Origin of the sequence: Coprococcus sp. AM100_B19A (genome assembly GCF_027662015.1) — a bacterium.
Lineage (GTDB): Bacteria > Bacillota > Clostridia > Lachnospirales > Lachnospiraceae > Allocoprococcus > Allocoprococcus comes.
On record NZ_JAQDKN010000005.1, the window covers coordinates 1 to 57671 of the forward strand.

51 protein-coding genes (1 of these 51 running past the window's edge) are annotated in these 57671 nt (G+C 41.9%); 41 read left to right on the top strand and 10 right to left on the bottom strand.

From position 1 onward, the window contains the following. Positions 1 to 172 precede the first annotated feature (172 nt). On the bottom strand, positions 173 to 556 hold the full coding sequence (locus PGQ33_RS06160) for a hypothetical protein (protein WP_270205461.1): 384 nt from the start codon (positions 554 to 556) through the stop codon (positions 173 to 175). 36 nt (positions 557 to 592) lie between these two features. Next, positions 593 to 1246 (bottom strand): GntR family transcriptional regulator, encoded by a 654-nt coding sequence (locus tag PGQ33_RS06165; RefSeq protein ID WP_270205462.1) that lies wholly within the window; start codon positions 1244 to 1246, stop codon positions 593 to 595. A gap of 300 nt (positions 1247 to 1546) precedes the next feature. Between PGQ33_RS06165 and proC the strand changes: the two genes are divergently transcribed. The 15 genes from proC to PGQ33_RS06240 all read left to right on the top strand — a co-directional run bounded on the left by proC (position 1547) and on the right by PGQ33_RS06240 (position 19802). Continuing rightward, a complete protein-coding gene (gene proC, locus PGQ33_RS06170; protein WP_270205463.1) occupies positions 1547 to 2341 on the top strand; it encodes a pyrroline-5-carboxylate reductase in 795 nt (264 codons plus the stop codon). A gap of 156 nt (positions 2342 to 2497) precedes the next feature. After that, a complete protein-coding gene (locus tag PGQ33_RS06175) occupies positions 2498 to 3088 on the top strand; it encodes a TetR/AcrR family transcriptional regulator (RefSeq protein ID WP_022220832.1) in 591 nt (196 codons plus the stop codon). Between the two features lie 14 nt (positions 3089 to 3102). Further along, positions 3103 to 3981, top strand: coding sequence for a DMT family transporter (locus tag PGQ33_RS06180; RefSeq protein WP_270205464.1), 879 nt, complete (start codon positions 3103 to 3105; stop codon positions 3979 to 3981). Between the two features lie 154 nt (positions 3982 to 4135). Continuing rightward, positions 4136 to 4654 carry a peptidylprolyl isomerase gene (locus tag PGQ33_RS06185; RefSeq protein ID WP_022220834.1) on the top strand — a complete coding sequence of 173 codons (519 nt, stop codon included), beginning with the start codon at positions 4136 to 4138 and terminating at the stop codon, positions 4652 to 4654. Positions 4655 to 5165: 511 nt separating this feature from the next. Further along, entirely contained in the window at positions 5166 to 5978 is an 813-nt protein-coding gene (gene thiD, locus PGQ33_RS06190; protein ID WP_022220835.1) for a bifunctional hydroxymethylpyrimidine kinase/phosphomethylpyrimidine kinase, read from the top strand. Between the two features lie 4 nt (positions 5979 to 5982). Beyond that, complete coding sequence (gene cytX, locus PGQ33_RS06195) at positions 5983 to 7155, top strand: putative hydroxymethylpyrimidine transporter CytX (protein ID WP_118219817.1); 1173 nt, start codon at positions 5983 to 5985, stop codon at positions 7153 to 7155. A 90-nt stretch (positions 7156 to 7245) separates the two neighbouring features. Continuing rightward, on the top strand, positions 7246 to 7428 hold the full coding sequence (locus PGQ33_RS06200; RefSeq protein WP_117824734.1) for a hypothetical protein: 183 nt from the start codon (positions 7246 to 7248) through the stop codon (positions 7426 to 7428). Positions 7429 to 8649: 1221 nt separating this feature from the next. Beyond that, positions 8650 to 9354, top strand: coding sequence for an ABC transporter ATP-binding protein (locus tag PGQ33_RS06205; protein ID WP_022220838.1), 705 nt, complete (start codon positions 8650 to 8652; stop codon positions 9352 to 9354). A gap of 16 nt (positions 9355 to 9370) precedes the next feature. Continuing rightward, on the top strand, positions 9371 to 13000 hold the full coding sequence (locus PGQ33_RS06210) for an FtsX-like permease family protein (protein WP_270205465.1): 3630 nt from the start codon (positions 9371 to 9373) through the stop codon (positions 12998 to 13000). Between the two features lie 230 nt (positions 13001 to 13230). Further along, the gene (htpG, locus tag PGQ33_RS06215; protein ID WP_022220840.1) at positions 13231 to 15294 is read left to right on the top strand and encodes a molecular chaperone HtpG; all 2064 of its coding nucleotides are present in this window, start codon (positions 13231 to 13233) and stop codon (positions 15292 to 15294) included. Positions 15295 to 15469: 175 nt separating this feature from the next. Then, entirely contained in the window at positions 15470 to 16243 is a 774-nt protein-coding gene (udp, locus tag PGQ33_RS06220; protein WP_270205466.1) for a uridine phosphorylase, read from the top strand. Then, on the top strand, positions 16244 to 17440 hold the full coding sequence (locus tag PGQ33_RS06225; RefSeq protein WP_270205467.1) for a phosphopentomutase: 1197 nt from the start codon (positions 16244 to 16246) through the stop codon (positions 17438 to 17440). It abuts the gene before it with no gap. 24 nt (positions 17441 to 17464) lie between these two features. Beyond that, positions 17465 to 17887, top strand: a complete 423-nt coding sequence (locus PGQ33_RS06230; protein ID WP_055249114.1) for a cytidine deaminase — start codon at positions 17465 to 17467, stop codon at positions 17885 to 17887. A gap of 61 nt (positions 17888 to 17948) precedes the next feature. Continuing rightward, entirely contained in the window at positions 17949 to 18920 is a 972-nt protein-coding gene (gene add, locus PGQ33_RS06235) for an adenosine deaminase (RefSeq protein ID WP_270205468.1), read from the top strand. A gap of 57 nt (positions 18921 to 18977) precedes the next feature. Then, positions 18978 to 19802, top strand: coding sequence for a purine-nucleoside phosphorylase (locus tag PGQ33_RS06240; RefSeq protein WP_270205469.1), 825 nt, complete (start codon positions 18978 to 18980; stop codon positions 19800 to 19802). A gap of 195 nt (positions 19803 to 19997) precedes the next feature. On the opposite strand, the gene PGQ33_RS06245 is transcribed toward PGQ33_RS06240, so the two are convergent. After that, the gene (locus tag PGQ33_RS06245; RefSeq protein WP_022220846.1) at positions 19998 to 20492 is read right to left on the bottom strand and encodes a DUF5721 family protein; all 495 of its coding nucleotides are present in this window, start codon (positions 20490 to 20492) and stop codon (positions 19998 to 20000) included. Between the two features lie 104 nt (positions 20493 to 20596). Here PGQ33_RS06245 and PGQ33_RS06250 point away from each other — a divergent pair, with 104 nt between their 5' ends. The 13 genes from PGQ33_RS06250 (at position 20597) to PGQ33_RS06310 (ending at position 34344) form a co-directional block, all read left to right on the top strand. Then, positions 20597 to 21307 (top strand): TraX family protein, encoded by a 711-nt coding sequence (locus tag PGQ33_RS06250; RefSeq protein ID WP_270203233.1) that lies wholly within the window; start codon positions 20597 to 20599, stop codon positions 21305 to 21307. 100 nt (positions 21308 to 21407) lie between these two features. Continuing rightward, positions 21408 to 22190, top strand: coding sequence for a GDSL-type esterase/lipase family protein (locus PGQ33_RS06255; RefSeq protein ID WP_270205470.1), 783 nt, complete (start codon positions 21408 to 21410; stop codon positions 22188 to 22190). Beyond that, a complete protein-coding gene (locus PGQ33_RS06260; RefSeq protein ID WP_270205471.1) occupies positions 22187 to 22681 on the top strand; it encodes a DUF4358 domain-containing protein in 495 nt (164 codons plus the stop codon). The genes PGQ33_RS06255 and PGQ33_RS06260 overlap by 4 nt, the downstream gene beginning before the upstream one ends. Before the next feature lie 21 nt (positions 22682 to 22702). Beyond that, positions 22703 to 24100, top strand: a complete 1398-nt coding sequence (locus PGQ33_RS06265; protein WP_270205472.1) for an MBOAT family O-acyltransferase — start codon at positions 22703 to 22705, stop codon at positions 24098 to 24100. Between the two features lie 141 nt (positions 24101 to 24241). Further along, on the top strand, positions 24242 to 25309 hold the full coding sequence (locus PGQ33_RS06270; RefSeq protein ID WP_055249146.1) for a DHHW family protein: 1068 nt from the start codon (positions 24242 to 24244) through the stop codon (positions 25307 to 25309). 12 nt (positions 25310 to 25321) lie between these two features. After that, a complete protein-coding gene (locus PGQ33_RS06275; protein ID WP_117835494.1) occupies positions 25322 to 26098 on the top strand; it encodes a pseudouridine synthase in 777 nt (258 codons plus the stop codon). Positions 26099 to 26114: 16 nt separating this feature from the next. Next, the gene (ligA, locus tag PGQ33_RS06280; RefSeq protein ID WP_270205473.1) at positions 26115 to 28076 is read left to right on the top strand and encodes an NAD-dependent DNA ligase LigA; all 1962 of its coding nucleotides are present in this window, start codon (positions 26115 to 26117) and stop codon (positions 28074 to 28076) included. 50 nt (positions 28077 to 28126) lie between these two features. Beyond that, positions 28127 to 29560, top strand: a complete 1434-nt coding sequence (clpX, locus tag PGQ33_RS06285) for an ATP-dependent Clp protease ATP-binding subunit ClpX (protein WP_055158510.1) — start codon at positions 28127 to 28129, stop codon at positions 29558 to 29560. Between the two features lie 251 nt (positions 29561 to 29811). Beyond that, positions 29812 to 31068 carry a cation:proton antiporter gene (locus tag PGQ33_RS06290; RefSeq protein WP_117824175.1) on the top strand — a complete coding sequence of 419 codons (1257 nt, stop codon included), beginning with the start codon at positions 29812 to 29814 and terminating at the stop codon, positions 31066 to 31068. 102 nt (positions 31069 to 31170) lie between these two features. Beyond that, positions 31171 to 32859: a S8 family peptidase gene (locus PGQ33_RS06295; RefSeq protein ID WP_270205474.1), complete on the top strand. Its 1689-nt coding sequence runs from the start codon at positions 31171 to 31173 to the stop codon at positions 32857 to 32859. Positions 32860 to 32891: 32 nt separating this feature from the next. Then, a complete protein-coding gene (locus tag PGQ33_RS06300) occupies positions 32892 to 33179 on the top strand; it encodes a hypothetical protein (RefSeq protein WP_270205475.1) in 288 nt (95 codons plus the stop codon). Between the two features lie 2 nt (positions 33180 to 33181). Beyond that, complete coding sequence (locus PGQ33_RS06305; protein ID WP_270205476.1) at positions 33182 to 33649, top strand: signal peptidase II; 468 nt, start codon at positions 33182 to 33184, stop codon at positions 33647 to 33649. A gap of 203 nt (positions 33650 to 33852) precedes the next feature. Further along, positions 33853 to 34344, top strand: coding sequence for a DUF2798 domain-containing protein (locus tag PGQ33_RS06310; RefSeq protein WP_270205477.1), 492 nt, complete (start codon positions 33853 to 33855; stop codon positions 34342 to 34344). 267 nt (positions 34345 to 34611) lie between these two features. On the opposite strand, the gene PGQ33_RS06315 is transcribed toward PGQ33_RS06310, so the two are convergent. Together PGQ33_RS06315 and PGQ33_RS06320 are read right to left on the bottom strand one after the other, a co-directional pair. After that, a complete protein-coding gene (locus PGQ33_RS06315; RefSeq protein ID WP_022220860.1) occupies positions 34612 to 35976 on the bottom strand; it encodes an MATE family efflux transporter in 1365 nt (454 codons plus the stop codon). 2 nt (positions 35977 to 35978) lie between these two features. Then, a complete protein-coding gene (locus tag PGQ33_RS06320) occupies positions 35979 to 36422 on the bottom strand; it encodes a MarR family winged helix-turn-helix transcriptional regulator (protein ID WP_270205478.1) in 444 nt (147 codons plus the stop codon). Between the two features lie 285 nt (positions 36423 to 36707). Here PGQ33_RS06320 and PGQ33_RS06325 point away from each other — a divergent pair, with 285 nt between their 5' ends. After that, positions 36708 to 38258: an L-glutamate gamma-semialdehyde dehydrogenase gene (locus PGQ33_RS06325; protein ID WP_117835485.1), complete on the top strand. Its 1551-nt coding sequence runs from the start codon at positions 36708 to 36710 to the stop codon at positions 38256 to 38258. Positions 38259 to 38464: 206 nt separating this feature from the next. On the opposite strand, the gene PGQ33_RS06330 is transcribed toward PGQ33_RS06325, so the two are convergent. After that, positions 38465 to 39328 (bottom strand): YitT family protein, encoded by an 864-nt coding sequence (locus PGQ33_RS06330; protein WP_117824170.1) that lies wholly within the window; start codon positions 39326 to 39328, stop codon positions 38465 to 38467. Between the two features lie 242 nt (positions 39329 to 39570). On the opposite strand from PGQ33_RS06330, the gene PGQ33_RS06335 reads away from it, so the two are divergent. Continuing rightward, positions 39571 to 40506, top strand: a complete 936-nt coding sequence (locus PGQ33_RS06335) for a D-2-hydroxyacid dehydrogenase (RefSeq protein WP_118198516.1) — start codon at positions 39571 to 39573, stop codon at positions 40504 to 40506. A 66-nt stretch (positions 40507 to 40572) separates the two neighbouring features. Here PGQ33_RS06335 and PGQ33_RS06340 read toward each other — a convergent pair whose 3' ends face one another. From PGQ33_RS06340 to pepT, 3 genes are all read right to left on the bottom strand, one after another. Beyond that, positions 40573 to 41925, bottom strand: coding sequence for a DUF4367 domain-containing protein (locus tag PGQ33_RS06340; protein WP_181988890.1), 1353 nt, complete (start codon positions 41923 to 41925; stop codon positions 40573 to 40575). Then, the gene (locus tag PGQ33_RS06345; protein ID WP_118217458.1) at positions 41906 to 42445 is read right to left on the bottom strand and encodes an RNA polymerase sigma factor; all 540 of its coding nucleotides are present in this window, start codon (positions 42443 to 42445) and stop codon (positions 41906 to 41908) included. Before PGQ33_RS06345 ends, PGQ33_RS06340 begins: the two co-directional genes overlap by 20 nt. 455 nt (positions 42446 to 42900) lie before the next feature. Next, positions 42901 to 44121 carry a peptidase T gene (pepT, locus tag PGQ33_RS06350; protein WP_270205479.1) on the bottom strand — a complete coding sequence of 407 codons (1221 nt, stop codon included), beginning with the start codon at positions 44119 to 44121 and terminating at the stop codon, positions 42901 to 42903. Positions 44122 to 44448: 327 nt separating this feature from the next. Between pepT and PGQ33_RS06355 the strand changes: the two genes are divergently transcribed. From PGQ33_RS06355 to feoB, 7 genes are all read left to right on the top strand, one after another. Further along, positions 44449 to 45033, top strand: a complete 585-nt coding sequence (locus PGQ33_RS06355; RefSeq protein WP_118217460.1) for a 50S ribosomal protein L25 — start codon at positions 44449 to 44451, stop codon at positions 45031 to 45033. Between the two features lie 283 nt (positions 45034 to 45316). Beyond that, the gene (locus tag PGQ33_RS06360) at positions 45317 to 45475 is read left to right on the top strand and encodes a hypothetical protein (RefSeq protein WP_008374277.1); all 159 of its coding nucleotides are present in this window, start codon (positions 45317 to 45319) and stop codon (positions 45473 to 45475) included. Next, positions 45472 to 46812 (top strand): TrkH family potassium uptake protein, encoded by a 1341-nt coding sequence (locus PGQ33_RS06365; RefSeq protein WP_117556823.1) that lies wholly within the window; start codon positions 45472 to 45474, stop codon positions 46810 to 46812. The genes PGQ33_RS06360 and PGQ33_RS06365 overlap by 4 nt, the downstream gene beginning before the upstream one ends. A 15-nt stretch (positions 46813 to 46827) precedes the next feature. Continuing rightward, complete coding sequence (locus PGQ33_RS06370; RefSeq protein WP_117556825.1) at positions 46828 to 47481, top strand: potassium channel family protein; 654 nt, start codon at positions 46828 to 46830, stop codon at positions 47479 to 47481. 20 nt (positions 47482 to 47501) lie between these two features. Beyond that, positions 47502 to 48569 carry a sensor histidine kinase gene (locus PGQ33_RS06375; protein ID WP_227084649.1) on the top strand — a complete coding sequence of 356 codons (1068 nt, stop codon included), beginning with the start codon at positions 47502 to 47504 and terminating at the stop codon, positions 48567 to 48569. Next, on the top strand, positions 48559 to 49260 hold the full coding sequence (locus tag PGQ33_RS06380; protein WP_118198520.1) for a response regulator: 702 nt from the start codon (positions 48559 to 48561) through the stop codon (positions 49258 to 49260). Before PGQ33_RS06375 ends, PGQ33_RS06380 begins: the two co-directional genes overlap by 11 nt. Positions 49261 to 49388: 128 nt before the next feature. Beyond that, a complete protein-coding gene (gene feoB / locus PGQ33_RS06385; protein ID WP_270205480.1) occupies positions 49389 to 51734 on the top strand; it encodes a ferrous iron transport protein B in 2346 nt (781 codons plus the stop codon). A 43-nt stretch (positions 51735 to 51777) separates the two neighbouring features. Here the strand turns inward: feoB and PGQ33_RS06390 are convergent, their stop codons facing one another. Further along, positions 51778 to 52677 carry a LysR family transcriptional regulator gene (locus PGQ33_RS06390; RefSeq protein WP_270205481.1) on the bottom strand — a complete coding sequence of 300 codons (900 nt, stop codon included), beginning with the start codon at positions 52675 to 52677 and terminating at the stop codon, positions 51778 to 51780. 270 nt (positions 52678 to 52947) lie between these two features. Between PGQ33_RS06390 and PGQ33_RS06395 the strand changes: the two genes are divergently transcribed. From PGQ33_RS06395 to PGQ33_RS06410, 4 genes are all read left to right on the top strand, one after another. After that, positions 52948 to 54069 carry a 5-methyltetrahydropteroyltriglutamate--homocysteine S-methyltransferase gene (locus tag PGQ33_RS06395; protein WP_270205482.1) on the top strand — a complete coding sequence of 374 codons (1122 nt, stop codon included), beginning with the start codon at positions 52948 to 52950 and terminating at the stop codon, positions 54067 to 54069. Positions 54070 to 54159: 90 nt separating this feature from the next. Then, on the top strand, positions 54160 to 54684 hold the full coding sequence (locus tag PGQ33_RS06400; RefSeq protein ID WP_022220868.1) for a nitroreductase: 525 nt from the start codon (positions 54160 to 54162) through the stop codon (positions 54682 to 54684). An 11-nt stretch (positions 54685 to 54695) separates the two neighbouring features. Continuing rightward, positions 54696 to 55646 (top strand): radical SAM protein, encoded by a 951-nt coding sequence (locus PGQ33_RS06405; RefSeq protein WP_211133681.1) that lies wholly within the window; start codon positions 54696 to 54698, stop codon positions 55644 to 55646. 999 nt (positions 55647 to 56645) lie between these two features. After that, positions 56646 to 57671, top strand: partial view of a putative ABC transporter permease gene (locus PGQ33_RS06410; protein ID WP_270205483.1) — the 5' portion only. 282 nt of this gene lie beyond the right edge of the window; only the first 1026 of its 1308 coding nucleotides appear in the window; the start codon lies at positions 56646 to 56648; the stop codon falls past the right edge of the window.

Below are 57671 nucleotides of genomic sequence, written 5' to 3' on the forward strand. Positions count from 1 at the left end.
GTAAAGAAAATGGATGGAGTAAAGATTTAAATTTGTATGTGGTTTTGAAGGTACATGAAGAAAGTAAGGGAGCTGTAGACCGTTAGGGTTTGCAGTTTTTTTATTGCTCAGAGGTGATCAGCCTGGCAAAAAATGCAGAAGAGTCATTCATGCTGTTTAATAAGGATGCAGACTACCAGCTGCATCTTCCACAATTTGTACATGGTATGCAGTTCTTTTTTTTAATAACAGGATACCACGGCTTTACCTGCAGATCCGGTAAGTTATTGAGCTCTAAAATTATAGAATGATAATGATCAGAAAGAGTAATCCGGTCTGAATCATGCTGTTCGATAGTCAGTGGGTAGATGGTTTTTTGATCAGGAGACATACAATTTTGATGTAAAAGAGGGGTATAGACATCTGTACCAATTTGGATAAATTGATCGATGGTGATGATTTTGTAATCATCAGAAGAGAACAAAATGATTGCAGGAGACACAGCCAAAGTGTCTCCCGTAGGAATTTTATAAGAGTCAGTAGTAAATTCTCCAATTGGAGTTTCTAGTTTCATCATGTGTTAGCACTTCCTTTAATATCTTATAAATGAAAATTACTCGTTTTTCAGTTCTTCTTTCATGGCGCTGTCTTTTCCCTGCATAAAATGGTCTTTTTTCAGGATTGCAAAAGCCCGCTCATAATCATTTTTACGCATATATTTAACCATTTTTTTCAAATTCTCATTCGTTGGAACGATCCGCATGCCGTTTTTCAGCGAATACATACCCACTCTTACCAGCTCTGATAAATTGGATTCATAGAATTTGGTGATCCGGTCATTATTGAAAATGCTGACGATTTCCAGATGCATCTGTGTATCAGCAAGCTCCCACTTGTAAACATCGGAAGCAACCGCACACATATGTACCACTTTTTCTTCAATTCGATAAGAATATTCTTCCGCTTTTCCACCTTCAAAGATCAGTTTAAATGCACTGCCCTCTAAGAGCTCGCGGAGCTGATAAAGTTCATTGATATCTTTATCGGTGATTTCTTTTACAGTCATGGATTTATAATAATCGGTAACGATCAGACCTTCAGACTGCAGCATTTTGAGTGCAGTGCGTACCGGATTACGGCTCATACCGAGCTCTTCTGTCAGAAGTGCTTCTGTAAGAGGCATTCCTGGTGAATAAGTCAGATTCATAATGTTATTTTTGATAATTTCATAAGCTTGATCGGCAAGTGATTTCTTTTTTTCAGCCATGTGAAATCCCCCTCTGTCTGGTGAATATATTAAGTATAACACATTAAAACGGGGTTTGTAAAAAATAAAATTAGGTATATGTAAAGTTGCGTTTAATATAAGAGTACAGACTGATGATTGTATACAATGGTGCATGTATTTTCGACGAAAAACGGCATTTTCTATTGTGAAAATGTTGACTTTAAACAGAGGAAGTGATACATTGAATGCAGAAAGAAATTTGTATACAAATTAAATGATTGTATACAAAATGAAAATGAAAATGTATAAGGTTTTAAGTTCATCAGGAGGAGAAAGACTATGAAATTAGGATTTATCGGAACAGGTAATATGGCAGGAGCAATTATGGGAGGCGTTATTAAAAGTAACGTATTCAAACCGGAAGAAATCATCGGAGCAGATCTTTTTGCACCAGGTCGCGAAAAAGTAAAAGAACTTTATGGAATCAATGTTACTGATAGCAATAAAGAAGTAATCGAAAAGTCAGAAGTTGTTATTTTTTCTGTAAAACCACAGTTTTATGCAGATGTCATTCAGGAAGTAAAAGATCTGGTAAGACCGGAACAGCTTATTATCACGATCGCACCAGGAAAGACACTTGCATGGCTTGCCGAACAGTTTGGAAAAGATGTTAAGATTGTTCGTACAATGCCGAACACTCCGGCTATGGTTGGAGAAGGTATGACAGCTGCCACACCGAATGAACATGTAACAAAAGAAGAACTTGATTATGCATGCAAGATCCTTTCTGCATTTGGTAAGGTAGAAATTGTGACAGAGCATATGATGGATGCAGTTGTTGCAGTAAGCGGAAGTTCACCGGCATATGTATTTATATTTATCGAAGCAATGGCAGATGCCGCTGTTGCAGAGGGAATGCCGAGAGCACAGGCATACAAATTTGCAGCACAGGCAGTTCTTGGAAGTGCGAAGATGGTTCTTGAAACAGGAAAGCATCCGGGAGAACTCAAAGACATGGTATGTTCACCGGCAGGAACAACGATTGAAGCCGTAGGTGTATTGGAAGAACACGGATTCAGAAGTGCAATCATTGATGCAATGAAGGCCTGTGTTGATGTTGCAAAAGGAATGTAGATACGATATACTTGTTTACGGGGAAAAACATGTCCACGTAAACCTGAAAAGGACCGGGGCGTATGACGCAGCCGGTCTTTTTTATCTGTTAAGAAAGGTCTTTCCTGATAATAAAAAACGCTCCGCGTGGAACATGATACCATAGGAGGTAGATAGATGGCAGCAAAACAGAATGTAAAGCGGCGGATTGTAGATGCCGCATGGGAATTGTTCTATGAAAAAGGATATGATGATACGACAGTAGATGATATCATCCGTCTTTCTGAGACATCAAAAGGCTCGTTCTATTATTATTTCAGCAGCAAAGATTCTCTGCTTGATACATTGTCAACTATTCTGGATGAGAATTATGCAAAGCTTGAAGATGAACTGGATCCGGAAATGAACAGTTTTGATAAACTGATGTATCTCAATTACCGGTCGCATTCATTTATGGAGCAGAAGATTGATGTAGCATTGTTATCATCCTTATATTCAACACAATTGATTGCCAAGGGAGACAGGAATCTTCTGGATCAGAACCGTACTTATTACAAGCTGATCAGCAGGATCATAGAAGAGGGACATGTGCGAAATCAGATCAGCAGAGAGAAGAGTATCCAGGAGATTACCAAGTATTATTCACTCTGTGAGCGGGCACTGGTATCAGACTGGTGTCTGAACAGGGGAAATTATTCGCTTGGAGAATACAGTAAGGAATATATGCCGATTTTAATGGAACATTTCCGGGTAGATCAGCCTGAATAGAGAAAGGTTTTCATATGAAAGAGAGTCAGAGAAAAGGTTTAATTTCAGTACATGTTGCTGTGGCATTGTTTGGTTTTGTCGGACTGTTTGCCAAGCTGGTAGATCTGCCTGCAGTGATCATCGTGCTTGGAAGGGTATTTTTTTCATCTATTTTCCTCTGGATTTTTCTGCGTTTTAAAAAGCAGAAAATTCGCCTGGAGGAGAAAAATGATTATTTGTGGATGGTCGGAGCAGGTGCAGTTTTAGCAATACACTGGAGTAGTTATATGCAGTCGATCCAGAGTTCGACGGTTGCAGTTGGTACGCTTACGGTATCCACTTTTCCGATATTTGTTATTTTTCTGGAGCCATATCTGTTCCATGAAAAACTGAAGAAATCGGATGTGTTTTGTACATTGATGATGCTGGTCGGAGTATTCTTTATCGTACCCGCATTTCAGATGGATAATCAGATTACACAGGGAGTTCTGTGGGGACTTCTGAGTGCATTTACCTATGCAATATTGTCACTGATGAACCGCCGCTTTTCCAGCAGATATCCGGCAACACTGGTGTCGCTTTATGAACAGGGAACTGCAACGATCGTGCTGCTTCCGACGCTGTTTGTGTTGAAGCCTGTGATTACACTTGCAGATGCAGGCGTATTGATGATGCTAGGAATTATTTTTACAGCAGTTGCACATTCTTTATTTATCAGTGGACTTCGGACTGTGAAAGTAAGGACTGCCGGAATTTTATCCGGACTGGAACCGGTGTATGGAACTTTAAGCGCATTTCTGTTTCTGAAAGAAGTTCCAAATTTCAGGGAGTGCATTGGTGGTGTTATCATTCTGGCTGCTGTGTTTTTATCGACATTGAAGCCGGAGGAGAAAGCAGCTGATGCTCCGGCATGAGAATAAAGAGAAGTTTGAGGATTTTATCTGGCACTGGTTTCTGGTGATCGGATATCGTCTGGAAAATGTATAAAGACTTTCTAAAAACTATTTACGGACGAGAAAAGTTCCGTTACAATAGGTAGAGAAATCAATGAAAAGGAGATTGTATAAAATGGCAAATCCAGTAGTAACATTTGAAATGGCAAATGGCGATGTGATCAAAGCGGAATTATATCCGGAAATCGCACCGAATACAGTAAATAACTTTGTATCTCTTGTAAATAAGGGATTTTATGATGGACTGATCTTCCACCGTGTCATCAGTGGATTCATGATCCAGGGTGGATGCCCGGATGGAACCGGAATGGGTGGCCCTGGATACAGTATCAAAGGAGAATTTAAGCAGAACGGTTTTGCAAATGATCTGAAGCATGAACCGGGCGTTCTTTCTATGGCGCGTGCAATGCATCCGGATTCGGCAGGATCACAGTTTTTCATCATGCATAAGACTTCACCACATCTTGACGGCGCATATGCAGCTTTTGGTAAAGTTACAGAAGGTATGGATGTTGTAAATAAAATTGCTGAGACGGCAACAGACTACAGTGACAGACCGCTGGAAGAACAGAAGATGAAAAAAGTGACTGTTGAAACTTTTGGAGAGGCTTATCCAGAACCAGAGAGAGTCTAACAGGAGTTACAAAGCAGACAACACTTGGAGAGACAGAATAATAAAGACGTGGGGAGCCGGTGAAAGGCAGACTGAGAGGAAGCAAAAGAGCATCGCCCCTTTTTACCTGATACGGATCATGCCGTTGCAGGAAGTCATATTGATTTTTTCAGAGACACTTGTGCATGACAGGTGTTTCTTTTATTTCATAGGAAATTCCGAAGGAACTTCCTATGAAATAAAAGGTGCTACGTGCCGGAGATGCGCACTCGCACGAAGATGAAGAATGTCGCAAGCGACTGCGTTTGGCGCGAGAATGTGCCAAGGCACATTCTTTTTATATAAAATAGTGTAACTGTTCAGAGTCAACCTCCAAAATGCTACGCATTTCGTTGGTGTGGCGTATCCGCCAAATAAAATTTCAAAAACAATCTTAAAAATGCAAGCATTTTACACCTGTTTTATGAAATTTTGCTTGGCTCTGAATAGTTACAAAATATTTAGAATTATGAAAAGAGAGGAAGAGAGTCAAATGAGAACAGCACTTACAATTGCAGGAAGCGATTCAAGCGGAGGAGCAGGTATCCAGGCAGATATCAAAACAATGATCAGTAACGGAGTCTATGCTATGAGCGCAATTACGGCTCTTACTGCACAGAATACAACCGGAGTTACCGGAATTATGGAGGTAACGCCGGAATTCCTAGGAGAACAGCTGGATAATATTTTCACGGATATTTACCCGGATGCAGTGAAGATTGGAATGGTATCTTCAAGTGGTCTGATCACAAAGATCGCAGACAAATTAAAAGAATATGATGCGAAAAATATTGTAGTTGATCCGGTTATGGTAGCAACAAGTGGAGCAAGACTGATCAGCGAGGAAGCGATTGATGCGCTGAAGAGCTGCCTGCTTCCGATGGCAACCGTTCTGACTCCGAATATCCCGGAAGCAGAAGTGCTTGCAGGTATGAAAATCCAGTCGCAGGCGGATATGATAAGAGCAGCAGAAGAGATCGGCACCAAATATCACTGTGCAGTTCTTTGTAAGGGCGGGCATCAACTGAACGATGCCAATGATCTGCTGTGGAGAGATGGTGGATATAAGTGGTTCTACGGAGAGCGAATCGACAATCCGAACACGCACGGAACAGGATGTACTTTATCCAGTGCGATCGCATCAAATCTTGCAAAAGAATATGATTTGGATGAGTCAGTAGAACGTGCGAAGAAATATATTTCCGGAGCACTTGCAGCAATGCTGGATCTCGGTAAGGGCAGTGGTCCGATGAATCACGGATTTGCAATTAAAAATGAATATACAGAAAGCAAAGTGGAGGAATAGAAGTATGAATGAAAAGAGAACCTCTATCTTTGAAAATGGACTGATCTGGTTTGGGGCAGGCGTGTCCCTTGCAGAGATCCTGACCGGTACTTACTTTGCGCCGCTTGGATTCGGAAAAGGAGTTCTGGCGATTATTATTGGTCATATCATAGGATGCATGATGCTTTTCCTTGCCGGAGTAATTGGTGGAAAGACCAGACGAAGTGCAATGGAAACAGTAAAAATGAGTTTTGGCGAGAAGGGAGGAATCTTCTTCTCCTTCCTGAATGTGCTGCAGCTGGTTGGCTGGACAGCGATTATGATTTATGATGGAGCACTTGCAGCAAATGGTGTTCTTCATACCGGCAGATGGGTATGGTGTCTGGTGATCGGTGTACTGATCATCTTATGGATTGTGATCGGAATCACAAATCTTGGCAAGATCAATACGGTTGCAATGGCTGCTTTATTTATCCTGACACTGGTACTCAGCGGAGTGATCTTTGGTGACGGATCGGTAGCAGGCGCAGGTGGGGATGCCATGACGTTTGGTGCAGCAGTAGAGCTTTCTGTTGCCATGCCACTTTCCTGGTTGCCACTGATCAGTGACTATACAAGAGAAGCAAAAGAACCGGTAAAAGCAACCGCAGTCAGCACCGTTGTTTATGGAGTTGTCAGTTGTTGGATGTACGTGATCGGTATGAACGCTGCAATTTACACAGGAGAGTCTGATATTGCAAGTATCATGGTAAAAGCTGGACTTGGAATAGCAGGACTTCTGATCATTGTATTTTCTACCGTTACGACAACCTTTCTGGATGCTTACTCAGCAGGAATTTCGTCAGAGTCAGTATTTTCAAAAATCAATGGGAAATATGCAGCAATTGTTGTAACTGTGATCGGAATGATCGGAGCAATCATTTATCCGATGGACAATATTACCGATTTCCTGTACCTGATCGGTTCTGTATTCGCGCCGATGATCGCAATCCAGATTGCGGATTTCTTCATTCTGAAGAGAAAGGACAGCCTGGAAGTATCTCTGGATGTCATGAATGGTGTGATCTGGGTGATCGGTTTTATACTTTACCGTATTCTGATGAATGTGGATATTCCGCTTGGAAATACACTCCCGGATATGGTCATTACCATCGTGATCTGTATTCTTGCAAGAAAATGTATAAAGACAGAAAAATAGCTTTGAAAGAAAATGGAAATGCCGTGTTGACATTTCCATTTTCTTTTGACAGAACATGTAGCGATCTACAGAAGAGAGGCGGAAAAATGAATGCTGATGCCTGGAAACGTGGTAAAAGTTTATAAGAAAGAAGTTTTGGATAATTTAGTTAGCGGATGGAATAAAGTGGGATTTTTATCCTGCAAAATATATATGGAAAAAGAGTTGGGTAGAATGAAAAAAGAGCTTACGACATATGATCGGGGGAAATGTCGTAAACTCTTTTTTCTGTAATTTCATTAAAGGAGAAATGAAAATAAAAAGTATCAAAATACTGAAAACGTCTTATTTGGTTTTGATTCCTAATCAAGTGGGGCAATTGTGACTGACTAAGATGCCGCCCCACCGAGGAATTCTTATCTAGTTGTTATCTTCAAGCTGATATTATAATACCAAGAGGCTTGGAATTTGTATATTCGCAAAAAAAACAAAAGAAAAATGCTTTGAAAAATAAAATTGTGCAAAATAACAGGGGTAAAATCAATTTATACAAAAGGTTATTTGGAATTTGGAAATTGATAATAAAATTTGCATAAATGCAAAAAAAATGAGTGCAAATGATTTTTTTTCTAAGAACAAATGTGTTTTCAAGAAGGAATTATGAATGCTTATTATAAATGTCAATATAAAAAATTTTTCGAACATGAGGAGACCGATATGAAAATCCTGAAATAGAAAAAGAGCTTACGACATATGATCGGGGGAAATGTCGTAAACTCTTTTTCCAATAATTTCATTAAAGGAGAAATGAAAATAAAAAGTATCAAAATACTGAAAACGTCTTATTTTGTTCGGTTAAGTGTTATCCTTAACTTGTTTTTATAATAGCATTTGCAGGGAGTTTTGTATATTCGCAAAAAAAACTAAAAGAACTGCAAAGTTAAAATAAAATTGTGCAAAATAACGAAGTGCAAAACAAGATTGACAAAAGAATGTAAAAAAAGGAAATTTTAACGGTAAAAATATATAATGTCTAATAATTAACAAGAAGTTACAGAAAGTTACAAGGAAAACTGTAATTTTTGAAAGTATATTCCGGAAGCAGGGTGGGAAAAACAGAGGAGGATACTGTTTGTGAATGCCGGAAAGATTCAGATAATGGAAAAAGAGCTTGCGACATATGATCGGGGGAAATGTCGTAAGCTCTTTTTCTGTAATTTCATTAAAGGAGAAATGAAAATAAAAAGTATCAAAATACTGAAAACGTCTTATTTAGTTTCGTTAAGTGCTATCCTTAACTTGATATTATAATACCATGTGTATGCTCTTCTGTAAATTCGCAGAAAAGACAAATGTTACAAAAATGATACTGTAAAATTGTGCAATATAGCCAAAAACGGTGCAAAAAATGGAAAATGTGAAAGTTTTATAATCTTACGACTTCATATTTGATTTGCTTTTTCAATATGTTAAAATTAAAAAAAGCAGAAAATTTTATAGATAAGGGGAAAGATGATGAAAGAATTTGTTGAAATGCGGGATGTCCGTAAGATTTACCGTATGGGTGAAGTTGAGATTGCCGCAGCAGATGGAATTGATTTTCAGATAAAAAAAGGTGAATTTGCAGTTGTGGTAGGCCCAAGTGGTGCGGGAAAAACGACAGTGCTTAACATTCTGGGGGGAATGGATACGGCAACAAGTGGAGAGGTCTGGATCGATGGAAAGAATATTGTAAAGTATTCGCCGAGGCAGCTTACTTCCTATAGAAGGGATGATATTGGATTTGTATTCCAGTTTTACAACTTGATTCCGAACCTGACGGCGCTTGAAAATGTAGAGTTGGCACTGCAGATCTGTAAGGATCCGTTGGATGCGGAGATGGTTCTTAGGGAAGTGGGACTGGCAGATCGTATGAAGAATTTCCCGGCACAGCTTTCCGGTGGGGAGCAGCAGAGGGTATCGATTGCACGTGCACTGGCAAAGAACCCGAAGCTTCTTTTGTGTGATGAGCCGACAGGGGCGCTGGATTACAATACCGGTAAGGCAATATTAAAGCTTTTACAGGATATGTGCCGTGAACGAGGGATGACAGTGATCCTGATCACACACAACTCAGCGATCACGCCGATGGCAGATCGTGTAATTAAGATGAAGAATGGAAAAGTCGGAAGCATGAAGCTGAATGAAAGACCGGTTCCGGTAGAGACGATTGAATGGTAGGTGGACGTAAAGACCGATGAAGAAAAATATTTTACGCAAAGATTTTATAATAGAAATAAAAAAGACGATGGGACGGTTTGTATCAATCTTTTTTATCGTAGCATTGGGTGTCGCATTTTATTCGGGAATCCGTGCATCAGAGCCAAGTATGCGGATCACTGCAGATCAGTATTTCGATGATTCAGAGCTGATGGATCTGAAGGTAATGGGAACCATGGGACTTACCAAAGCGGATATCAAAGCAATTGGAAAGGTATCAGGAATTGAAGCTGTAGAAGGCGGATACAGCAAAGACGTGCTTTGCCCGGTTGGAGACAATGAAAAGGTTGTCCATATGCTGAGTATGCAGAAGAATTTTGATCAGGTTTCGGTTGTGGAAGGCAGGCTGCCGGAAAAAGCCGGAGAATGTCTGGTGGATGAAGATTTTCTGAGCTATACAGACCTGAAGGTTGGCGACACGGTAACTTTCCATTCCGGCGATGGAGAGGCATTGACGGATTCGCTGGTTACAGATACATACAAGATTGTCGGGATCGGGAACAGTCCGCTGTATATTTCATTTGGAAGAGGAAGCAGTACGATCGGAACCGGAGAGATCAGTGGATTTGTTGTAGTGGATAAAGCTTCTTTTGACATGGATGTTTATACGGAAGCTTATGTGAAAGTGAGCGGTGCAGAAGAGAAAACTGCATTTACGGATGAATACAATAATCTGTCGGATGCAGCAAAGGAAGCCGTGAGTGCAATCGAAGAGGAACGCTGTGCAGCCCGCAAACAGGAGATCGTAGATGAGGCAAATGAAAAGCTTGCTGATTCGGAGAAGACAGTGAATGAAAAATCGCAGGAACTGGAGGATGCGAAAAAAGAGCTGGAGAGTGGGAAAAGCAAGGCAGCCGAAGAACTGGAAAAAGCAAAGCAACAGATTACGGATGGAGAAGCGGAGCTTGCGGATGCAAAGCAGCAGATCGCAGACGGCGAGACACAGCTTGCCGATGCAAAAGCGCAGCTGAATGATAAGCAGGCACAGCTTGATTCAGCGGAGGCACAGTATGAATCCGGAAAAGCACAGTTGGATCAGAAAGAACAGGAGCTTGCAGATGCGGAACAGGTTTATCTGAGCAATTACTCGAAATATATGCCGATCATTACGGCGGGGAAGGAACAGATTCCAGCAGGAAAGTCACAGATCGCGGATGGGAAGAAACGGTTGGACGAGGGACTTGCACCGCTTAATCAGCTGAAAGACGAACTGGCTGGGATTGAAGATGAAATCAGTCAGTGTGATTCAAAAATTGCAGGATTGAAGACGCAGCTGGACGGAATGGACAGCGAGGTATATCGGAAATATGTAAATATTCCTAAAGAGAATAGAAATGAAGAAGAACAAGCTTATGTAGAAAAATGGGAGAATTTAAATACAAAGCTTGCCGGTATGCAGGAACGGAAGACACAGCTTGAAAATACAAAGCAGGAGAAACTGAACAAGGCAGGTTTTGCCACAGAAGCAGACCTGGAGGCACAGATTACTAGCCTGACTAAGCAAAAAGAAGATCTGGATGCAAAAGAGACGGCACTTCTTCAGCAGGAGCAGACACTTGCCGCACAGGAAGAAGAGCTGTTAAGTGCAGGCAGACAGATTACAGACGGCAAGAGTCAGATTGCAGCAGCCAGATCCCAGCTTGACAGTACAAAATCACAGATCACGGACGGAAAAGCACAGATTCAGTCTGCATGGGCACTTCTGAATGAAAAAGAGGGCACTTTAAATGCAAGTAAAGCACAACTTGCATCCGGTGAACAGGAGCTTGCGGATGGTCGGAGTGAATATGAGCAGGCAGCAAAAGAAGCTGAAGACCGGATCACGGACGGGCAGGTGAAGATCACAGACGGAGAAAAGCAGCTTGTGGATGCAAAGCAGAAGATCGCAGACGCAAAGGCTGAGATCAAAAAGATTGAGAATCCGAAATGGTACGTGCAGACGAGAGAGGATGCGCTGACAGAATATCAGGGCTATGGGGATAATGCAGACCGGATGCGTTCCATTGGAAAAGTATTTCCGGTACTCTTCTTCCTGGTGGCAGCACTGATCAGTCTGACGACGATGACACGAATGGTAGAGGAGCAGAGAGTCCAGATCGGAACGATGAAGGCACTCGGTTACGGAAAAGCTGCAATTGCAGGGAAATACATTGGTTATGCTCTGATTGCAACGCTTGGCGGAAGTATTTTCGGAGTACTGGTCGGGGAAAAGATCCTGCCGTTTATCATTATTTATGCTTATATGATCTTGTATAAGCATCTGCCGGCGATCCTGGTACCGTACCATATGATCTATGCACTCCAGGCTTCGGGAATCGCAGTTGCCTGCACACTGATCGCTACGATCGCATCCTGCTACAAAGAGCTGGCAGCAGAACCGGCAGAGCTGATGCGTCCGGCAGCACCGAAGCAGGGGAAGCGGATTCTTCTGGAGCGGATCGGAATTATCTGGAAGCATCTGAATTTTACATGGAAATCGACCGTGCGGAATCTGATCCGGTATAAGAAGCGATTCTTTATGACCATTTTCGGAATCGGCGGCTGTATGGCACTGATGGTAGTCGGATTCGGAATGAAGGACTGTATCTATGAGATCGTCAGCCTGCAGTATGAGAAGGTGCAGTTCTATGATGCGGCAACCTACATGAGTGACGACATATCCGAAGAGAACAGACAACAGCTCCATGATTATCTGGATCAGAATGCAGATATAAAAGAGACGATCGAAGCGCGGATGCAGAAGACCGATGTAAAATCTGCATCCGGTAAAAAGACACTTTATCTGATGGTGCCATCGGATAATGAAAAGATTGAGAACTTTTTAAGCTTCCACAGCAGGACCAATAAGGACGAGGTTTATTCACTGAAAAAAGACGAAGTGATTCTGACTGAGAAAATGGCATCCCTTCTGAATGTAAAGGTGGGAGATGAGCTTACGATCGAGGACGAGGACAGGGGAGACCAGACGGTGACGGTTGGCGCCATCTGCGAGAACTATATGAGCCATTACCTGTATCTGTCACCGGAAAAATACGAGGAATTATATGGTGTACCGGCAGAATATAACACGATCATCTACAGTGTAAAGGACGGAAAGGATGATCAGATCGAGAAGATCGGAACAAAGCTTCTGTCGATGGATGGAGTACTGAATGTAAGTTATACCAGCAGTATTGAAGGAAGGCTGGATGACATGCTGCGAAGCCTGAATCTGGTCATCGTGGTACTGATCGTATCTGCCGGAATGCTGGCATTTGTGGTACTGTACAATCTGAACAATATCAACATCACCGAGCGTCAGAGAGAGCTTGCAACCTTGAAGGTTCTGGGATTCTACGACGGAGAGGTTGCCTCTTATGTATACAGAGAGAATATCCTGCTGACGATCATTGGATCGGTTGTGGGTATGGTGCTTGGTAATCTGCTTCACCGGTATATCATCCTGACGGTTGAGGTGGAAGAAGCGATGTTCGGACGTCAGATACACTGGCAGAGTTATCTGTACAGTTTCTTGTTTACTGTAGCATTTTCTTTATTTGTAAATTGGGTAATGTTCTACAAGCTGAAGAAGATCGATATGGTGGAATCTTTGAAGAGCGTGGAGTAAAAGCTTTTGCAAGTGTATGTCAAAGATTTCTTATAGACGGTACACAAAGAATCGGAAAATATATTTCACAGAAAGTTTATATTCTTCACAGAATTATTAGCACTCTTGTCAAAAGAGTGCTAATTTTCTATTGACATTTAGAAATCAGGGTATTAAGATATTTCATAGACAGAAAAATACGGTATTTGAAACCGTAAAAAGATAGAATATGAAATTTAGGAGTGATAAAAATGGCAGCAAAAAAAGGTAGTCTTTCAATCAGCAGCGAAAATATTTTCCCGATTATCAAGAAATGGGTATATTCTGATCATGATATTTTCGCAAGAGAGCTTGTTTCCAATGGATGCGACGCGATCACAAAATTAAAGAAGCTGGACATGATGGGAGAATATACACTTCCGGATGATTATAAAGGAAAGATCCAGGTTATTGTAAACCCGGAAGAGAAGACTTTGAAATTCATCGATAATGGTCTTGGTATGACTGCTGATGAAGTAGAAGAATATATCACACAGATCGCATTTTCAGGAGCAACCGAATTCCTGAACAAATACAAAGATAAGACAACAGAGGACGATATGATTGGACACTTTGGTCTTGGATTCTACTCTGCCTTCATGGTAGCTGATGAAGTTCATATTGATACCCTTTCTTATAAAGAAGGTGCAAAACCGGTACACTGGGTAAGTGAAGGCGGTACAGAGTATGAGATGGAAGAAGGGGATAAAGAGGAAGTTGGTTCTGAAATCACCTTATTCCTGAACGAAGATTGTGTAGAATTTTCAAATGAATACAGAATCCGCGAAGTCCTTGAGAAATACTGTTCATTCATGCCGGTAGAGATTTTTGTATCCAAAGCAAATGCAGAACCGGAATATGAGACGATCCCGGAGGATGAAGTCCTGGATACCGATACGGTTGTTGAACATATCCATGAAGACGCCAAGATGGAAGAAAAAGAAAATGAGAACGGTGAAAAAGAAATGGTTGAAGTTTCACCGGCATCCGACAAAGCAAAGATCGTGAAACGCCCGGTATCGATCAGTGATCCGGCACCGCTGTGGACAAAGCATCCAAACGAATGCAGCAAAGAAGATTATATTGATTTCTACCGGAAAGTATTTATGGATTACAAAGAACCTCTGTTCTGGATTCATCTGAACATGGATTATCCATTCAACTTAAAGGGTATCCTGTACTTCCCTAAGATCAATACCGAATACGATTCCATTGAAGGAACCATCAAATTGTACAACAATCAGGTATTTATCGCAGACAATATCAAAGAAGTTATTCCGGAATTCCTGATGGTATTAAAAGGAGTCATTGATTGTCCGGATCTGCCGCTTAACGTATCACGAAGCGCACTGCAGAATGATGGATTCGTACAGAAGATCTCCGAATACATTTCCAAGAAAGTTGCCGACAAGCTTTCAGGAATGTGCAAGACAGATAAAGAAAACTATGAGAAATACTGGGATGACATCAGCCCATTTATCAAATTCGGCTGCCTGAAAGATGAAAAATTCTGCGAGAAGATGAGCGATTATGTTCTGTTCAAGAACCTGGATCACAAGTATATGACACTCAAAGAATGCATCGAAAAAAATGGCGGAAAAGCAGAACCGGAGGAAAAGACCGAGGGTGAAAATGCAGAGCAGTCAGCAGAAAAGAAAGAAACAGAGAAGACAACAATTTACTATGTAACAGATGAACAGCAGCAGAGCCAGTATATCAATATGTTCAAAAAAGAGGGACTGGACGCAGTGATCTTGTCACATAATATTGATTCTCCATTTATTACTCAGATGGAGCAGAAGAACGAACATATCAAGTTCCAGAGAATCGATGCAGATCTGACTGATCACTTCAAAGAAGATGTATCTGAAGAAGAAAAAGAAGCATTCAAAGAAAAAACTGACAGTCTGGTCGAAATCTTCCGCAAAGCACTTGGCAATGACAAACTGGAAGTAAAAGTGGAAAAGATGAAAGATGAAAATGTGGCATCTATGATTACACTTTCCGAAGAATCACGCCGTATGCAGGAAATGATGAAGATGTATGGAATGTCAGGCATGGATCCGTCTATGTTCGGAACAAATGCAACCCTGATCCTGAATGCAAATCATCCGCTGGTAGAATATGTTGTAGCACATAAAGATGGCGAAAATACAGAAATGTTCTGCCATCAGTTATATGACCTGGCAATGCTGGCACACAAGCCACTCAGCCCGGAAGAGATGACAGAATTTGTGAAACGCAGTAATGAAATTATGATGAAATTGGCAAAATAATCTTGTTGTAGATACCCGGAAAAGTCTGAACCATTCAGATTCCCATTTTCGCTTATGCGAAAAGGTCTGAATGGTCAGGCTTTTTTTGCTGTATTTGGAAACACTTTCCACAAAGTGTTGATGAACTTCCCGGCCTTTTATAGTATAATATAACAAAAGAGAGGCGGTGGATACGATGAAGAATTATTCAAAGGATATAAGCAGACAATATCATATTCAGGTGGCCAACGGGGAAATCGGCCGTTATGTCATTCTCCCGGGAGATCCAAAGCGCTGCAAAAAAATAGCACAGTATTTTGAAGATCCTGTGATGATTGCGGATAACCGGGAATTTATCACTTATACAGGAACTTTAGATGGCGTAAAGGTAAGTGTCACATCTACCGGAATTGGGGGACCATCAGCAGCAATTGCGATGGAAGAATTAGCCAGATGTGGAGCTGATACGTTTGTACGGATTGGAACCTGCGGTGGGATACAGCCGGAAGTAAAAAGTGGGGATATAGTAGTTGCTACGGGTGCCGTCAGAATGGAAGGGACTAGCAAAGAATATGCGCCGATCGAATATCCGGCAGTGGCAGACCTTATGGTGGTGAACGCACTGGTCAGTGCTGCGAAGGAAAAGGAATGTGAATTTTATACCGGAGTGGTACAGTCAAAAGATGCATTTTACGGACAGCATGAGCCGGAGAAGATGCCGGCAGGTTATGAACTGATCAATAAATGGGAAGCCTGGAAGAAACTGGGATGTCTGGCATCAGAGATGGAGACGGCAGCACTTTACATTGTGGCAGCAAAGCTTCATGTACGCGTGGGTGCGTGTTTCCTTGTAATGGCAAATCAGGAAAGAGAAAAACTGGGACTTGAAAATCCGGTAGTACATGATACAGATATGGCAGTACAGGTGGCAGTGGAAGCCATCAGAAAGTTGATCAAAGAGGATCGGTAAATGAAAGAAACAATATATAAACGAATCTTTGTGATCGTTCTGGATTCGCTCGGAATTGGTGCAATGCCTGATTCTGAGAAATTCGGTGACAGGGATGTAGATACATTTGGTCATATTTTAGACAGAATGGGAACACTGGAGATTCCAAATCTTCAGAAGCTTGGTATGCTGAATCTGCATACCGGGGGAAAGATGTATGGAATCGAGAATCCGGTTGGAAAAATTACCAGACTGAAAGAGGCGAGTAACGGAAAAGATACGATGACCGGACACTGGGAAATGATGGGAATTTATACAAAAAAACCATTTAAAACCTTTACCGAACATGGATTTCCACCGGAACTGATCGCAGAACTGGAAAAACGTTGCGGGAAAAAAGTGATTGGAAACCGTAGTGAGAGCGGAACAAAGATCATTGAAGAACTTGGGGAAGAAGAAATTGAAACAGGTGCAATGATTGTCTATACCTCTGCGGATTCTGTATTGCAGATTTGTGGAAATGAAGAGACATTTGATCTGGCAAATCTGTACCGGTGTTGTGAGATCGCAAGAGAGATCACGATGAAGGATGAATGGCGCGTGGGACGAGTCATTGCAAGACCGTATGTAGGAAAGAAAAAAGGTGAATTTAAAAGAACCAGCAACCGCAGGGATTATGCACTTGAGCCGACCGGAAAGACTGCACTTGACGCACTGAAAGATGCGGGAAAGGATGTGATCGCAGTCGGAAAGATCCATGATATCTTTTGCGGGGAAGGAATCACAGAATCGTATCATTCCAACAGCTCCGTGCATGGAATGGAGCAGACCATTGAGATTTGCAAAAAAGATTTTGACGGACTGTGCTTTGTAAATCTGGTTGATTTTGATGCACAGTGGGGACACCGGCGCGATCCGGTTGGCTACGGACATGAGATTGAGAGATTTGATAAAAATCTTGGAATTTTGCTGGATGATCTGCGGGAGGATGATCTTCTTATTATTACCGCCGATCATGGAAACGATCCGACCTACACAGGAACCGATCATACACGGGAATATGTACCGTTTTTGGCGTATTCCAAAAAGATGGATGAGGGTGGCGTGATTATGGAGGAAAATACCTTTGCAGTGATCGGGGCAACGGTCACAGATAATTTTGGTGTAAAAATGCCGGAAGGAACGATCGGGCATTCGATTCTGAATGAACTTATTTAGCAAGAAAAAGCAGGAAAAAAGAGAATGAAAAAAGAACAAATTAAAAAAATGATAGAAATCGCGCTTTCTCAGCTTGCATATTCTTATACCCCTTATTCTGACTTTAAAGTGGGAGCTGCGCTGCTTGGAAAGAATGGACGGATATATACGGGATGCAATATTGAAAATGCGGCTTATACACCGACAAACTGTGCGGAGCGTACCGCGTTTTTCAAGGCAGTCAGCGAAGGAGTAAAAGAATTTGATGCAATCTGTATTGTAGGAGGAAAGGGCGGTGTTGTGACAGAGTATGCACCGCCGTGCGGAGTATGCAGGCAGGTCATGATGGAATTCTGCGATCCGGAGACATTTCAGATCATTCTTGCAGTAGATGCAAAGCATTATGATATCTATACCTTGAAAGAAATGTTGCCAAAAGGTTTCGGACCATCTAATCTTACAGAATGAGAAAGGACTCAGACTCCAAAAGAAGATTTTTGAAGAAAAGGAAAAAGAGAAGGAATGAAAAATGACACAGGAAACCTTGAAAGAATTACCAAAGATTGAGCTTCACTGTCATCTGGACGGTTCTCTTAGCAGATCATTTATTGAAAAAAGGCTTGGAAGAACTGTAAGACCTGAAGAACTCAGTGTTTCAGAAAACTGTACAAGTCTGAATGAATATCTGGAAAAATTTGACCTTCCCGGCAGATGTATTATGGATGAAGAGGGACTTTCCGGAGCTGCGTATGATCTGCTCTCCCAGATGAACGAAGAAAATGTCTGTTATGCGGAGATCCGTTTTGCTCCGCTTCTGTCAGAGACAAAAAAGATGGACAGCCGGAAGGTGATCGAAGCAGTGATCAGCGGAATGGAGCGGGGGAAAAAAGATTTTGGAATCGAGTATGGTGTGATCATCTGTGCAATGCGACATCACAGCACTGAGGATAATATGCGGATGATCAAGACGGCAAGAGAATATCTGGGATCCGGAGTTTGTGCAGCAGATCTTGCAGGAGCAGAAGCATTGTATCCGATGTCTGAATTTATGGATATTTTTACAGAGACAAAGAAGATGGGAATGCCATTTACACTCCATGCCGGAGAATGTGGAAATCCACAGAATGTCATAGATTCGATAAACGTGGGAGCTGGAAGGATCGGGCATGGGATCGCGATGCGTGGCAACCAGGAGATCCGGAAAATGGCAAAAAAAGCAGATATTGGTATCGAGATGTGTCCGATCAGCAATTTACAGACCAAATCTGTAAACTGCATGGCGGAATATCCGATGCGGGAATTTCTGGATGCAGGGTTAAAAGTATCGGTCAACACAGATAACCGAACGGTAAGTAACACCAGTCTTACAAAAGAACTGGAATTTATTCAAAAAAATTATAGAATCCGGGACGAAGAAATCCTTCAGATGATGAAAAATGCAATTGATACTGCATTTGCCGATGATTCTATAAAAGATAAAATTTGCAAAATGCTGAAATAAAGAAACTACAAACAGAGAGGATTGACTCTGAAGAATAAGAGAAAAGAGGAATTCTGTATGAGCAATGAAATTTATGAAAAGCTGGAAATATGCCGGAAAAGCATTCTCCAAAAAACGAATTTTAAACCGGAAGTGGCAGTGATTCTGGGCTCCGGTCTTGGCGAATACGCATCAAAAATCAAGATAGAACAGATCATTCCATACACAGAAATTGAAGGTTTTCCGGTGTCGACAGTTGTGGGACATAAAGGACAATTTGTATTTGGTTATGTAAAAGAAGTTCCGGTTGTGATCATGCAGGGACGTGTGCATTATTATGAAGGGTATCCGGTAACAGATGTGGTGCTTCCGGTGCGGCTGATGGGAATGTTAGGCGCAAAGAAGCTGATTCTTACCAATGCATCAGGCGGAATCAATACCGGATTCCATCCGGGCGATCTCATGCTCATCACAGACCAGATTATGAGTGGAATCCCTAATCCACTGATCGGTGCCAATGTTGAAGAACTTGGAACCCGTTTTCCGGATATGAGTGAAGCCTATAGTGAACGGATGCAGCAGATCATAAAGAAAGAAGCCCAAAAACTCGGCATTCCTCTGAAAGAAGGTGTATACCTTCAGCTTACCGGTCCATCTTATGAAACTCCGGCAGAAATCCGTATGTACCGCACCTGTGGGGCTGATGCCGTAGGCATGAGCACCGCCTGCGAGACGATCGCTGCCCGCCACATGGGAATCGAAGTCTGCGGCATCTCCTGTATCACCAACCTCGCCTCCGGCATGACATCACAACATCTGAACCACCAGGAAGTTCAACAAACCGCCGACCGGGTGGCTGAGCAATTCCAGGAATTACTGACAGCAATCATTACCCACGTATAAGAAACGGAACATATATCTGAATTTACCCAGAACCAGGTCCAAGGTTCCAGATTTTCCGGAACCCGCCGACCGTCCTCTTGCAATTCCGAGTTGAGGCATTGTGTAAGAATTTTGCCAACGAGATAGAAAGACAAAGAGCATAAAATACTGCATACAGTATTTTATGCTCTTTGTCTCATCACTATTTTCAAAATTTTACTCAACCTCAAACGGAATCTCGTACTTCGCAAAAATCCGCTGCGCCATCTTGTCCCATGCCTGCTCCAGTGATTTGTCTAGCGTGAACAGGTTCATAGATGTTCCTGTCGTACAGCTAAGTTTTGTCCCGTCATATTTAAAATTCAGGTACAGTCCCTGCACATCTGCCGGAGCAAAGGAAAGATGTTCCTGTTCGAGAAGCCGTGCAATATTCGGTGCTGACATAGAAAGAACAAAATGAAATCCCAGCGGAGTACGCTTTCCTTTGATCAGAGAAAGACAAAACTCGCGAAGTTCCTTCCAGAGAGCATATTCCCGGTCATCCAGAGCTTCTTTTTCTTCAGCACTGAAGAAATCTTTTTTCAGTCGTCCGTTAAATTGAAAGGTATTAAAAGTTGTGATATCTCCTTCAATAAATAAAAAGGAGTCAAATGCAGGATGCAGTAAAAGTGCGTTCATGCATTTTTTTGTATCCAGAGAAAAAATAAGCATAGACTTCCTCCCGTCATCAGTGTAATAGTATCAGTATAGCATAAATCTTGAGATATGTATAAGAATTTGATACAATACGGGAAAGAAGAAGGATGGATGACAAGATGAAAATAGAATTAAACCGGGATCAGATCAAATACATTGCAGTGTTTACTATGCTGCTCAATCACGTTGCAAATATATTTCTGCAACCAGGAACCTTTGCCTGCGAAGCGCTAAAGGATATCGGTTATTTTACAGCACCGGTCATGTGCTGGTTTCTGGTTGAAGGATACCGTTATACAAGGTCAGTAAAAAAATATGCCGGAAGACTGTTGATCTTTGCTGTCATTTCACAGCTTCCGTATTATCTGGCATTTGCGCGGAATCATCTGGCACCGTGGTATACTTTAAATATGATATTTACACTTTTTCTGTGTCTGTGTCTGATGATCGCAGAGGAAAAAATATCAGATCCGGGAAAGAAAAGTCTGGTTGTACTGGGAATTATAGCAGTAAGCAGTATCTGTGACTGGGCAATTCTGGCTCCATTGTATACGCTTTGGTTTTACCGGGCAGGAGAGGATCCAAAGCGCCGGAAAAAGGCTTTTTTTATTGCAGCACTTGTTCTGGGGATTACGGTGACAGCAGAACTTCCGGGAGTTGCAGGAATCGCAGCGGGAGCAGGGGCAATGATTGCAGTACTGGCAGCGGGAGTCTGTGTTTTGGTATTTTATAACGGAAAAAAATCACAGAAACATTTTCTTGTGAAAAAGTATTTTTTTTACGTGTTTTACCCTGCACATTTGGTGATTTTGGCATTATTAAAGATTTGACTTTTATAATAGAAGAAAGTAAAATGAATAGGTTAGAGTATTTATCACATGATTCAATGAAAATGAAACTCATATTTTAATAAAAGATAGGATGCATAGCATGAAGAAAAGAACGATGGAGAAAGAACATCAGGCAGAAGAAAGAAGAAAAAAAGTTCTGATGGAAATTGCAGGAGCGGTTGTTGTACTGACGGTAATCGTAAGTATTGGTCTTTCGCATCTTGGAACAGATAAGGTGAATACATCAGCAGGAGTAAAAGCAATCAAGAAGTTAGAAAAAGCAGATGTATCTGAGGTGGAGACCAAAATTTCAAATATTGAGAAAGAAGAAAAACAGGCGACAGAGGACTGGCAGAACCGTCCGTTGTCCGAAAAATTTGCGCATGCGGTGATTCTCGGAGATTCGATCACAACCGGTTTTACCGTATATGATGTGCTTGATACTTCTAAGGTTGCAGCGGAAAAAGGAATGCACCTTGATCAGACCGGTGATCTGATCAGGACAGCAGCAGAGTTAAAGCCGGAAGTCCTCTTTCTGGCACTTGGACTGAATGACATTTCCGGAACAGATGGAGATACAGATGCATTTATTGAAAAATACAAAGCGGTACTTGCAAATGTGCGTGAGCAGATGCCCGATGCAGTGCTCTATATCAACTGTATTCTTCCTGTTTCCGCTCAAAAAGAAGAAGAAGAGCCGGTTTATGCCAAGATTCCGGATTATAATACCGCACTTAAAGCAATGTGTGATGAAGAAGGAATTACATTTATCGATAATACAGAGATCGTAAAAGATGAGTATTATGAGCAGGATGGCGAGCATATGAAGGCGGAGTATTATCCAATCTGGGCAGAACATATGGCGGAGGTGGCCGGAATATGACAAAGAAAAAAGGGGAATTTACAGTTCTGCGTAATATCAGAGCTGGGATGGTAATTATTTTGCTTATCTATATCGGTCTGATCTTTCAGTCTAAGGGAGACAGCGATACACCGTTTGCAGATGTACAGAAAGCGGCTGTGGATGCGGCAGATGACAAGAACATGACACTTGCCGGAACCCAGGAAATCAAGAGATTCTATGGGATCAATCCAAAGGATTATGAAGATATAACACTGTATTATACGAATGAAACAATGGGAGTCAACGAGCTCCTTCTGGTGAAAACAAAGGACGAGAATGAGGCAGAGGCAGTTGAAAAAGCCGCAGAACAGCGAAAAAAGACACAGCTCGATAATTTTGAAGGATATGGGGCCGAGCAGGTAAAGCTTCTGGATGCTTCGATCATTAAGACGAAAGGTACATACGTGCTTTTTGTTATTTCACCAAAAGCTGAAACTGTAGAAAAGGCGTTTACAAAGAGCCTGAAGTAGATAAAAGGAAACGAAAAAGTTATGTTATTTAGTAGTCTGGTATTTTTGTTTACATTTTTGCCAATTACACTGTTGGTATATTATTTGGTGTCGCGTAAGGTAAAAAATGTGGTACTTTTGATCGCTTCCCTCATATTTTATGCGTGGGGAGAGCCGGTCTATATCTTCCTGATGCTGATTTCCATTCTGTTCAATTATTTTTGCGGAATGGACATTGCATTAAAAGCAGGAAGAAAATCGCAGGTGCGCAGTCTGATCTTTACGATCGTTGTAAACCTGTTTATTCTTGGATTTTTCAAATATTACGGATTTATCGTAACAAATTTAAATGCGATCCTTCCGTTCTATATTCCATATAGAAAACTGGAACTCCCAATCGGAATTTCTTTCTATACTTTCCAGACATTGTCTTACATCATTGATGTATATAGGGGAAATGTAGACGTACAGGTAAATCTGATTGATTTCGGAACCTATGTTACAATGTTCCCACAGCTGATCGCAGGTCCGATCGTACAGTATGCAGATGTGGAGAGACAACTGCGTGAAAGAAAGGAATCACTGACGAAGTTTGGATACGGTGCCTGGTTCTTTGTGATGGGACTGGCAAAGAAGGTGCTTTTGGCGAATACGATTGGTTCGATTTATGAAAATATCGCGGCGATGGATGGAATGTCAGTAGTGACTGCGTGGCTTGGATGTCTTGCCTACACTTTCCAGATTTATTTCGATTTCAGCGGTTATTCGGACATGGCAGTCGGACTTGGAAAGATGTTCGGATTTGAGTTTATGCAGAACTTCAATTATCCGTATATTTCCAAAAGTGTTACCGAGTTCTGGAGAAGATGGCATATTTCGCTGGGATCATGGTTCCGCGAGTATGTGTATATTCCGCTTGGAGGAAACAGGGTAACGGTTCCGCGGCATTTACTGAATCTTCTGATTGTATGGTTCCTGACCGGTCTCTGGCACGGGGCAAGCTGGAACTTTGTAGTATGGGGGCTCTTCTACGGAGTGATCCTCATTACTGAAAAATATTTTACAGGAAAAATACTTGCAAAGCTGTCGGGGGCAGTCCAGACACTTTACACAATGATTCTGGTCATGCTCGGCTGGGTACTGTTCTTCAGCCCGACACTCGGAAGCGCACTTACCTGGATCGGCAATATGTTCGGACAGGGTGCAACCGGATTTATGGATAGCCAGGCATTGTATCTGATCATGCGAAACTGGCTCTTCTGGGTGGCAGGGATCATAGGAAGTACACCGTTTATGCATCTGCTCGGAAAGCGGCTGGTATTTAATGAAGAAAGACCGCATACGGTTCTGGCAGGCTGCCTGATGACAGGACTGTTTGTACTGTGTGTGGCATATCTGGTGACAGAAAGTTACAATCCATTTTTATATTTTAGATTTTAAGGAAAGACAATGGTAGAAAGAAAGAATAATAAACAAAAAAACAGAACAAAGTATTTTCTGCCAGGAGGGAAAAAACAGATCCAGGCAGTATGTGCGTTTTTATTTTTGGGAGTCCTTATTCTCAGCTGCGGAGTAAACCTTATGCATAAAGACAGGCAGATGTCAGAAAAAGAAATGCGTATGCTGGCGCAGAAACCGGAAATTTCTCTTTCCGGAATTGCTTCCGGAAGGTTTATGGAGCAGTACGAGGAGTATGTATCGGATCAGTTTGCAGGAAGAGATACCTGGGTAAGAATTAAGACATTCGCGGACAGTGTGGCGGGGAGGACAGAAGAAGGTGGTGTTTTCAAAGGAAAGGATCATTATCTGATGGAAGATGTTGCTGTGGCAGATGAAAGTGATCTGAAAGAGAATCTGGATGCAATGAAGAATTTTAAAGAGCGTTATCCGGATATCCAGATGCATATGATGCTGGTCCCGAATGCGGCAAATGTTATGGAGGACAAGCTTCCGGCATTTGCGGTGACTGCCAGTCAGAGCAGACAGATCAGCCGTGTAAAGGCAGAACTTGGAGATTCTTATGACTGGATCGATGCAGAAAAAGTATTGGATGCTCACAAGGATGAAGCAATTTATTATCACACGGATCATCACTGGACTTCTCTTGGTGCATGGTATGCATTCCAGGGAGCAAAGACGCAGCTTGGACTGGATAAGAGTGAAGAAATTAAGATGAAAGCCTATGCGGTATCGGATTCTTTTAACGGAACGTTATCCGCAAAGAGTGGATATGAGACAGATTATAAGGAACCAATCTATATTTATCTGCCAAAGAGTGCGGATGCACCACAGGTTGCAGTCAATTATGTGGAAGAACAGAAAAAGAGTGCTTCTATGTATGATTCATCCAAACTGGATGAGAGAGATCAATATTCCGTATTCTTCGGTGGAAATCATGCAATGATCGATATCCAGTCAACACAGACAGAAAAACGCAGACTTCTGGTGTTCAAAGATTCATATGCAAACTGTTTTCTTCCGCTTCTGGCTCCGTATTACCGGGAAATCGTTGTGATCGACCCTCGTTATTATACCGGTAAATTAAGTTCTGTGATGTCAGATAAACAGTTTGATGATGTGCTGTTCCTGTATAATGCCAATACATTCTTTGAAGACCGGATGCTGGCGGGGGTACTGGATGAGAATTAACAGGAGAAAAACATGGCAAATAAAATAGAAAAGCAGTTTCTGGACACGGAAAATAAAGGACCGGTCCGGCTGAACAAATATTTAAGTGAAGCTGGTGTATGTTCCAGAAGGGAAGCGGACAAACTGATAGCAGCCGGACAGGTGACGGTTGACGGTGTGCGTGCAGAGACCGGAATGAAGGTAGAGCCGTGGCAGGTTGTCCGGATTGGGAAAAAGCAGGTATCCAGACAGGAAGAGATGATCGTGCTTGCGGTCAATAAGCCACGTGGAATTGTCTGTACTGAGGAAAGACGGGAGAGAGACAGTATTGTACGATTTCTTAACTATCCGGTACGGATTACTTATGTAGGACGTCTGGATAAGGATTCGGAAGGACTGCTTCTGATGACGAACAACGGTGACATTATCAACCGGATGATGCGTGCGGCAAATAAACATGAAAAAGAATATAAAGTTACAGTTGATAAGCCGGTAACAGATGAATTTCTCAAGGAGATGGCGGGTGGTGTCCCAATCCTGGATACTGTCACAAGACCATGCCAGGTGGAAAAGCTTGGAAAATATAAATTTAAGATCATTCTGACACAGGGACTCAACCGGCAGATCCGCCGGATGTGTGAGGTACTTGGCTACGAGGTAAAGGAGCTTCGGAGAGTGCGGATCATGAATATCGAACTTGGTAATTTAAAGCCGGGAGAATACCGGAAGGTTACGGATCAGGAACTGAATGAACTCTATGAGCTGATCAGGGATTCAAAGTCAGAGCCGACACCGTGGAACAATAATTAAAAGTGTGGATTTGGATATGGATAAGATGAAAAGGATGCAGGAGCTGGTAGAGCTTCTGAATAAAGCCGGAAAAGCTTATTATCAGGATGCGCAGGAAATTATGAGCAATTATGAGTATGATGCGCTGTATGATGAACTGAAAGGTCTGGAAGAAGAGTTGGGAACCGTTATGGCTTCCAGTCCGACTGTGAATGTAGGATATGAAGTATTAAGTGAGCTTCCGAAAGAACGTCATGAGTCACCGATGCTTTCTCTTGACAAGACAAAAGAAGTGACAAGGCTGAAGGAATTTGTTGGAGACCAGACGGCTGTGATCTCATGGAAGATGGATGGTCTGACGATTGTTCTGACCTATCGTGACGGCGAGCTTTTTAAGGCAGTTACAAGAGGAAATGGAGAAGTCGGTGAGGTCATTACCAACAATGCGAAAGTATTTAAAAATGTGCCGCTTCATATTCCGTATAAAGGGGAACTGATCCTGCGAGGGGAAGCGGTGATCGGTTACAAAGATTTTGAGCGGATCAATGAAGAAATTGATGACGTGGATGCAAAATATAAAAACCCACGGAATCTGTGCAGTGGTTCTGTCCGCCAGCTGAACAACAAGATCACGGCACAGAGAAATGTAAAATTCTATGCATTTACCCTGGTACGTGCAGAAAATGTGGATTTCCACAATTCCAGAAAAGAACAGCTTGACTGGCTGGAACAGCAGGGATTTGATGTGGTGGAGCATTATCTGGTGACAAGAGAAGAACTGGATGAGAAGGTTGCATTTTTTGCAGAAAAGATCGTAGAAAATGATTTTCCGTCAGATGGTCTGGTCCTTGTATATGATGACATTGCGTATGGGCAGTCGCTTGGGAGAACGGCAAAATTCCCACGTGATTCTTTTGCTTTCAAATGGGCAGATGAGATCCGAGAGACGCACCTTCTGGAGATTGAATGGAGTCCGTCAAGGACAGGGCTTATTAACCCGGTAGCGATCTTTGAACCGGTAGAGCTGGAAGGAACAACGGTAAGCCGTGCAAGTGTACACAATTTAAGTATTATGGAGGAGCTGCATCTGGGAATCGGGGATACGATCGAAGTCTATAAGGCGAATATGATCATTCCGCAGATCGCGAAGAATCTGACCGGCAGTGACAATATTGAGATCCCGAAAGTCTGTCCGGTTTGTGGTGGAGCTACGGAGATCCGTCAGATGAATGATGCAAAGTCGTTGTATTGCACAAATCCGATGTGTCAGGCAAAAAGAATCAAATCCTTTGCATTGTTTGTCAGCAGGGATGCACTCAATATTGACGGGCTTTCTGAGGCGACACTGGAGAAATTTATTGCGAGAGGATTCATTCACAAATACAGAGATATCTTCCATCTGGATTCCTATCAGGAAGAAATTCAGACGATGGAAGGCTTTGGAGAAAAATCCTATGCGAACCTGATCGCAAGCGTGGATAAGGCGAGAAGCACAACACTTGCTAAAGTGGTATATGGACTTGGGATTGCAGGAATCGGTCTCGCAAATGCAAAACTGATCTGTCGCCATTTTAAAAATGATGTGGAAAAAATGACAGGAGCATCTGAAGAAGAACTGAGTGATATCCAGGGTGTAGGTCCGGTGCTTGCAGCGGCATTTGTAAAATATTTTGTATCAGAGGAAAGAAAAAAGGAATTTAAGCTCCTTCTTGGAGAACTGGAGATCCAGCCGGAAGAGATGGCAGAAGAACAGAAATTTGCAGGTATGAGTTTCGTTGTCACTGGCAGCGTGAATCATTTTGCAAACCGGAATGAGGTAAAAGAACTGGTTGAGAAGATGGGTGGAAAAGTGACCGGATCTGTAACGAAGAAGACAAATTATCTGATCAACAATGATGTAGAGTCTGCTTCTTCCAAGAACAGAAAGGCGAAAGAACTTGGAGTGCCGATCATTTCAGAGGAAGAGTTTATAGAACTTGCAGGGGTGGAAATCGAATAAGAAGGACAGAGGAATCGTCTGAATACGACCGAGAAAAGGAGGACCAGCCAATGGCAGAAAATGACCAGAAGGACAAGACAGTTGAGAAAGTAACCGGTGAGGTAGAAAATACAGACAAAAAAGAAAATAATGAAGACCGCTATGAAAAGGTCTGCTTCATCTGTCACAGACCGGAGAGTGTGACCGGAAAGATGATCGATCTTCCGAACAATATCTGCGTGTGTCCGGACTGTATGCAAAAAAGCTTTGATGCAATGAACAATATGAATTTTGGCGGGATGGATTACAGCCAGTTTATGAACATGGGACCGATGATGGGATTTGGAGACATGGATGCACAGATCCCGAAGAGCCAGCGTGTGAAAAAGAAAAAGCCGGAAGAAGAAAAAGAACCGATCCTGAATATCAAGGATATTCCTGCTCCGCATAAGATCAAAGCGAAACTGGATGAATATGTAGTAGGACAGGAATACGCCAAGAAGGTAATGTCGGTTGCTGTATACAATCATTATAAAAGAGTGGCAACGGATACAATGGATGAGATTGAAATCGAGAAATCCAATATGCTGATGATCGGACCTACCGGCTCTGGAAAGACGTATCTGGTAAAGACACTGGCAAAACTTTTGGATGTGCCGCTTGCAATTACAGATGCGACCTCTCTTACCGAGGCCGGCTACATAGGGGATGATATTGAAAGTGTAGTATCAAAGCTCCTTGCAGCTGCGGACAACGACGTAGATAAGGCGGAACAGGGAATTATCTTTATCGATGAGATCGACAAGATTGCGAAGAAAAAGAATACCAGCCAGAGAGATGTCAGCGGAGAATCCGTACAGCAGGGAATGTTAAAGCTGTTAGAAGGCAGCGAAGTGGAAGTGCCGGTAGGAGCCAACAGTAAGAATGCGATGGTTCCGCTCACTACAGTCAATACAAAGAATATCCTTTTTATCTGTGGCGGTGCGTTCCCGGATCTTGAGCAGATCATCAAGGAAAGACTGATGAAGAATTCTTCTATCGGGTTTGGAGCGGATCTGAAAGACAAATATGATCATGATAAGAAAATACTGGAGAAGGTGACGACAGAAGATCTGCGTAACTTCGGAATGATTCCGGAATTTCTGGGACGTCTCCCGATCGTATTTACGCTTCAGGGACTGGATGAAGAGATGATGGTTCAGATATTAAAAGAGCCGAAAAATGCGATCCTCAAGCAGTATCAGAAGCTTCTGGCACTGGATGAGGTCAATCTGAAATTCGATGATGGTGCACTTCATGCGATCGCAAGAAAGGCAATGAAGAAGGATACCGGAGCCCGTGCACTGCGTGCGATCATTGAAGAATTCATGCTGGATATTATGTATGAGATTCCGAAGGATGACAGCATCGGGGAAGTGACGATCACGGAGGCATATATCGAAGGAACCGGAGGACCGCTGATCGAGCTGAGAAGCCAGTCTGTACCAAGGCTTGAGCATCATTAAGTATAACAATAACCTGAGGATTGCGAGGGTGCAAAGCACGTAGCAATCTGGTATCAAAGGGGTCAAAATACCTTTTGCCCCAACATCATAACCTTCATATATCAAAAAAACATGGCGATCATACAAAAATAGAATGGGAAATATCCGTAAATTTAAGATTTACGGGTATTTTTTTGTTGAAAAATTGTATTAAAAGGTGTACATTAGACAATGTGTCTAAAAAAACAAGATATAAATAGGAGAGAGAGAGAATGGAGACTTATAAGTATTTACTGGATCTTGCAATTATTTTACTTTGTACTAAAGCACTTGGTCTTGCGACCAGAAAGGTACAGATGCCGCAGGTTGTAGGGGCACTTCTTGCAGGAGTTCTTCTTGGACCGGCGATGCTTGGGATCTTGACAGAGACAAGTTTTATACATAACGTTGCAGAGATCGGTGTTATCGTGCTGATGTTTTGTGCAGGTCTGGAAACTGATATACAGGAATTGAAGGCAAGTGGAAAAGCATCCTTCGTTATTGCACTGATAGGTGTTATCGTTCCACTGATCGGCGGTTATGCGACTGCAATGTTCTTTAACCGTCCAGGTGTGATCACATCCGATGCATCCTGCAGCGTATTTCTGCAGAATATCTTTATCGGTGTTATCCTGACAGCAACTTCCGTAAGTATTACGGTAGAGACATTAAAAGAACTTGGTAAATTAAAAACCAAATCCGGAAATGCGATTCTTGGAGCTGCGATCATTGATGACGTGCTTGGTATCGTTGCACTGACACTGGTAACAAGTATGGCAGATGAATCGGTAAAGATTTCAGTTGTATTACTGAAGATCGTTGCATTCTTCGCATTTGCAGGTGTGATTGGATTTATCTTTTACAAGGTATTTAAAAAGTGGACAGATCAGGCGGAAAAGGGACTCAGACGTCATGCGATCATGGCATTTGTATTCTGTCTGCTGATGGCTTATGTGGCAGAGAAATTCTTCGGTGTTGCAGATATCACCGGTGCATTTATCGCAGGGCTGATCATTTCCAATACAAGTAAATCTGATTTCGTGCTGAAGAAATTTGATACCATGTCTTATATGCTGCTTTCACCGGTATTTTTCGCAAGTATCGGACTGAAGGTAGAACTTCCGAAGATGAGTACTGCAATTGTAGGCTTTGCAGTGGTTCTTACCATTGTTGCAATCCTGACAAAGATCGTTGGCTGCGCCCTTGGTGCGAAGATGTGTGGATATAAGAATTATCAGTGTGCACGAATCGGTGTCGGAATGATCTCCCGTGGTGAGGTTGCGCTGATCGTTGCCAGCAAGGGAGAAGCACTCGGTATGATGGGCGGCAATTTCCTCGGACCGGTTATCATTGTGGTAGTGATCACGACGATCATCACACCAATTCTGCTGAAGATCGTATTCAAGAGCGGTCCGAATGTAAGTACCCTGGAAAAAGGAAAAGAAGTGACTTCCTTCTACGAGGATATTGAAAAGAAACGTACCGAATAAAGAATGGATATGGAGTGCAAAATGCGTAACCGTCCAGTATCATAGTATAAGAAAGAACAATCCCTCATATATTTTCCAAAAGAAAATATATGAGGGATTGTTATGCCACAGGAAGAATGTAAAGAAAAGATTCTGTCGGAAGAATACAGGGATTTTATGATGAGGGATACCGGTGCTCTCGGGGAAAATTTTCCTTTGGAAAACGGATGCCGGATACCGTTAAAATACGGTTTTGAGCTTCTTTATATTGACCAGAGTGAAGACAGAAAAAAGCCACTTGGCGATTATCCGTATACAATGGTTCCGAAGTGCTATACAACACTGGATATGGCAGCGATCCAACAGGCGGGAATTGCTGCGGTTCAGAATCTGACTGGTCTGGAATTAAGCGGTGAAGGAGTTCTAGTTGGGATCATTGATACTGGGATCAACTATCTGGATCCCATTTTCCGGAATCTGGATGGTTCGACCAGGATCCGGCGAATCTGGGATCAGGAAGAACAAAGTGGAACAGCGCCCCGGGAAATCGGATATGGAAGTGAATATACGAGGGAACAAATCAATCTGGCGATCCAGAGCGAGAATCCAAAGGAAACCGTTCCGTCATTTGATACGGACGGACATGGCACTTTTGTTGCAAGTGTGGCATGCGGAGGGGCAAATCCGGAGAATCTGTTTATTGGGGCAGCGCCGGAGGCAGAGATGGTGATCGTGAAGCTGAAGGAGGCAAAAGAATATTTACGGGAGTACTATTTTGTAGACTGTGATGCCAGATGCTATCAGGAAAATGATCTGATAGCGGCGGTTTTTTATCTGCAGAAGGTACAAGAAGAGCTGAAAAGACCATTGGTGATCTGTCTGGCAGTTGGAACAAGCTTTGGAGGACATGGAGGATATTCAATCCTGTCAGAGTATCTGCAAAATGTGGCGGCGAGCGAAGGAATCGGGATTGTGACCGGAAGTGGCAACGAGGCAGATAAAAGGCATCATTATCTGGGAATTCTGGAACAGGAAAATAATCAGCCGGTGGAGATCAATGTAGGGAATAATACCAGAGGCTTTGTGATGGAACTATGGACAGAACTTCCGAATCTTCTGGCACTTTCTATCGAATCTCCAACAGGACAGACAATAGGACCGGTCTCGCTCAGACGGGGAATAGGAGAATATGTGTTTGTATTCGAGCAGACCAGGGTAATATTTAATTACCGGGTTCTGGTAGAGACGACCGGGGCGCAGCTGGCATTTTTTCAGTTTGACAGACCGGGAAGCGGAATCTGGAAGATTATACCGGAAACACTGGAGCTGGGGAATGGAATCTTTCATATCTGGCTTCCAATGGAAGAGTTTCTGACGGGAAATGTCTATTTTATCCGTGCAAATCCGGAATATACGGTGATGGAACCAGGGGATACCGGGGCGGTGGTCTGTGCAGCGTACTATAATGGAAAGGAAAATAGCATTGCAGTCAGTTCGGGAAGAGGTTATACTAGAGATAACAGAATCAAACCGGATTTTGCTGCGCCGGGGATCAATGTGACAGGGATCAATTTAAAGGGGCAGTTTGTTGCAAGATCTGGTTCCAGTATAGCAGTTGGAATCACTTCCGGAGCACTGGCACTTTTTATGGAGTGGCTGGATAGGCATGGAGTGAATCTGGATGCATCACAGATGAAGAATCTGCTGATATTGGGAGCTTCACGGAAGACAGACATGAATTATCCGAACCAGGAATGGGGATATGGAGCATTGAACCTTTACCGTACTTTTGAGCAGATCAGGCGGTTCTGAAAAATACGCAGATGCGAAAGGGGAAAAAGTAAATGAGTGATTTTTTTGATACAATAGGAAAGCGGATTTCAGATACCGTGGATGATCTTGGAAAGAAGGCAGGAGATACGATCGATATTCAGAAAAAGAAAAATGAGATCTATGGTCTGAAGCGAGATAGCGAGCGGGATATGACAGAGATCGGACGATTGGTATATGAGCGTTTCAAACAGGGGGAAGTGGTAGATACCGATTTTATCGCACTCTGCGAAGCAATCGAAAAGCGTGGAGAACAGACAGAGGTATGCAAGCAGGAAATCGCGCGAATCAAAGGAGAATAATTATGGAAATCCTGAGCATTTTAACCGGAGCTTTTGTTGCCGGGGTCGATCTTGGAATTAAAAAATATACTGAAGAAAATGTAAGAGACGGGGAAGAACGCCGGATTTGGAAGGGAAAAGGAATCTACCGCAAAGTCCACAACAAAGGTCTGATGATGAATCATTTGGATTGCAGACCAAAGCTGGTAAAAGGCATGTCGGCGGCAGCACTTGGAATCCTGTTTTTCTGGGAGCACCTTCTTTGGAAAGAACCGGGACGCAAACTGGCAAAGCTTGGAACATCGCTGATGCTGGGCGGAGCAGTTGGTAATACTTATGACCGTTTCAAAAGAGGTTATGTGGTCGATTATCTGTCTCTGAAAACAAAGAACAGGAAACTCTCGGATATCACTTTTAATCTCTCGGATCTGGCTCTTTTTGCAGGAGCGATCCTGACGGTATGGAGTTCTTTATTTGGAAAAAAGAGATAAAAATGATTCAATGTATCTGAAAAAATACTTGACTGTTTTTAAAGAGTTGAGGTATTATAAACCTTGCTGATATGGCGTTGTCTGGCATATGCCATATAGAAAAAAGAATAGAATCTCGGTTATATTGGAAACGATACATTCCTCCGGAATGATGAACGAACAACACATTTTCTGTTACGCTTATTATGAAGGAGGATATTTTTATGCCAAAAAACAAATTTCAAGACGTTATTTTCACAATTATCATGGTGTTCGTGATGGTTTATACCATGATCTGTTACAACATTGCTCTCAACGTAGGAGGAATGAACAACCAGGTATTTTTAAATGCATTCCACGAGCTGGTCATTATGGGGCCAATTGCATTCATCCTTGATTTTTTCCTGATCGGACCATTTGCAAAGAAAAAAGCATTTTCCATTGTTAATCTGGAAAGAGATAATAACTTTCACCTGGTGATCGCCATTTCCGTAGTATCCATCATCGGAATGTGTCCACTTATGAGCCTTGCAGCAACCCTGCTCTTCAAGAATGCGGGAACTCAGTTCATATCCGTCTGGTTCCAGACCACAGTAATCAACTTCCCGATGGCATTCTTCTGGCAGCTCTGCTTCGCCGGTCCACTGGTAAGAAAGATTTTCGCATTATTATTCCCAGAAAAAGAAACCAGGCTCGCTGACGGTCAGGAGGCCTAAGCCTATTAAATTAGTGTAAAGAGTAAATCTATTTGAATATATATCCCATTGTTTATGGCTCCAGTTCAACACCCGGTCAAAGAAGTAAAACTCAGTCAACAACGTAAATAAAAAATAATCCCTGGTAGATGCGTCTTTGCACGATGGAAACGAGACTTAATCAATTGTGGAAGCCATTGCTGACACAATTGATGCTTTGAAAGGCTCGTTGGAATGGTTCGTGCAACTTAGCAGCTACCAGGGATTATTTTTTATGCCCTCTTGCAACTACCCCTCAAGTTCTTTCAACACTTTCCTAAACTGAAACGTAAACAAAACTGTCGTGAAGGATACAGCCAGGAAGTCTGCAATCGGTTCAGCCATATACACTGCATTGGTCTTGTTCCCGGTCAGAATATGCGGCAGCAGATAGATCAGTGGCAGCAACAGGATAAATTTACGTGTAACAGCGACAGCAATCGAAGCCTTTGCTTTTCCGAATGATGTAAATGCCATCTGGCATGCGATCTGGATTCCGAAAAGCAGCAGGCAGGCACAGTAAATCCGGAGTGCTGATTTAGTAAAACCAAGCAGTGCAGAATCGGAAGTAAACATTTCTGCAAACACCTGAGGGAAGAGCATAATAAATGCCCACAGAATTGTGGAATAACAGAGGCTTGCTGTTAAAAGAAGCCTGAAAGCTTTTTTTACACGATCTCTGTTTTTTGCACCGTAATTATAGCTCAGGACTGGTTGTGCACCCTGTCCAAGACCCTGCAGTGGCAGCATTGCGAACTGCATGACACTGGTAAGGATCGTCATGGCACCAACTGCGATATCTCCTCCGTATTTCAGCAGAGAAGAGTTGAAACATACAGAGATGATACTCTCACTAGCCTGCATGATAAATGTGGCAAGCCCGAGAGCGACACAAGGAAGAATAATCTCCGGTTTCAGGATGAGATTCTTTTTCCGGATGTGCAGGATCGTCTTTTTTCCGCAAAGGAAAGAAAGAACCCAGATGCAGGAGACTGCCTGTGACAGAATTGTGGCAAGCGCAGCACCTCTGACACCCAGATGGAATGCAAAGATAAACAGCGGATCCAGAACAATGTTCATCACTGCTCCGATCAGAACAGAGAGCATACCTGTTTTGGCAAAGCCCTGTGTGGTGATAAACATATTCATGCCAAGGGTAAGCTGGACGAAAATAGTGCCGACAGCGTAAATGTTCATATAATTTACAGCGTATTCAATTGTATTTTCACTGGCACCGAAGGCAAGAAGAAAAGTACGGTTACCAAACAGCAGGATGACTGTCAGGATTATAGAAATCAGAATCTGCAGGAAAAAGCAGTTACCCAGAATATGTTCTGCAGTATTAAGATCATTTTTTCCCATTGCAATCGAAGCATGCGGTGCACCACCGCCTCCAACCAGTGCGGCAAAAGCGGAAATGATCATAATCAGTGGCATACATACACCGACTCCGGTAAGGGCAAGTGCCCCATTACCAGGAATGTGTCCGATGTAAATACGGTCAATAATGTTGTACAGCATATTGATGAGCTGTGCGGTGATCGTCGGAAGCGCCAGCCGGAACATCAGCTTTCCGACGGGTTCAGTACCCAGAAAATCTTTGTCTTTGTTCATGTCTAATAATCTCCTTTGTGATAAATAGTTGCTACGTTTGATGCCAGACGTTCATTCAGCGAGGCGAACATCTGGAATTCTTCTAATGAAAATCCGTCAAACAGATTGTGGTAAAAAGCAGACTGAAACGTGTCGATTGCTCCGGTAACATTTTCGCATGATGGCAGCAGGGAAAGATGCGTTTTCCTGCGATCCGTCTGGTCTGCTGTTTTTGAAAGAAGCCCCTTCTGACATAAAAGATCAACTGCCTGGGATACATTCCCTTTTGAGAGCATCCGTAGCTCGACGATATCACCTGCGGTATCTTTTGTGGGGTTATTATGTAAGAAAGCAATGATCTTAGCCTCGATCAGCGAGAGATCATACTGGCGGCATAATTCTTTCAACTTCTGTTCATGCATTTTACCAATTCGCTGCATTAATACAAGCAGATTTGTAATGTTCATCCATACACCTCCGTTTTTTAATAAAAAAGAATGTGCCTTGACACATTCTCGCGCCGAGCGCAGTCACTTAAAAAATGGTTCTAAAAAGAACAATTTAAATAATATCTTATATCAATTGAGATAAAATGTCAATAGAACGAAAATATGCAAGTTATTTGTTAAAATATAAACGGTATAATTGTATACGAAAATACATTTTTTTACTTTAACATATTGACGTGGAGAAAATTTGCTGTTACAATAATAAACAATTTATAGACCATAGTTCAAGGAGGACATAAGTACATGCTTACAGGATTTAAAAACGCAGTAGAAGTTGATTTCACATTGGAAGAAAATAAAAAGAAAATAGAAGAAGCATTCAAACAGGCTCATGCAGAAGCAGGTGCTGTTTACCCGCTGATCATCGGTGGAAAAAAAGTTGAGACAGAAAAGAAGATCGCTTCTGTATCACCGGCTACAAAGGAAGTACTCGGATATGCATGCTCATGCAGTAAAGAACAGGCTGATGAGGCAATTAAGGCATCTTACGAAGCATTCAAAAAATGGAGCCTGACATCTGTAGAAGAAAGAGTACGTGTATTAAGAAGACTTGCAGCACTTCTGATCGAGAACCGTTTCATCATGGATGCATGGAACGTCCTTGAAAGTGGAAAGAACTGGGGAGAAGCTGACGGAGAACTTTGCGAACAGCTTGACTTTATCAATTCTTATGTGATGCATATCCAGAATCTGGAAAAAGGAAAAGAGCTGGTTCCTACAGATGAACTTACAAAATGCGTTTACATCCCGATCGGTGTAGGTGTGGCTGTTTCTCCATGGAACTTCCCACTCTCACTGTTTGGTGGAATGATCGTATCGGCAGTTGTTACCGGTAACACGATCTGCTGTAAACCGTCTTCAGACGCTCCGATCGTTGCATACAAATTCGTAGAACTCTGCCAGAAAGCTGGTATTCCGGCTGACGTAGTAAGTTACATTCCAGGATCAGGATCTGAGATTGGTGACTTCATCGTAGAACATCCGCTTACAAGATTTGTAAACTTCACAGGATCAAAAGCAGTTGGATGCAGAATCAATGAACATGCAGCCAAGATCGCTGACGGACAGAGATGGATTAAACGTGTTGTGGCTGAGATGGGTGGAAAGAATGCAATTATCGTAGATTCAACAGCAGATATCAAGAAAGCAGCAAATGGAGTTGCAAGCTCTGCATTTACATTCCAGGGACAGAAATGCTCTGCATGCTCAAGAGCAATTGTTCTGGCAGATGTATATGATGAGTTTGTAGATGAAGTTGTAAAATGCGCAGCAGAACTGAAGGCAAACCAGGGATCAGGCGAAAGCAATGCAACGATGGGACCGGTTATCAACCAGGGCGCTTATAACAGCATTACAAATTACATCGAGATCGGACGTAAAGAAGGAAATGTTGTATTCGGTGGTACATACAGTGACGCAGAAGGATATTATATTGATCCTACTGTAATCCGCGATATCAAGAGAGATGCAAGAATTGCCAATGAAGAAATCTTTGGACCAGTCCTTGCTGTTATCAAAGTAGATTCTTTTGATGAAGCACTTGATGTAGCAAACCAGACAGAATATGGTCTGACAGGATCTGTATACAGTGAGACACGTGAAAATATCCAGAGAGCAAAAGTAGAATTCCAGGTAGGTAACTTATACTTTAATAGAAAATCTACAGCAGCAGTTGTACTTCAGCATCCATTTGGTGGATTTAACATGTCCGGAACAGATGCGAAGACTGGTACAGCAGATTATCTGACAAACTTCATGAATCTTAAATCAATCACAGAAGATCTGAATTCATAGGAAGAGCCGGACTTAAAAAAGGACAGGGAATCAGAGTGTGTATAAAAGCGAAGTATTGGCTTGGCAGATTATAGAAAAACAGGAGGCTTGTGTAAAAAGACACATGAGCCTCCGGTTTTTATTATCAGGAATTCTATTTTTGATGCAAAGTGTCCAACAAGTGATACGGATGATTTGCTTAGCTGTCTGAAAAAGCTGACCGCAATTTACTCATCTTTAAATCCTTCACCCACTACATCATTCGATTCCATGATTACAAGGAAGGATTTTGGATCAATCGTTTTGATCAGCTTGCGGATTCCGTACATTTGCTTATTGTTGCAGGCGCACATTATGATGTGCTTATCATCTTTGGAATAACTTCCCATACCATTTAAAATTGTAGAGCCGCGTCCGAGAACTTCATCGATTTTGAAGCAGATTTCAGTACTGTGCTCGGGATCGGTTACGATCAGGGCAAGCTTTCCTTCATCAATTCCGTACATAACTTTATCCATAACAAGAGAGAGCAGATAGCTGACGATCAGACCGTAGATCAGACTGTCCACGTCACGGGATACAATTACGGTTCCGAGGATCACAATTACTGCATCCAGTGCAAATGCAATATTTCCAAGGGAAAGGTGAGGATTCAGTGCTTTGATCGACATCATGATAAAGTCAGAGCCTCCGGTTGAAGAATCCCGCATATAGATCATTGCATAACCAAGTCCGGAAAGGACACCGCAGCAGATGGCAGAAAGAAGTCTGTCACCCTGATAAACCGGGAACAGCGGTGCGATCGCGTCCATGATTATGGAAGTAATGATGATCGTCCGGACTGAATTCAGGAAAAATCTGCGGCCCAGAAGCCGAAAACAACAGATGGCGATCGGGATGTTAAGGATCAGGGCAACAGTACCGATCGGCAGTCCAAACAACTGGTAAAAGATCAGGGCGATTCCGTTTACCCCTACCATCGGAAACTTTGCGGCGGCAGCAAAATTATAGACACCGACAGCGATCAGGATTCCTCCGATAATATCAGTTGCGATATCTTTTGTAAGTTCCAAAGCTTTGTTCTGATTCATGATAGTATCCTCCTTGATGTTGATGGAATGTGATTTATAAAAAGCGAAGGCTTGCCAGAAAGACCAAAAAAAACATCTGCTAATTATATCAGGATATAATCGCAAATGCTCTTCATTTCTTTAGTATACGCGCCATAGGATAAGAATGTCAACGGTTGTTTGGGTTGTATCCGTAAAATAAATTTGTTATGATAATGAACAGGAAAAGTTGCAAATTACAGTGATAAAGTGAGGGACAGATTATGAAAATAGTTTTTTTAGATGTAAAAACAATTGGAGAAGATATTGATCTTTCTGGATTTGACAGGCTTGGTGAAGTCGTAAAATACGATTTTTCTACATCAGAAGAAGTAACGGAAAGAGTTCAGGATGCAGATGTGATTATTTTAAATAAAGTACAGGTCAATGAGCAGACGATTGGAAAAGCAGAGAAGTTAAAGCTGGTATGCGTGACGGCAACGGGGACCAACAATCTGGATAAAGAATATCTGGAAAAAAGAGGAGTTGCATGGAGAAATGTAGCTGGCTATTCGACAGAAACGGTGGCACAGCACACTTTTGCAATGCTTCTCTATCTGCTGGAAAAGATACGTTATTACGATGATTATGTAAAAGAAGAGCGTTACATCAATGATACAATATTTACGCATTTTGCAGAGCATTTTACGGAGATCAGTGGCAAAACCTGGGGGATCATAGGCCTGGGAACAATTGGCCGGAGAGTTGCGGATATCGCAAAAGCATTTGGAGCACAGATTATTTATTACTCGGCATCAGGGCGTCCGGCGCAGGAAGGTTACGAACAGGTAGATCTGGATACATTGCTTGCAAAATCTGACATTATATCCGTTCATGCACCGTTAAATGAACATACAGAGGGCTTAATGGATAAAGCAGCATTTGCAAAAATGAAAAAAACCTGTATTTTCCTGAATCTCGGACGTGGTCCGATCGTAGTCGAGCAGGATCTGTATGAGGCACTTGAAAATGACGAGATAGCTGCAGCCGGACTTGACGTACTTTGCCAGGAGCCGATGAGTGAGACGAATCCGCTGCGAAAAATAAAAGATAGCAAAAAACTGCTGATTACACCACATGTAGCATGGGCGAGTGTAGAAGCAAGGACAAAGCTGATGGGGATAATACTGGGACAGGTAAAAGAATATTTTCAAATTTAAGAAACCGGAGTTGGCGCATGGATTTTAGTGATATGCGGCAACTCCGGTTTTGTTTAAAATATTCGTTTACTTGTAAAGAGTCACAAACTGTCCAATCTGTCCGTCAAAAGAGGTATTGAGACAAAGCTGATCCAACAGATCTTCATCGACAATATAACCAAGATGGCAGGTGATGGTCTGTCCTTTTTCAAGACTGGTGAAAAAGTAATGATGGTCAGAGTTGTCGGAGCATACAGAGGCATCAAAATAAATTGGATAATTGATAACATCTTTGTATGTTGGATTATCGAACAATGCATTGTTATAATATCCGTCTGGATTTTCGGACGGAATGGTCAGATCATAATTTACACAGGATTCCGTATCGGAAAAAGGATTGTCGGATGGATTTGTAATCTCAAGAGTTACATATAATAATTTTCGATGAATCTGTGCAGTACCTGTTTGTGTATTGAGCGAGTCGGTTCCATTTCCGACCTGAATAATAGCACGATTATATGATATAAGATCTCCGTTGTCGTTAATCGAACCATCTGGAAGATTTTTACCATTATCAGTAAAGAAATCTGCGTTAAGTGAACGGATATTATCAAAAGCTTCTACTTTTTTAACAGTCATCTGATAGCCACAGGTTTCGTCGGTCCAGGTATCATTTACTTTAAGCCAGGTAGTCTGTAGTGCTTTTGGTGCAGCTGCATCTTCAGCTAATTCCGTTTTAAGTTCGGACAAAGAACCTGCAAAGGTAGCGTCAGAATCTGTAGCAGGCGTAAGTGTCACACCAGAAGCAATCTTTTTCGCTTCTTCATTGGTGATTGCATTTCCCATATTGATTTCAACAATATAGCCTGAATCCTGGAAGACGACGTAGGCATCCTTATCAAAGACTCCAGAAGAGTCGAAAGTCATCAGAACCGCATCATTTCCATTGGCATTAAATTCTTCACGAGAAGTCATATAGGAGTGCGAAAATGTAAAATCATCGGTATCCATCTTGTAGAGAGAAAATACAGTACCATGTGAAGAAGATTCTGTATCAGAAGGGACATAGTACTTGTCAGGTCCACGGTCTGAAGCAGCAATACTTCCATCAGGTAAATAAGTTGGAGTCAGCTTTACCGGAGAAAATACAGTATCTTTTGAGGTAGTCGTTAGAGAAAGATCACCGCTGTATGTTCCGGTACTGTTGTAATGCATTTGAAGCAGTCTGTCAGCTGCATATGCGGTTGCGGGAAGGAGGGAAAGGGCAACGATGGCAGCGGCAACACGGTAAAGATGGTTTCGATGCCGGTTATGTTCACTTTCCGAGACAGCATGCAGTAAGTTCTGCTTTTTTCGGTTATAGTTATCGGAAAAAGTGTGATCCATATTCATAGAATCAAATTCTTCAAGGCTTATTTGGTCAAATTTTTTGTTTTGCATACATATCATCTCCTATGATCAATCTGAGTTTTTTCAATGCTCTTTGCTGACGTTTCCGAACCAGAGATTCGCCGATTTCAAGGACGGAAGCTGTTTCTTTTACCGAAAGCTGGTGTACACAGCGGAACAGGATCACATCGCGATAAGAGTCGGGAAGTTTTCCAAGGATCTGCTCAAGGACAGAGTCACCGGCAAGACGGCTGACCAGCTTCATAATATCATCACGCTCATCAGCAAAATCCATATCTTTGATTGGAACCGTTGCATTGGACGTTATTTGATTTTTCCGGTACTGATCGAGGGAAGCACTTTGAATCGTCTGAAGAACATAGGACCGTGTTTTTTCATCTTCCAGATCCCGAAGCTTTCGTATATTCTTAAGCAACCGTACAAAAGCATCCTGCACCGCATCTTCAGCCTGCCACTCATTCCTCAGAATCGAAAAAGCCACCGCATACATCTTCTGCTCATACAACTCATACAATCGTTCCAACTTCTCACTGTCAGAAAACTCACGCATATAAAAATAACACCTTCTTTCATATCTTTATTGAACGTTCTATAAATAAAGACGAAATACAACCCTGAAATGTGACACTTTGAATAAAATATCCATTTAATGTAAAAAACAACAGCATAAAAATAAAGCTACATAACATAAAACTGAATAACCTGCAATATGGACATCCTAACCAAAAAAATTCACTTGAGCCTGGAACTCTTATCCATATATAAAACTTTTCGACAGTACAAGAAGAAATAATACAATAGGGATCACAGACATTTGCAGGAATCCTAAGCATCTTAGTCTGTAGCAGATTTGCGTTAGTAAGAAAAATGACACTGTCTGAGCGCCAGCGAGTTTGTCATTTTTCTTACTGCTTTTAGCAAATTTACTACAGACCTAGATGCTCTTGGATTCCGAAACGTCTGTGATCCCTATTGTATTATTTCTTCTGTCCGTCAGACAACCCTTTACATCTCCGCGTATAATTTCACAAGCTCAACTGCGATATCCACAGCCTTGTCCATTCCTTCTGCCGTGATGTGTTCATATGGTCCATGGAATGCATGTCCCCCTGTTCCAAGGTTCGGGCAAGGAAGTCCCATAAAGCTGAGCTGGCATCCGTCTGTGCCGCCACGGATCGGAAGCACAAGCGGTGCAACACCCGCATTTTCACAGGCTTTCTTTGCATTCTCAATCAGATGCATGCATCCGGCAATAATCTCAGCCATATTCTGGTACTGGTCAGTAATCATAAGCTTCACAGTGCCTTCTCCCCATTTTTCATTGAGGTTCTTTTCAATATGGCGAAGAGTTTCTTTTCTGGCTTCAAACAGATTCTTGTCATGATCTCTTACAATATAATGAAGCTCTGCTTTTGCCACATCTCCACTCATACCGGTCAGATGGTAGAATCCTTCATAATCCTCCGTTTCACGTGGGATTTCAAGTCCTGGAAGCATGTTATTGATTTCAGCGGCAACCAGGCACGCATTGATCATCGTATCCTTGCTGGAACCGGGATGCACAGCAAAGCCGGTAATTTCAAAATCTGCCTTGCATGCATTGAAATTTTCATACTGAATTTCGCCTTCGGTATCGCCATCCAGAGTGTAGGCAAACTGTGCACCAAATTTTTCCACGTTAAAATGATCAGTTCCACCACCGACTTCTTCATCTGGTGTAAAAGCGATTGAGATCGGTCCATGAGGAATATTTTCTTTGATCAGTGCTTCAGCCATGGTCATGATCTCGGCAACTCCGGCTTTATCATCGGCACCAAGAACAGTTGTACCGTCTGTTGTGATCAGGGTGCGTTCGGCAAGAGATGGAAGATGCGGGAAATCTTTTACGGTAAGGGTACGTCCGCTTGTGCCAAGCGGCAGATCACCGCCATCGTAGTTCTTGTGTACGACCGGGATGATGTCATGGTCACAGTAATCGGAAACGGTATCCATGTGTGCGATAAATCCGATAGATGTTTTATTCTCGTATCCCGGTGTGGCAGGAATCTTTCCATATACATAACAGAATTCATCCAGACTTACGTCAGAAATCCCTAGGGCAGTCATCTCATCTGCCAGAATACGTGCCAGGTCGAACTGACACTGGGAAGAAGGAGAAGTCGTACTGTGTTCATCACTTGGAGTACGGACTACTACATAATTTAAAAGTCGTTCATATGCTCTCATAATAAAACCTCTTTTCATTAACATTTCTTATCCGAGTATAGCATTTTGCAGGTGAATATGCAATTGTGGCAGCAGGTTCTTTTTTGGTGTGAAATTTAACATAACGTAAGAAAAAACCAAGGGATGAAAATGTGAAAATTTTTGAAAAATGAAAAAGTAAAAAATAAAAAATTGCACAAAACAAAGAAAAAAGTTTGAAAAACAGCAAAAATATTGGTTAAAAAAGATGTGATTTTGGTTAATCTTGATAATTCATGAGTGCTATAATACAGCTGTAACAAGGAAATAGGTACTTTACCAGAAGTCAGTGATTGGAGGAAAAGATAAATGAATACTTTAAAAGCTGAAAAAAGAAACATGCAGACAAAAGCCAAAAAACTCAGAAGAGAAGGTTATGTAACCGGCAATGTATTCGGACGTGAGATTGAAGGCTCCATTCCGGTACAGATGACACAGAAAGAAGCGGAAAAGTTCCTGAAAGCTAATGGCAAAGGAAGCCAGATCATGCTGGATTTGGACGGAGAGCAGATGGATGTGCTGGTAAAAGAAGTCGATTATGATTCTATGGGTTCAAAAGTACTTGAAATAGATTTTCAGGCACTGGTAAGTGGAGAAATGGTACATTCTGTAGCAGAAGTTGTGATCCACAATCAGTCAAAGGTTGTCACAGGTGTTGTGGAGGAACTGCTTGGTGAAATTGAATACAAAGCACTTCCATCTGCACTTGTTGAAAAAGTAATTGTTGACGTTGGAGATTTGAAAGTTGGAGAAACCATTAAAGTCAAAGACCTTGACATTGCAAAGGATAAAGATGTCAAACTGATCACAGATCCGGAAGCAGATGTAGCAGGTGTGGCTGCCGTTCATAATGATGTTCCGGAAACAGATGAGGAAGAAACAGCAGCTGAATAAAAAGATTTTGTAAAAAAGGCGGACGCTTTGCAGAAAGAACTGCAAAGTGCCCGTTTTTTACTTCATAGAAAATCCCGAAGGAACTTCCTATGAAACAAAAGGCACTGCGTGCTGGAGATGCACATTCTTTCTATTTAATGAAATTCCTAATCCCATTTTTCAGCAGGAAATTATAACGGAATATTTACATAAAATCAGGAATCTTTATACAATCTTTATACTAAAAATACTATCATTGATTTACAAAACAGGAGAGGAAAAACAGTGAGAGGAAGGAAAGGTTATGTTCGAGATTGAGAGTATTATTTTATTTACAGGGATCCTGAGCTTTCTGCTGATCGCCGGATTGCATCTGATGCGTGAACTCGACATTTTTCTGAAGAAGGATAAAAAAGAGAGAGAGGAAGAAAGATATAGAGGAGAAAGGAAACGAAACAAATGACAGTAATATATAAAAAGATGACACAGACACAGATGATTGTTGTCGGGTATTTGTTGTTGATCCTTTTGGGAAGTATTCTCTTAATGCTTCCGGTTTCATCAAGGGATGGAAATATGACATCTTTTGCAGATGCATTATTTACCTCGACATCCGCATCCTGTGTGACTGGGCTGGTTGTACAGGATACATATCTGCACTGGTCTTTTTTTGGACAGCTTATCATTTTGATCCTGATCCAGATCGGCGGTATGGGATTTATGACAATTGGTGTCTGTGTGGCGATTCTGTTAAGAAGAAAGATAGGGCTTAAAGTCCGTGGAATTTTGCAGGAGAGTATCAATAGTATTCAAATTGGTGGAATTGTAAAGCTTACGAAGAAGATTATAAAAGGAACACTTTTTTTTGAAAGCATTGGAGCTGTATTGCTGATGATCCGGTTTATTCCGGAATTCGGAATAGGAAGAGGAATCTGGTACGGGATCTTTCATTCTATATCAGCCTTTTGCAACGCCGGGTTTGACCTTATGGGAGAAAATGGTGCCTATCAGTCACTGATCAGATATTCGGATGACTGGCTGGTAAATACAGTGATCATGCTGCTGATTATAATCGGTGGAATCGGTTTTTTGGTGTGGGATGATCTGTCTGTGAAAAAATTTCAATGGAAAAAATATCATCTGCATACAAAGATTGTATTATCAACAACAGGTTTTCTGATTATAGGAGGAGCAGTTTTATTCCTGATACTGGAAAAAAATAATGTACTGGCAGGGATGCCTGTGAAAGAACAGATACTCTGTTCTTTATTTCACTCGGTGACAGCCAGAACGGCAGGATTTAATACAACCGATACAGGAGCGTTGACGGAAGGCAGTAAACTTGTTACTATGATTCTGATGTTCATAGGAGGAAGCCCGGGATCTACAGCAGGTGGAATTAAGACGACAACCGTAGTGGTTCTTATTGTATTTGTGCGTGCAAATCTGATGGAAGCAGCCGGTTGTAATGTATTTAACAGAAGACTGGATGAAACTGCGATCAGAAAGGCCAGTGTTGTAATGTGTACGAATTTGTTCCTTATACTAACAGGAACGATCTTCATGGAAATTATGCAGCCGTTTTCTTTGTCGGATGTGATGTTTGAAGTCTTTTCTGCAATGGGAACAGTGGGAATGTCTGCGGGAATCACAAGAGATGTATGTATGGCATCAAGAATGGTGCTGGTATTTCTGATGTTTTGCGGAAGAATAGGAAGTCTGACATTTGCGCTTTCATTGAAAGGGCACAGACATGAAGCACCGATCCGGAAACCGGTAGAAGAAATTACGATAGGATAGAATAAGGAGTAGAAAATGAAATCAGTATTGATTATTGGACTTGGAAGATTTGGTCATCATCTGTGTATTGATATGGCAAATCGGGGAAATGAGGTAATGGTCATCGATAAAGATGAGAAAAAGACACCGGATTTGTTGGAATACGCAACAGCAGTACGGGTAGGGGACTGTACAAATGAAGAAGTATTAAGAAGTCTTGGAGTAGGAAATTTCGATCTTTGCTTTGTGTGCATCGGATCAAATTTCCAGAGCAGTCTGGAGATAACAAGCCTGGTAAAAGAGCTTGGAGCCAAACATGTTGTCAGTAAGGCAAACAGGGATATCCATGCAAAATTCTTATTGAGAAATGGAGCGGATGAAGTCTTTTATCCGGATCGGGATATTGCAGAGCGACTGGCTGTAAAATACAGTGCAAATCATGTTTTTGACTATTTTGAACTCAGTAAGGATTATTCGATTTTTGAAATCCAGCCGAAGGCTGCATGGATCGGGCGGACGATAGAAGAAGCGGATATAAGGGCAAACTATCATATAAATGTATTTGGAATAAAGAAAAATACAGAGGTGGTGGTCCTTCCGAGAGCGGATTATGTGATGCATGAGAAGGATCATCTGCTTGTAGTAGGTCTTACAAAGGATATTGACCGTCTGCTTGCAAGTATAAAATGATGAATGATGGGGGAAAGAAAATGACAAAAAAGAGAGTAAAATATATGGTGCAGTCGATTGCGATCATGGCGGTTGCAACATTTTTGTCTTTTTTTCTCCAGAGTTATGGAATTCGAAAAGAAAATATTCTGATGATCTATATTGTGGGTGTACTGGTCATAACAGTTACAACTACCGGTTATCTGTATGGAATGATGGCTTCTGTATGCAGTGTGCTGCTGTTTAATTATTTTTTTACAGTGCCGGTGCATACATTTGCGATGACGGATCAGAATGATGTGGTACGTCTGGTATTTTTCCTTATCACAGGATTCATTTCCGCAAGTATTATGGTACGATTTCATAATCAGGTGCGTATTGCAGAGGAAACAAGGGCACAGATGGAAAGAGAAAAGCTGAAAAGCAATATGCTGAGAAGTATATCCCATGATTTCAGGACACCTTTGACCGGAATTATGGGAGCTGCAGGACTCTTAAAAGAGGCGGATGAGTTGGATGCCGGAGTCAGAAAGGAACTGGCAGGAGAGATACAGGAGCAGTCTGTATGGCTGATGCGCCTGATGGAAAATATTTTGAATATGACAAAGCTGGAAAGTGAAGAATTTGAGATCCGGAAAAACCAGGAAGTAGTGGATGATCTGATCTATGAAGCCGTATCACATATCATAGGACTCCGGGAAAAGAGGAGGTTTGAAATTAAACTTCCGTCGGAGCTGATTGTTGTAAATGTAGATGGAAAACTGATGGTCCAGGTGCTGGTCAATCTTCTGGATAATGCGATGAAGCATACAGGGGAAAATGGATGGATCTGTATAGAAGCCAGATATGATGCAGGGAAAGTGTGGATCAGTGTAGAAGATGACGGAGACGGGATTCAGGAAGATCTGAAAGAAAATATTTTTGACGAATTTGTTACAAGGTCAGATGAAAAAGGGGACAGACAAAGAGGAATTGGACTGGGACTGGCTATATGTAAAGCGGTAGTAAATGCACATGGTGGAAATATTTGTGCAGAGAACAGAAAAGAAGGCGGAGCAAGGTTCATGTTCTGGTTGGAGGCAAGGCAGGTAAGTACAGATGGCAGATAAGCATAAAATTTTAATTGTGGAAGACGATAAATATATTATTAACTTTATCTCGATGAGTCTTAAGAAAGAAGACTATGATTATGTGATTGCGAAGACATGTGGAGAAGCAAATGCACTGTTCTATGCAAACAGACCAGATATGATCATTCTGGATCTTGGACTTCCGGATGGTGACGGGATTGAGATTATAAAAAATGTAAGAGAAATCTCGAAGATACCGATCATTGTGGTCAGTGCAAGACAGGAAGAGGAAGAAAAAATACAGGCACTGGATCTGGGGGCAGATGATTATGTGACAAAACCGTTTTATATGGGCGAACTGCTGGCCAGAATCCGCGTGGCGCTCAGAAAGAGTAACCAGATTCCGGAGGAAAAGAAAGAAAAAATCTTTCAGTGTGATTATCTGAAAGTGGACTGGGAAAAACATCAGGTATCGATAGATGGGAAAGAAGTTCATCTGACTCCGATGGAATATAAAATTTTGAAACTATTGATCGACAACAGGGGAAAGGTACTGACACATAATTATATTCTCGGTCAGATCTGGGGCAGTGCACAGGGAGTAGAAGCAGCCAACCTGAGGGTATTTATGGCAGCACTGCGAAGGAAGATAGAAAAGGATCCCGGAAATTGCAGATTTATTCTGACAGAAATCGGAGTAGGGTACCGGTTTAGAGAGGCTACGGAATAAAACAATTTGCAGACGATGAAATTAGTTAGAAAAAACGAATGTTATTCTTGAATGACTACCTACAGGACTGATATGATAATGATATAAATTATCAATAAATGGTTTTGCCAAAGGAGACAGATAGAGGAATGACATTAAAAGAATTACAAGTCGGAAAGACAGCTACGATTCTTTCCGTAGGAGGAAATGGTGCACTCAGGCAGCATTTTCTGGATATGGGATTGATCCAGGGAACAGAAGTAACGATTGTAAAGTATGCGCCGATGGGGGATCCGGTTGAGATCAGGATCCATGGTTATGAACTTACGATCCGTCTGGAGGATGCCGGACAGATTGAAATTACGCCGGCCCATGAGCCGCATTATAAGAAGAAGGAAGGCAGACAACCGTTAGGAGATGCACAGCATCCGGGGTATGGAGAAGCAGGCATTTTTCATGAGAAGAAAACAGAGCATCCGTTACCAGAGAATACGACACTTACGTTTGCATTGGTTGGAAATCAGAATTGTGGAAAAACAACGCTGTTCAACCAGCTGACCGGATCGAATCAGCATGTGGGAAATTTCCCAGGTGTTACGGTTGACAGAAAAGACGGTGTGATCAAGGAACATCCCAATACCCGTATCACCGATCTTCCGGGAATTTATTCTATGTCTCCGTATAGCAGTGAGGAAATTGTTACAAGAGAATTTCTGCTTCAGGATAAACCGAAAGGAATCATCAATATTGTAGATGCAACCAATATTGAACGGAATATGTATCTGACGATGCAGCTTATGGAACTTGAGATCCCAATGGTTGTTGCACTGAATATGATGGATGAGATGCGTGTGAACGGTGGCTCTGTGCGTGTGAATGAGCTGGAAGCATTTCTCGGAGTACCGGTTGTACCAATCTCGGCAGCAAAGGGAGAAGGAATTGCGGAACTGGTAGAACATGCACTGCATGTCGCAAAATATCAGGAAGCACCGGAGGAAGTGGATTTTTGCTCTGCTGAAGGTCAGGAAAGTGCGGTTCACAGATGCATTCATGCGATCATGCATCTGATTGAAGATCATGCAAAGGAAGCAGGGATCCCGGTCAGATTTGCAGCAAGCAAACTGGCAGAGAATGATGAGCTTGTCCTGGAAAAATTAAAGCTGAGCCAGAATGAAAAGGAACTTCTGGAACATATCAATCTGCAGATGGAAGAAGAATGCAAGGTAGACCGTTCATCGGCAGTAGCGGGAATGCGTTTTAACTATATCCAGCGTGCCTGTGAAGATACGGTCTTAAAGCCACATGAGAGCAGGGAGCGGGTGCGAAGCAGGAAGATTGATCAGGTTCTGACAGGAAAATATACCGGGATTCCGGCATTTATCGCAATTATGGGACTGGTATTCTGGCTCACATTTAATGTGATCGGAGCATTTTTGCAGGATCTTCTGCAACAGGGAATTGACCAGGTGATTGTAGCCTGCAGTCAGGCACTGGATGCGGCAGGAGTCAATGGCGTATTAAAGTCACTGATTGTAGATGGAATCTTTCAGGGGGTTGGAAGCGTGCTGAGTTTCCTGCCGATCATTGTTACACTGTTCTTTTTCCTTTCGATGCTGGAGGACAGTGGATATATGGCAAGGGTTGCGTTTATTATGGATAAACTTTTGCGAAAGATTGGTCTTTCCGGAAGAAGTATTGTACCGATGCTGATCGGATTTGGATGTACAGTACCGGGAGTTATGGCGAGCCGGACACTTTCTTCAGAGCGTGATCGTAAAATGACGATTATGCTGACTCCGTTTATGAGTTGTTCAGCAAAACTTCCGATCTATGCATTCTTTACAGCGGCGTTTTTCCCGGGGAAGGGTGCAATTGTAATGATTGGTCTCTATTTCTTCGGAATCCTGATGGGAATCCTTACTGCACTTGCAATGAAAGGGACGATGTTCAAAGGAGAACCTGTTCCGTTTGTTATGGAGCTTCCGAATTATCGTATGCCGGGAGCGAAAAATGTTGGTCAGCTTCTCTGGGAAAAAGCAAAGGACTTCCTGCAGAGAGCATTTACCGTTATTTTTGGTGCAACGATCGTGATCTGGTTCCTGCAGAGCTTTGATCTGCATCTGAATATGGTGACAGATTCACAGGCAAGTATCCTTGCAACGGTAGCAGGTATGATCGCACCTGCATTCATTCCACTTGGATTTGGTGATTGGAGAATATCAACGGCACTGATTTCCGGATTTATGGCAAAAGAGAGTGTTGTCTCCACTCTTTCGATTTTGTTTGGGTCAACAGCAGCACTGACAGCGGTGATAAATACAGCCGGTGCAGCAGCACTTTTGATTTTCTGTCTTTTGTATACACCGTGTGTGGCAGCGATTGCTTCTATTAAAAGAGAACTTGGTGGTAAATGGGCGATCGGTGTTGTGATCTTTCAGTGCGTGATTGCATGGGTTGCTGCATTTATTGTGCATGGAATTGTATGTTTGTTTTAAAACAAAAACTTCTGGAAACAGGAAAACTGCTTCCAGAAGTTTTTTATTGCAGATATTTTTTCAAGGCATCCAGATAAGTTGTCCCTAATCTGCTTAACATCCTTTTTTTATGTGTAATATACCCAATCCGCATATCACTTTCGTCAGCAAGAGGAACGGCAATGATATCTTTTCCATTCAACTTTTTGTCAATTACACCACTGCATACTGTGTAGCCATTTAGCCCGATCAGAAGATTAAATAAGGTGGCACGATCCCGTACACGGATATTTTTTTTGCGTTCAGATACAGAGAAGATTTCTTCTGAAAAATAAAAGGAATTGTGTTCACCCTGTTCAAAGGAAAGATATGGATAATCGTCCAGTTCTTCATTGGTGATTATTTTGTGATCGGCGAGAGGGTGACGTCTGCTGATAAATACATGTGGTTTTGCAACAAACAGCTGATGAAAAATAAGCCTGTTGGATTTTAAAATTTTTTCCAGAACCGTTTCATTAAAATTATTTAAGAAAAGAATTCCAATCTCGCTGCGCATTTTTGCTACATCTTCGATGATTTCGTATGTCTGGGTTTCGCGGAGACTGAAATCATATTCATCCTGTCCGTAGGTTTTGATCAGATCGACAAAGGCATTGACAGCGAAAGAATAGTGTTGCGTGGATACACAGAATTTCTTTTTCCCGCCGGAAGTTCCTTTGTATTTATCTTCGAGAATAGCGGCCTGTTCCAGCACCTGTCTGGCGTATCCTAAGAAATCTTCGCCTTCTTTTGAAAGGATGATCCCTTTATTAGTCCGGAGAAAAATGGTAATCTTCATTTCTTTTTCCAGTTCACGGATTGCGTTTGTCAGGCTTGGCTGGGAAATATAAAGACGATTTGCGGCTTCGGTAATTGTTCCTGTTTCAGCGACAGTTACGACGTATTTTAATTGTTGAAGAGTCATATTTTTCACTTTCTATAAAGAATATTGTTTTTGGGTTTGGGATATCAGAAAAGTATCTGGAAAATGTATCTTAGCGGAAAATACTTCTGGCCAGATATCTTGGTAATATTGTAGCATGGAAGCAGGGAGCGTGAAACATTTTTTTGATATTGCTATAGTTTTAAACTATGGCAAACTGCATTTTTTTTGTATTTTTCAGATGCAGAATACTCTGCTATACTTTCAAACATAAAAGACAGACAGTACGAAAGAGAAAAGGAGAGCTATATTATGAGTAAAAATACACCATTTCGTTATGATTATGTAGGAAGTTTTTTAAGACCGGAAACACTGAAAAGAGCAAGAAGAGATTTTGAAGAAGGAAAGATTTCAAAAGAAGAACTGACAAAGGTTGAGGATGATGCAATTCTTGATCTGGTAGAGAAGCAGAAAAAAGCAGGATATCATGTGATCACAGACGGCGAGTTCAGAAGAGCAACCTGGCATCTTGATTTCATGTGGGGATTTAACGGGGTAGGACATGAGCCGACTAAGACCGGACTTCCGTTCCACGGTGAAGCTGCAATGATCGATGATACTTATTTGACTGGAAAAATTTCCGTAGATCAGCATCCATTTGTAGAACATTTTAAATTTGTAAAGGCACTGGAAGATGAAAATACAGTAGCAAAGCAGACGATTCCGGCACCGGCACAGTTCCTGGAACAGTTTATTATGCCGATGTACATTCAAAATACGAATAAGTATTATACGGATGTGGAAGAACTGGCAGAAGATATCGCAAATGGATATAAGAAAGTTATTCGTGACCTGTATGATGCAGGCTGTAGAAACATTCAGTTGGATGACTGTTCATGGGGAATGTGTGTAGATCCACATGCTACAGCAATTTTCGGAACCGATGAAGCCGGACTTCAGAAAATCATGGAACAGCTTCTTGCTATCAATAACCGTGCAATTGAGGGAGCGCCGGAGGATCTGGTGATCAACACTCATGTATGCCGTGGAAATTTCCATTCTACTTATGCAAGCAGTGGTGCATATGACCGTGTGGCAGAAGCTTTATTCGCCCGTGAAAATGTAAGTGCATATTATCTGGAATTTGATGATGCACGTTCTGGTGGATTTGAGCCGTTGAAGAGTGTAAGTGGTGATAAAAAAGTGGTTCTCGGTCTGATCACAACCAAGTCACCAAAGCTGGAAGATAAAGAAGACGTAATTAAGAGAATCCATGAAGCAGCGAAATATGTCCCGCTCGACAGACTGTATTTGAGTCCACAGTGTGGATTTGCTTCCTGTGAAATCGGAAATAAACTGACAGAAGAAGAACAGTGGAAGAAGCTTGCACTGGTAAAAGAAATCGCGGAAGAAGTCTGGGGCGAAGAAAAATAAGCCAGATATAAAAATTTAATAAATAAGATACATACAGCTCCTTTCAAATCGTGCTACAATAGAAGCAGATTTGAAAGGAGCTGAAAATTTATGAATGAAGTAATCAAAAATATGGAAGAACGCAGAAGTGTCCGTGGATACAAACCGGATATGATCAGAAAAGAGGATCTGGATACGATCATTGAGGCCGGAACTTATGCGGCAACGGGAATGGGAATGCAGTCACCGATCATCGTGGCAGTGACGGATAAAGCAACAAGAGATCAGCTTTCAGCAATGAATGCAAAAATTATGGGAACCGATACAGATCCGTTTTATGGTGCACCGGTAGTTCTTATTGTACTTGCAGATAAGGCAAGACCGACATATCTTTATGATGGAAGTCTTGTGATGGGAAACCTGATGAATGCGGCGCATTCGCTTGGAATCGGAAGCTGCTGGATCCACCGGGCAAAAGAAGAATTTGAATCCGAGGAAGGAAAGGCTCTTCTGAAAAAATGGGGAATCGAAGGAGACTATGAAGGAATCGGTCATTGCGTACTTGGATATGCGGCAGCAGAACTTCCTGCAGCAAAACCAAGAAAAGAAAATTATGTCTATTATGTAGAAGCATAGGAGTGTGACATATGGATTACGAAGGACAGATTTGCCGGGCCCCGATGGAAAGAAGCTCTTTTATGCTTCCGGTTATGGTTGGATGCTCATATAATCAGTGTAAATTCTGTAATTTATTCCGGCATCTGAAGTATCGGGAACTTCCGATGGAACAGATTGAAGCGGAACTAAAGAGAGTGCGGGAACTGCATGGGAAGCCGAAGAAGATCTTTCTGGGGGATGGTAATGCATTTGGTCTGAAGACAGAAAAATTGTATGAGATTCTGGATCTGATCGCATATTACTTTCCGGAATGTGAAGGGATTAATATGGATGCGACTGTTACGAGTATTTTACATAAAAGCCAGGAAGAGCTGGAAATGCTTGCTAGAAAAAAGGTAAAGCATCTGTATCTTGGAATCGAGAGCGGACTGGATGATGTGCTGAAATTTATGAAAAAAGATCATGATCTGGCACAGGCATATCAGGCAATCGACAGGCTTCATGAAGCAGGACTGATCTATGATGCACATATTATGACCGGAGTCGCAGGAAAAGGAAGAGGAATGGAAAATGCAGAAGCACTGGCGCAGTTCCTGAACAGGACCAATCCGGCGCATGTAGTGAATTTTTCCATGTTTCTGCATAAAGAAGTTCCGTTGTATCAAGATATACGGCAAGGTACTTTTGCTCCGGCAGATGAGCTGGAAACAATTAGGGAAGAATATCATCTGATCGAGAGGATCGCACCAGAAAAAGCAGGAGCAAATATTTTATATGATGGTTTTCATGACTTTATCCATGTGAGAGTCAGAGGACATCTTCCGGGTGATAAAGAAAAAATGCTTGCCAAATTAAATGGTATCATTCAGGAATATGAAGGAAAAGAACCGGTTTATTCCTTTGTACAGGGGGAATGCCCGGATCTGGAATACTGTGATGATGGTAAGGCAGTATGGGATATGGACCGGAAGACTTCATAGAATCCGCTGTACTATGAATCAGCAGAAATTGAGCGCGTCAGCAGGCGCGCTCTTGAACTTTGGAACAGAAAATATGTCATAAAAAATCCACTGTATCTGATCTTTCAGCTACAGTGGATTTTAATTTGATCCATCCATTGGATTATCCTCCTTATTCACTTCTTATCTATCTGAAACTATTATCTCAAATAGTTTTTTCTATGTAAATTTCAATAATTATTATGCCATTGGTCTGCACCTCTTGCTCTCATTGATTTGATATTGTATAAATTATCTTGCCATTGGTCTGTACCTCTTGCTTTCATCAGATTTATTCTGGTTTTAAATTATGTTCCTTTTGGTCCATACCTCGTACTTTCATTAGATTTGTTCTGGTTTTAAATTATGTTCCTTTTGGTCCATACCTCTTACTTTCATTAGATTTGTTCTGGTTTTAAATTAAGTTTCCGGTGGTCTGTACCTCTTACTTTCATTAGATTTTGTTCTGGTTTTAAATTATGTTCCTTTTGGTCCGTACCTCTTACTTTCATTAGATTTGTCCGAGTTTTAAATTAAGTGTCCTTTGGTCCATACCTCTTACTTTCTTAGACTTTGGAGTTAAGATTAAGTTTCTGGTGGTCCGTCCTCCTTTTGTTTTGTTGATATTATAATATCTCATAAAATACAAAATGTCAATAAGAATTCTGAAAAAAATAAAATAATTTTAAATATATGAAATAAATCAGGAATACAGATAAAAAATAGAGAAATATATATGATAAACAAATAAATATACAGAAAAAGCAGAAGGCGCAGTCCGAATTTTGACTACAGGAAATGAAATGACGATGTGGATATGCGGAATCCGCAGATCATCGAGACGGTATGGGGAGTCGGATACCGGTTTAACCGGTTGTAAAAACGATTGGTGTTATATAATATCTTTACGGATAAAATCCCAATTGTAAGTTCATGGTTGGCATGATAAGATGATACCATGAATTTACAAAGGAGAAGACTATGAATCACTATACTGGATATGAATTACTGTGGCTCTTTTTTATTTATTCTTTTGGTGGCTGGGTATTGGAAACGATATCGGCAACTTTGAAGCAGAGAAAGTTTGCTAACCGAGGCCTGGTAAATGGACCGTTCTGTGTGCTCTATGGTCTGACCGCAATTGCGATGACAGTGGGATTACAGGAACTTCGGGGAATCTGGCTATTTATCTTTGCAACGGTCTATGCAACAGTTGCAGAATGGGTCAGTGGACATCTGATCGAAAAAGCATTCAAGGCAAGATGGTGGGATTATTCAAATATCAAATGGAACCTGGATGGATATATTTGTCTTCCGGCTTCACTATTTTGGGGTGTGCTCGGTTATCTGGCAGTGAGATGGTGCAATGGGATCACGTTGATTTTATTACATATTCTGCCGAAGTTTCTGATGCATATTGTGCTGCTGACACTGATCGGTGTACTTTTTGTGGATATCTTTGGTTCCTTTATGCTTCTTACCGGAAAGAGTAAGAATCCGGAGCGCTGGATCGCAACGGATGCCGGGATGGATAAGATCAGCACAAAAATTGCGGGAAAGATTGCCGGAAGTCTGGAAAAGCGTCTGAAAAAAGCATATCCAAAGGCAAGAAAAATTGAAGAGGAAATCCGGGAAGAGAACGAAGAAAAGGTATTTGCAAAAGGGTGCGGCTTTTATAAGATCGTGATGCTGTTTATGATCGGTGCTTTTCTGGGAGATATCACAGAAACGATTTTCTGTCGTGTGACGGCTGGAGTATGGATGAGCAGAAGCAGTGTGGTCTGGGGACCGTTCAGCATTGTCTGGGGGCTTGCAATTGCACTTGTCACAGCACTTTTGTACAAATATAAGGATAAAGAGGATCGTTTTCTTTTCCTTACAGGAACATTGCTTGGTGGTGCTTATGAGTATTTCTGCAGTGTGTTTACGGAACTTGTATTTGGAAAAGTGTTCTGGGATTACAGTAAGATCCCGTTTAACCTGGGAGGTCGAATCAATCTGCTTTAC

What these genes read in the sequence shown, in the direction of transcription:
- PGQ33_RS06315 (WP_022220860.1), bottom strand. Translation starts at nt 35,976, where the DNA reads ATGAACAAAGACAAAGATTTTCTGGGTACTGAACCCGTCGGAAAGCTG.
- PGQ33_RS06300 (WP_270205475.1), top strand. Translation starts at nt 32,892, where the DNA reads ATGAGTGATTTTTTTGATACAATAGGAAAGCGGATTTCAGATACCGTG.
- PGQ33_RS06205 (WP_022220838.1), top strand. Translation starts at nt 8,650, where the DNA reads ATGAAAGAATTTGTTGAAATGCGGGATGTCCGTAAGATTTACCGTATG.
- cytX (WP_118219817.1), top strand. Translation starts at nt 5,983, where the DNA reads ATGAATGAAAAGAGAACCTCTATCTTTGAAAATGGACTGATCTGGTTT.
- PGQ33_RS06265 (WP_270205472.1), top strand. Translation starts at nt 22,703, where the DNA reads ATGTTATTTAGTAGTCTGGTATTTTTGTTTACATTTTTGCCAATTACA.
- PGQ33_RS06310 (WP_270205477.1), top strand. Translation starts at nt 33,853, where the DNA reads ATGCCAAAAAACAAATTTCAAGACGTTATTTTCACAATTATCATGGTG.
- feoB (WP_270205480.1), top strand. Translation starts at nt 49,389, where the DNA reads ATGACATTAAAAGAATTACAAGTCGGAAAGACAGCTACGATTCTTTCC.
- PGQ33_RS06160 (WP_270205461.1), bottom strand. Translation starts at nt 556, where the DNA reads ATGATGAAACTAGAAACTCCAATTGGAGAATTTACTACTGACTCTTAT.
- PGQ33_RS06370 (WP_117556825.1), top strand. Translation starts at nt 46,828, where the DNA reads ATGAAATCAGTATTGATTATTGGACTTGGAAGATTTGGTCATCATCTG.
- PGQ33_RS06230 (WP_055249114.1), top strand. Translation starts at nt 17,465, where the DNA reads ATGAAAAAAGAACAAATTAAAAAAATGATAGAAATCGCGCTTTCTCAG.
- htpG (WP_022220840.1), top strand. Translation starts at nt 13,231, where the DNA reads ATGGCAGCAAAAAAAGGTAGTCTTTCAATCAGCAGCGAAAATATTTTC.
- proC (WP_270205463.1), top strand. Translation starts at nt 1,547, where the DNA reads ATGAAATTAGGATTTATCGGAACAGGTAATATGGCAGGAGCAATTATG.
- PGQ33_RS06245 (WP_022220846.1), bottom strand. Translation starts at nt 20,492, where the DNA reads ATGCTTATTTTTTCTCTGGATACAAAAAAATGCATGAACGCACTTTTA.
- PGQ33_RS06380 (WP_118198520.1), top strand. Translation starts at nt 48,559, where the DNA reads ATGGCAGATAAGCATAAAATTTTAATTGTGGAAGACGATAAATATATT.
- PGQ33_RS06325 (WP_117835485.1), top strand. Translation starts at nt 36,708, where the DNA reads ATGCTTACAGGATTTAAAAACGCAGTAGAAGTTGATTTCACATTGGAA.
- PGQ33_RS06250 (WP_270203233.1), top strand. Translation starts at nt 20,597, where the DNA reads ATGAAAATAGAATTAAACCGGGATCAGATCAAATACATTGCAGTGTTT.
- PGQ33_RS06185 (WP_022220834.1), top strand. Translation starts at nt 4,136, where the DNA reads ATGGCAAATCCAGTAGTAACATTTGAAATGGCAAATGGCGATGTGATC.
- thiD (WP_022220835.1), top strand. Translation starts at nt 5,166, where the DNA reads ATGAGAACAGCACTTACAATTGCAGGAAGCGATTCAAGCGGAGGAGCA.
- PGQ33_RS06270 (WP_055249146.1), top strand. Translation starts at nt 24,242, where the DNA reads ATGCATAAAGACAGGCAGATGTCAGAAAAAGAAATGCGTATGCTGGCG.
- PGQ33_RS06305 (WP_270205476.1), top strand. Translation starts at nt 33,182, where the DNA reads ATGGAAATCCTGAGCATTTTAACCGGAGCTTTTGTTGCCGGGGTCGAT.
- PGQ33_RS06165 (WP_270205462.1), bottom strand. Translation starts at nt 1,246, where the DNA reads ATGGCTGAAAAAAAGAAATCACTTGCCGATCAAGCTTATGAAATTATC.
- PGQ33_RS06375 (WP_227084649.1), top strand. Translation starts at nt 47,502, where the DNA reads ATGACAAAAAAGAGAGTAAAATATATGGTGCAGTCGATTGCGATCATG.
- PGQ33_RS06240 (WP_270205469.1), top strand. Translation starts at nt 18,978, where the DNA reads ATGAGCAATGAAATTTATGAAAAGCTGGAAATATGCCGGAAAAGCATT.
- clpX (WP_055158510.1), top strand. Translation starts at nt 28,127, where the DNA reads ATGGCAGAAAATGACCAGAAGGACAAGACAGTTGAGAAAGTAACCGGT.
- PGQ33_RS06400 (WP_022220868.1), top strand. Translation starts at nt 54,160, where the DNA reads ATGAATGAAGTAATCAAAAATATGGAAGAACGCAGAAGTGTCCGTGGA.
- PGQ33_RS06345 (WP_118217458.1), bottom strand. Translation starts at nt 42,445, where the DNA reads ATGCGTGAGTTTTCTGACAGTGAGAAGTTGGAACGATTGTATGAGTTG.
- PGQ33_RS06355 (WP_118217460.1), top strand. Translation starts at nt 44,449, where the DNA reads ATGAATACTTTAAAAGCTGAAAAAAGAAACATGCAGACAAAAGCCAAA.
- PGQ33_RS06210 (WP_270205465.1), top strand. Translation starts at nt 9,371, where the DNA reads ATGAAGAAAAATATTTTACGCAAAGATTTTATAATAGAAATAAAAAAG.
- udp (WP_270205466.1), top strand. Translation starts at nt 15,470, where the DNA reads ATGAAGAATTATTCAAAGGATATAAGCAGACAATATCATATTCAGGTG.
- add (WP_270205468.1), top strand. Translation starts at nt 17,949, where the DNA reads ATGACACAGGAAACCTTGAAAGAATTACCAAAGATTGAGCTTCACTGT.
- PGQ33_RS06360 (WP_008374277.1), top strand. Translation starts at nt 45,317, where the DNA reads ATGTTCGAGATTGAGAGTATTATTTTATTTACAGGGATCCTGAGCTTT.
- PGQ33_RS06405 (WP_211133681.1), top strand. Translation starts at nt 54,696, where the DNA reads ATGGATTACGAAGGACAGATTTGCCGGGCCCCGATGGAAAGAAGCTCT.
- PGQ33_RS06225 (WP_270205467.1), top strand. Translation starts at nt 16,244, where the DNA reads ATGAAAGAAACAATATATAAACGAATCTTTGTGATCGTTCTGGATTCG.
- PGQ33_RS06260 (WP_270205471.1), top strand. Translation starts at nt 22,187, where the DNA reads ATGACAAAGAAAAAAGGGGAATTTACAGTTCTGCGTAATATCAGAGCT.
- PGQ33_RS06290 (WP_117824175.1), top strand. Translation starts at nt 29,812, where the DNA reads ATGGAGACTTATAAGTATTTACTGGATCTTGCAATTATTTTACTTTGT.
- PGQ33_RS06255 (WP_270205470.1), top strand. Translation starts at nt 21,408, where the DNA reads ATGAAGAAAAGAACGATGGAGAAAGAACATCAGGCAGAAGAAAGAAGA.
- PGQ33_RS06180 (WP_270205464.1), top strand. Translation starts at nt 3,103, where the DNA reads ATGAAAGAGAGTCAGAGAAAAGGTTTAATTTCAGTACATGTTGCTGTG.
- PGQ33_RS06395 (WP_270205482.1), top strand. Translation starts at nt 52,948, where the DNA reads ATGAGTAAAAATACACCATTTCGTTATGATTATGTAGGAAGTTTTTTA.
- PGQ33_RS06365 (WP_117556823.1), top strand. Translation starts at nt 45,472, where the DNA reads ATGACAGTAATATATAAAAAGATGACACAGACACAGATGATTGTTGTC.
- PGQ33_RS06320 (WP_270205478.1), bottom strand. Translation starts at nt 36,422, where the DNA reads ATGAACATTACAAATCTGCTTGTATTAATGCAGCGAATTGGTAAAATG.
- PGQ33_RS06330 (WP_117824170.1), bottom strand. Translation starts at nt 39,328, where the DNA reads ATGAATCAGAACAAAGCTTTGGAACTTACAAAAGATATCGCAACTGAT.
- PGQ33_RS06390 (WP_270205481.1), bottom strand. Translation starts at nt 52,677, where the DNA reads ATGACTCTTCAACAATTAAAATACGTCGTAACTGTCGCTGAAACAGGA.
- PGQ33_RS06275 (WP_117835494.1), top strand. Translation starts at nt 25,322, where the DNA reads ATGGCAAATAAAATAGAAAAGCAGTTTCTGGACACGGAAAATAAAGGA.
- ligA (WP_270205473.1), top strand. Translation starts at nt 26,115, where the DNA reads ATGGATAAGATGAAAAGGATGCAGGAGCTGGTAGAGCTTCTGAATAAA.
- PGQ33_RS06295 (WP_270205474.1), top strand. Translation starts at nt 31,171, where the DNA reads ATGCCACAGGAAGAATGTAAAGAAAAGATTCTGTCGGAAGAATACAGG.
- PGQ33_RS06340 (WP_181988890.1), bottom strand. Translation starts at nt 41,925, where the DNA reads ATGCAAAACAAAAAATTTGACCAAATAAGCCTTGAAGAATTTGATTCT.
- pepT (WP_270205479.1), bottom strand. Translation starts at nt 44,121, where the DNA reads ATGAGAGCATATGAACGACTTTTAAATTATGTAGTAGTCCGTACTCCA.
- PGQ33_RS06200 (WP_117824734.1), top strand. Translation starts at nt 7,246, where the DNA reads ATGCTGATGCCTGGAAACGTGGTAAAAGTTTATAAGAAAGAAGTTTTG.
- PGQ33_RS06175 (WP_022220832.1), top strand. Translation starts at nt 2,498, where the DNA reads ATGGCAGCAAAACAGAATGTAAAGCGGCGGATTGTAGATGCCGCATGG.
- PGQ33_RS06335 (WP_118198516.1), top strand. Translation starts at nt 39,571, where the DNA reads ATGAAAATAGTTTTTTTAGATGTAAAAACAATTGGAGAAGATATTGAT.